This window comes from Phenylobacterium sp., assembly GCF_036495085.1.
Classification (GTDB): Bacteria; Pseudomonadota; Alphaproteobacteria; order Caulobacterales; family Caulobacteraceae; genus Phenylobacterium.
This window is the reverse complement of the sequence record NZ_DASXNL010000074.1, coordinates 1-45,118: the sequence shown is the minus strand read 5'-3', so window position 1 is coordinate 45,118 and position 45,118 is coordinate 1. Positions and strand designations below refer to the sequence as shown.

Below are 45,118 nucleotides of genomic sequence, written 5' to 3'. Positions count from 1 at the left end.
CCTTGCGGCGGCGTTGCGGCAGGTTGGGATAGGCGTAGCGCTCGCGGTAAGCGGCGTTGTGATCGGGGGCGTTGCGGCGGGCCACCCGCTGCTCAAGCACAGCGGCGAGCAGGGCGGCGACGATCACCGCCGCCAACGGATTTATCGGCAACGACCGGATGTATTGCAGGAGCTCGTTGACCTGTTCCATGGCGGACACTCAAGACGCGATTTGGCCAGCCTATCGCGCGCATGCCTAAGAGCTCGTGAAGCAAACTGACTAACGCTGTCAAAGAGTCAGTCGGCCATCGCGCAAGGGGGCGCACCGGGCCCGATCCCACCGACGGCCGGCAACAGGGTAAATGACTTACGGACGAACTTGCAGGACCGCCCCGTCAGGTCGGGGGCGCAGCGTCGGGATCGGGCCCTGACGCAGGACCTGGCGCCTGGGCCGGCGGGGACGGCTGATCGGGGATAGCGGCGGTCACGTCCACCACGGGCGCCGGTTCGGCGGCCTGCGCCTGCTCGATGGGGGGTGTCGCGTCCTTCTCGTCAGCCTCCGCCGTGGCGGGGGACGACGGGCGGGCGGTCGGTTCAACGGCGGCCTGCAGGGCTGGGGCCGGCGCGGCCTGAGGCGGTCCGCCGTAGTCGTAAGCCGCCACGGCGCTGTCGGGAAAAAGGCTGGGATCCGGCGCCAGCTGATGGACAACGCCGCCTAGGAAGGCCGCCGCAGCCAGCGCGCTCAAACCCAGGACCACCCGATGGGTGATGCGCGCTGAGTGAGGCTGGATATCGAGGGCGGACATGCCAATAAAACCCGACAGGCCTAGGCTGCGTTCCGGCTGCTGACGGGTGGAAGTCTACCACATCCGTAGCTCGCCGTGTCAGTCTAAGCCGCTGTCGTTTCGATTGAATCTGACGGCTGCTCGGCCTTTCTAGCCGCGAGCATCAATGGTCGCCTTGATGCGCTTTGGCACCAGTAAGAGCACCGGAAGGATCGCGGCGTAGACTGCGGTCGTCACCCACAGCGTGGTGTTGTAGCCGCCGTGGTGCTCGTAGAGATTGGCGCCCCAGAGATCGCCGAACCGGGACGAGATCCAGTAGAGCGACAAAAACAGCATCATCATGGTGCCTTCCAGCCCCTTCGGGCACGAGCGCATGGCGAGGTCGGTGAACGCCGCCTGGCCGATGCCCCCCAGCAGGCCCATCGGAATGGCCGCCAGTAGTGCGGTCTGAGCAGAACTGATGAAGAGCAGGCTGATCATCTGCGGGACGGCCAGCACCGCGCCGATCCAGAGCAAGGTCCCCAGCTTCAGGCGCTGGGCGAGCCAGGCGTAGAGGCCGTAGACGGGCAGGAAGCCCGCGTAGAAGATCGCGAAGAAGGCGCCCACCTGACCGTCGGTGGCGTGCAGCTCATTGGCCATGTGGTATTGCAGGGCGAGGTTGGCGCCTGGCCCAAATTGCCAAAGCAGCTGGATCACGATGACCGGATAGATCGCCCAGGTGCGCAAAAGGCGCATGACGTCGGCGCCCAAGGTGAGGCGCTGGGGTTCAGCGCCTGCCAAGGCGTCGTCGAAGAGCTGTTTGGGGCCGAAGGCTCCGAAGGCGGTCATGGCCAGCATCAGCGCCGCGCCCAGCAGGAACAGGACACGCGCGGCGGTCACTGCGCCGGCCCCTTCAAGCAGCCCGCTCAGGATGCCCCCCGCCAGCATGGCCATCACCTGGGGCCCAAGGGTGGCGACATTGGATATCGTGCTCATCTGGCCGGTCATGGCGTGATGGCGTCCAATGGCTGCCGAGAGCCCAGAGGCTGCGCCGGCGGTGAACTGCATCAGCGAGCTGACCAGGAAGACGCCGACGAGCAGCACCGAATAGGTCGGCTCGATGAACGCCATCACCGCGTAGATGGCGGCCGAGGCCAGGCCGAAGACCACCAGATGGCCCCGGTCGCCGGCCCCGAAGGGGCTCCACCGGTCGCGGATGAAGCCGAAGACAAAGCCCACGAAGAGCGGGATCGAGATTATCAGGTTGAACTGGGCGGTCGCGTTCGCGGTGAGGTGCAACCGGTTCTTCAGGAAGAAGGTGATCGGCAGGCCGATCAGGCCGAGGTAGGGGGCGGCGAAGTTGATGATCAGGATCGGTACGCCGGCGTAAAGCAGCAGGCGCAGGCGCCGGGCGGCGGGAAGCGGCGTCGAGCCCGGCTCGATGGCGACCTCGGCGGTCACCGGGGAGTTGCGCGTCGTCTGCGGCGCCTAAGCATGGTTGAGCCCCTTCCGATCATCAAGGGGTAGCCCGCTGCGCGGAAAACGCAAAGCCCGTCGCCCGATGTCCGAAAACCGATGATAGGGTGAGCCAGGACGTAACAGGGGGAGGCTCGTAGAATGGCGCGCAATCTGCTGGTTTCAGTGCTGGCGTTGGCGATCACGAGCGCCGGCGTGGCGGCAGCGGCGGTTCCGGCGAACCTGACATCGGCGCTGGCGGACAAGTCGCGCCCTGAAGCCGATACTGCCCGCGATGCGGCGCGCAAGCCCGCCGAACTGTTGGCCTTCGCCGAGGTGAAGCCGGGTCAGAAGGTGGCCGACTTTATGATGGGCGGCGGCTATTTCACCCGCATCCTGTCGCCGGCGGTGGGGCCGAAAGGCAAGGTCTACGCCTACCAGGCGGCGGAGTTCATCAAGTTCCGCGCCGCCTATGGCACGGACCAGACGAAGGTCGTGGGCGACTACAAGAACGTGGTCGCGCTGACCGCACCGGTGGCCAGCGCCGGACTGCCTGACGGGCTGGACCTCGTGCTGACGGTGCAGAACTATCACGACCTGCACCTGAAGGCCTTCCCGGCGCAGACCGCGGATGAAGCCAACAAGGAAATCTTCCGAGCCCTGAAGCCGGGTGGCCTCTACGTTGTCGTCGACCACGCTGCTGCGGCGGGCGCGCCGCTAACCGTCGCCGACACGCAGCACCGCATCGACGAGGCGATCGTCAAGAAGGAGGTCGAGGCCGCGGGCTTCAGGCTGATCGCCGAGGACCAGATGCTGGCCAACCCCGCCGATCCGCACGACAAGTTGGTCTTCGATCCCTCGATCCGCGGCAAGACCGACCAGTTCGTGCTGAAATTCCAGAAGCCCAGGTAGCCTAGGGGCGGACGGGCGGCGGCCCATCGCGATCGAGCGTCGCCACCAGGTCCTCGAGCGCGCGCTGCGGCACCTGGATCGCGCCGGACTGAGGTCGGTCGAGGTCGAGGATGGTCATGATCATGATGCTGAACAACAGCAGCAGCACCGTGGTCGCCTGCCGCTTCAATCCCGGCCGATCACCCAGCACGTAGCCGAGCACCGCGGCGGCGGCGATAATGTAGATGAAGAGGACGTCGACTATTCGTGCCGGGATGTTCGCTCGCCCGGCCAGCTGGCGGCGCGTGCCGACGTTGAGCACGTCGTTGATCGCCTCAATGAAGTATGAACCCAGCTCGGTCTCCCGTACCGGATAGACCGCCGTGCGCGTCTCCTCCCAGAGGCGGGTTCGCAGCGCGAGGCTACGCGCCAGCTGCGCCTCCATACGTGCGTCCCACAGTCCGTCCGGGGCGATGCGGGTGCGGGCATAGTCGCGCAAGGTGGCCTGCAGTTGCGATCGGTACGGCTCATCGAACAGCTCTGCGCGCAGATAGCTGGTGCTGATCGCGTTGGCTTCGTCGACCACCAGTGCGCGGCGGCCTTCAAATCGATCGAGCGCGATGGACAGGCTCAGGCCGATGACGAAGGCCAAAAGAGCGAAGATCGCTGTGATGATGTAGGAATCAGTGTCCTTGCCGCTGTCCAAGGCTTCAGGGTCCCGCGCCTTCAGCCGCCGAAAGAACAGCGCGCCGGCTTCGCGCGCGAAAATGCAGACAGCGAAGAGCAACAGGCCCACGCCCCAGAGCGGCAGCGCGTGGAACAGGGGACCGAGCAGGCCGTCGCCGCTTTCTGACATGGCCAAGCCCCTTCCTCTGCTCCGCGTCTCCATGCAAGCCAGGCTTTGCGGGCCGCCAATCGGGGAAAACCCGCGAAGCGAGGCCGAGCAGACCGCAGAACTAAGGCGACCCGGCCTTTGCCCACGCCCGGCCGTTGTGGGAACGCGAAGGCCCGCGGCGCATCTGATAGAGTGGGCAGAGAGCTTGCGCCCCGGAGATGGTCATGCCGATCAAGATGCTGTTCACGCCCAATGGTCCGATCGCGGTTTCCGGGGACCTATCCGAATTGAAGCTGACCGATTCCACCGGCCAGCCGATCGACGTCTCGGGCGAGAAGAAGATCTTCCTGTGCCGCTGTGGGGGCTCGACGACCAAGCCCTTCTGTGACGGGACCCACGACGAGATCGGCTTCCGCGCCGCAGAGGCGGCGGTCCGCGCCGCCGACAGCTAGGGTCTCGCGCGGATCAGCGTGGCCCTTGCTGCTCCGGGTCGCGGCCGCACCGGGACGGAGGCGCCGAGCGGGCTGGCGGAGCGGCCTCATCCTGTCGCGTGCGGGCGCTCCGTCGGGCGGGGGCCGGTGCGGGCGGCCCGGGCGATGAAGCGGCCACCTTGCCAGAGTTCTGCGCAGACGTCGTCGCGCGCAGGCGGCAGAAGCTTGCCAACCGCCTCGGTGTCGTCCCTGCAGTAGAAGCTCTCGTCGGGTTCCAGACTTCCGTCGTCGTGGACCAGGTAAACGCGGTAGACGGCCATGGTCTGCTCCTTCAGGCCCCAGGCTGTCTTAGGTCGGCTGGACGACAAGGGAATGTCGTCAGCGCGTCCAAAACGTCATGCTCACGCCTTAGTTATGGCGGAGCTTGCCGTCGTATCCTACAATCCCAGATAGTGCGGCCAAGCTGTGGCTGGTCGAAAAGGCGTCTGCCATGTTCCGAAGCGCGATGCGGGCCTTCCTGAGCCCGGTGGCCGGGCCTGTCGGCTTTGCCCTGGCGCTGGCGATGTGCGGCCTGCTGGTGGTCACCGTGCTGGCCGCCCAGCGCAATGAGCGCGCGCTCCAGGCGCGGATCACGACCTTGATGGCGGAGAACCTGCGCAACGGCATCGTGTTGCACGCCAGGCTCGCGGCGTGTGAGAGCGGGCCTGCTGCCGACGAGGCTGCGGCGCGTACGAGCAGCGCCAACGCGACCCCTGAGGAACGCGCCCAGCGGCTGACCGGCAAAGAACCGGTTGGGTTCGACGTCTGCGCGCGAATGGAAAGCGCCGACCGCGCGGTGCTCGAAAGCCTCAAATGACGGGAGGGGCGTTCCGAACGGCGGGGGTGGCCGCCACTTTCAGCCTGGCGCTCGGCGCCTGTGCGAACATTCACCCGCCCCCACCCCAGCTGAATGTTCCGCCGCCGGCGGCGGCTATTGCACCAAAGCCGGCGCCCCTGGCGGCTCCCCCGCCGGTCGTCGTGAGAGTGCCGGTGCCGGTGAAGGAGGCCTGCATTCCGAAGAGCTTCCCGCGCGCGCCCAAGTACCCCGACACCGATGCGGCCCTGCGCGACGCCGGTGGCGCGGCCGACCGCTACCAGCTGATGGCCGCCGGCAGGCTATTGCGCGACCGCAGGCTCGCGGAACTGGAAAGGCTGGTCGACGGCTGCCGGTGAGGCTCGCCCCTGCAACCTTTGGTCGTAAGGCGCGGGCTTTCGCCAAAAGCGACCCCGCCTACTTGTCGTTTGCGCCCCCGCCGCCCGCCGCGGCGGCCTTGGCAGCGGCGAGCGCCTCCTTTTCCTCGTTGCGGGCGCCGGCCAGGATGCCGGGGAGCGCGTAGTTCCCCTCGTGGCAGGCATATTCATAGATCGGCCCCTTGGTGGCGTTGAGCGCCACCTCGCCGCTGTAGGGCCGGCTGTAGATCTGCGGATCGCTGACGGTGAAGCTGTACTTGATTTGCTTGTCGTTCACGCGGGTGAAGCGCTCGACGACCTTCAGCTCGGGCGAAGCGCCGCGGAAGGCCTGCTCGGGCCGCATGTTTGTAGTCTCGACGACCAAGGTGTCGCCTTCCCAGTGGCCGATGCTGTCTCCCATCCAAAGCTTGATGTTCGAAGGCAGGTGCCGGCCGTTCAGGCGGATGTGGCGCACGTCGTGGACCATCTCGACGTCGATGGCGACCTCATCCCTCGACTGCACGATCTGATAGTTGTTGTTGTAGAGCAGCGGGAGCATCGGCGGGCCGGCGCTCGAGCCGAACGACAGGATGCAGCGCTCGCCCAGCGAGCGGTTCTCCGGGTTGTCGAAGGAGCCGCGGCCGCCTCGGAAGGAGGCGCGGCGCGCGCTCATCTTCTCCTGCGCGTCCTTGGTAAGGGGCGGGATTCGGCCGTTCTTGGGCTCGACGATGATCGAGGAGCGCTTGACGCCTTCGAGGTCGATGATCCGGGTGCCCGGGTCGACCCAGGCGGAGTTGTAGCCGCAATCGACGCCGGTGAAGCCGCGTCCGCAGTTCGTCGGCAGGTCGGTGACCTTTGCGTTGGGATCGGTAGGCTTGTTGCCTTCAGCAACCAGGGCCGCGTTGCCGGTCTCGAGGTCCTTGACCTCCTTGTCGTTGAGCGCCAGGCGATCGCCATACTTGGGATCGCGTTCGGCCGGCGTGATGGTGGCGTTGGTCCAGGTCCCCTGGAGGTCCGGCTGTCCCCAGACGTTGCGGGGCGCCCTGTAGCCGGTAGCGGCGGCGGTCTCGGCCGCCGTCTTTTCAGGTGTCTGGGCCACGGCGGCTGGGGTGAGAGCGAGTGCGCCAAGGGCGGCGATGACGGAAATGCCTCTCAGCTTCATATCGGCGTCTCCCGATCGGCGTCTTGCGCGCCTTTGCCGTGCTTAAGATGTGGCCTCAAGAATAGCGGGTTTCGGCTCGGAACGCGAAGCCAGCGGTGGCGCTCGGCCTTCGGCTGCGGCTTGAACCGCGCCGCCGGCTGTGCGAGGGCGAGCCGATGAGTGACAACCCTTCAAATCCGCCCCCCCTGCCGGACAGACTGGCGACCGATCCCGACAGTCCGTTCTACGACGCCGACGTCCTGGCCCGGAACGTAGGCGTCCGCTTCAAAGGCGAAGACAAGACCAACGTTGATGAGTACTGCGTCTCGGAGGGTTGGGTGAAGCTGGCTGTGGGCGCCGCAAGGGACCGCCGCGGCAAGCAGTTGACCATCAAGCTCAACGGTCCCGTGGAACCCTATTACCGCGACCAAGGCTGAAACCCAGAGCAAGCCAGACGCGAGCAAGCCTCGCCGATTTAACCTCCGGTTGAGAGCGCTGGTGCTACCTGCGACGATCCGACATGGCGCGAAACGTCGCTGGTCGGTGAAAGAAACGTCGCTGGTCGGCGAAATATGTCGGAGCGGGGCAGGGGGCGATGAAATGTTCGATCTCAGCGTTGTGGCGTTCGACGGACTTTGGCTGCTGGTGGACGAAGCCGGCGGCGAGCTTGGGGCCTTCGCGAGCAAAGCCGAGGCGCTGAAGGCAGCGAGCGACTTTGCGGTCCTCGACCAGGAGCGCCGCCATGTCCTGATCCAGGATGACATCGGCGAATGGGATGAGACGGTCGTCGATCCGCCCGGGGTGCACTAGCCCAAGAGTTCGGTATCGAAACCTCCGGCGCCGCTTCGTTGCGCGGACCGGCAACGTCTGAAACACACCGGCCCGACCCAGGCCATGATCCTGCGGGACCAAGGTAGCGGCCACATTCGGCCGAGGCTCGCCACGGGAGGCTCTCTTGCCCAACTTCATCTGGCCGAGCCTGCGAAGGCGTGATGTCGGCGCCGCCGGAACGCTGGGGCGCGCGATTCATTGGATGGGCGTCATCGTGGCCGGGTTATGCGCGTTGCTGGCCACGGAGTTCGCCGTCGAGGGCTGGGCGACAAGGCTTAGCGGGGCGCTGCTTGCGACGGCCATCGCCCTGGTGTTTGGCGCCCGGGCGGTGCGCTACCTGCTGGCGCGCGAGTAGCTTGCCAAGCTGAGGCGGCCGTCGTTTGCTCGCCGCCATGACGGACGGCGAAAAGACACCCCCTGACGGCTGGAAGCATAGCGGCGTGCGCGTCGTACCCGGCGATCAGCTCGACGATTCAACGCCCCAGACGCCCGGTATGCACCGCGCCGCGGCCATCGACCGGGCTCGGATGGGCGCCCAGAAGCTGTGGGCCGGCACCGTCCACATCCACGCCAACGCCAAGACGGGTGCGCATCATCACGGGCCGCTGGAAAGCGTGATCTATGTGGTCAGCGGCCATGCACGCATGCGCTGGGGGGAGAAGCTGGAGTTCGTCGCCGAGGCTGGGCCGGGCGACTTCATCTATGTGCCGCCCTACGTCCCCCACCAGGAGATCAACGCCTCGTCAGACGAGACCTTGTCCTGCGTCCTAGTGCGTAGCGACAGCGACGCGGTGGTCGTTAACCTCGACATCGAGCCGGCGGAAAAGCCCGAGGGCGTCGCGTGGGTCGATCCGATCCACAAGAGTTGAAGCTTCCTCCTTCTATCACCCGTTGTGATTTTCGGCAGTTCGTAGCCAAGTTGAGCTGACAGCGTTCGGCGAAGCGGGGCGGTCCATGAGCAGTCGCTTTTTTCGCGTAGTGGGTGTGATCGCTCTCGCGGGGATGCTGGCCGGGGTCGCAGGCGCGCAGGTCATCCCAGACCTCGACCAGGGCTGGGGGCCGGCGGAGCGTCAGGACTGGTACGGCCTCTCACAGGGCTCGCGTCTGATACCGCTCGCCTTTCTAAAGGCCATGGAACAGCCCGCCCCTGCCGGGCCGAGTCCCACCGTTCACCCGGGTCGGTTCCTCGACGACGGCTACATCGCCCATTTCCGCTACCTGCCGGCGGCGGCCGCGGGTGAGCGGCTGCCGGCCGGGTTCATCCTCGATACGACGCCGCCCGAGCGGCTGACGCGCACCAACCTGCAGTGGAAGGTCGGGCAGGGAAGAAGTGAGCCTTGGGTTGGAATGAACTGCTCGGCCTGTCACACCGCCCAGCTCGACTACAGCGCCCGCGGGACGCGACAGCTCGTCAGCCTACGGATCGAGGGCGGCCCGACGCTGGCGGACTTCCAAGGCTTCATCGAGGCGCTCACCCTGGCGGTGAATCAGACTCTCGCGCCGCCTGCGGCCGAGCCAGACCGCTTTGACCGGTTTGCCCAAGCGGTGCTGGGCGCCGACAACTCGAACTCCAACCGCAGGCTGCTTAAGGCCGCGCTCCAGGCGGTGGCCAAACGGCAGAACGAGACGGCGCAGGCGAATGCGCTGCCAGCCGGCTATCACTACGGCTACGGGCGGCTCGACGCTTTCGGCAATATCTACAACAAGGTGCGGATCGCCGCCTCACCAAAGCCAGAGCCAATGGCGGCAAATGCCCCGGTCAGCTATCCATTCCTGTGGAACGTGCCGCAGCACGACAGGGTGCAGTGGAACGGCATCGCGCCCAACCGACCGGCGCCGTTGTTGCCGCTGGCGCGCAACACCGGCGAGGTGATCGGCGTCTTCGCCGATATCGAATTGGCGTCGCCGGGGTTCGCGGGCCTGCCGCCGGGTTACAAGTCCAGCGTCAACGTCGACAACCTGAAGCGGCTCGAACAGGCGCTTTGGACGCTGAAACCCCCGCGCTGGCCTGATGAGCTCTTCGGCAAGCCGGACGAATTGTTCGGCAAGCCGCCCGAGCAGGTCCTGACTCCCGGCGAGACCTTGGTTGAGACGGGCCGCAAGCGTTACGCCGAGCACTGCCAGTCCTGCCACGAGCTCTTGCCCGGCGGCCGCGACGACCTCTCCTCCCGCATAACCGCACAGATGTTCCAGTTCGCGAGCCAGGACCCGACGCGGCCGCCGCCGGGAACCGACATCTGGATGGCCTGCAACGCCGTGACGCGGACGGCCGATTCAGGGGTGCTGAAGGGCACCAACTACGCCGCGTTCAAGTGGCTGCCGGGGCGGGCCAACGTCAGCGACATGCTGCTCGTCTCGGTGGTGGGCTCGATCCTGGGCGGCGGCCAGGACATGCTGCAGGCCCTGAATGAGGACCTGTTGGGCGCTTCGCACGACGTGTTCGGGACGACCTTCCTGGCGCCCAAGCCCTTCAGTTTCGCAGCGTTCTTCTCGGGGTCGGCCGCAACGGGGCCGACCGCTGCGGATGAGGCGCGACGGGAAAAGTACTGTCGTGAAACACCCAATGAGCTGCTGGGCTACAAGGCCCGGCCGCTCTACGGCGTCTGGGCGACGGCGCCCTTCCTGCACAACGGCTCGACGCCGACGCTCTACGACCTGATGCTGCCCCCGGCCGAGCGACCCAAGCGCTTCTACACCGGCTCGAGGGAGTTCGATCCGGAGAAGGTCGGCTTGGTGACCGCCCAGGGCCCGGATGACATCTTGCCATTCGACACGGTCGACGGCGGCAACAACCCGATTCCCGGCAATTCAAACGCGGGCCACGACTATGGCAACGCCGGGCTGACACCGGCTGACCGCTGGGCGATCATCGCCTTCATCAAGGCAGGACTGCCGGCAATGCCGCCGCGTTGAAAGATTCGTCGCGCACTGTCGGGCGCGGCGCTGGGGAGCGTCCTTGGGTCGGCAACCCAATGGAGACCGCACCATGCGCTACCTGTTCTATCGCCCCGAAAGCAGCGTCGAGGGCGGGACGCCCAGTCCTGAGCACATGGCGGCCATGGGCCGGCTGATCGAAGAGTGGACGGCCAAGGGCGCCCTTATCTCCACCGAGCCGCTGACGCCGCGCGATCAGTGCGCGCGCCTGCGGCCGGCGGATGGCCAGTTCACGCTCCCGGAGGAGACGGCGCGAGCAGGTGGCTTCGCCTTGCTGAACGCCGGCTCCAAAGAGGAAGCCATCGAGCTGTGCAAGGCGTTCCTGAAGGTCGCCGGCGACGGCGTCTGCGAGATCCGCCGGATCTTGGAGTTCGCGCCCCGGCCGGCCTGAACGACGGCCCCTAAGTCGGGGCCGGGACAGGCCCGGTAATGAGGCCGATCAGTTCAGGAAATCCGTGACGAGCTTGACGGTGGCTGCGGGATTTTCCTCCATCAGCCAGTGGCCGGCGTTGGGAACGACCGCTCCCGTCACATTCGAAGCCGCCGCGCGCATAACGACGGCCATTTCCGGACCGAAGGACTTCTCGCCGCCAAGGGCCAGCACCGGCATGGTGAGCGGTCCGTTGGCCTTCATGAACGCCTTGTTGTCGACGGCGTCCTGGTCGAAGGCGTGGAATTGCTCGAAGCCCGAGTGCATGGCGCCGGGGCGTGCGTAGAGGGCGGCGTAGTGCTGGCGTGAGGCCTCGTCGAAGTTCTTCGGATCGGCCGAGAACTCGTTCCAGAAGCGGTCGAGGTAGATGCGCTCGCGCCCGGCAACCAGCCGCTCCATGTCCGGCCCGCCGAAGCGGAAGTGCCATAGAAGCGGGTTCTTTAGGATCTCCTCCCAGGGCCCGACACCCGGCACCGGCGCGTCCAGCAGGACGAACTTGGTGACGCGCTCGGGGTGTTCCTCGGCGAACGCGAAGCCAACCATGTTGCCGATGTCGTGAGTCACCAGCGCGACCTTGTCGATCTTCAGGGCCTCGAGCACGCCGTTGAGGTCAACACCTTGGGTCTTCTTGTCATAGCCGCCGGCCGGGTGGTCGGAGAGACCCATGCCGCGCAGGTCCGGCACGATTACGGTGTGGTTGGCCTCGAGCGCGGCGGCCAACGGCGCCCACATGTCTCCGGTCTCGCCATAGCCATGCAGCAGCACGACCGCCGGTCCATGGCCGCCGACCCGCACGAAGATCTTCGCGCCGTTCGTTGCGATGGTCCGGGTCGTGAAGTCCTGCGGGAAGGGGGGCACCGCGGCGAGGGCCGCGGTTGTCATCAGCGACAGGCCCAAGGCGAGCGCAGCGATCTTGATCTTCATTGTGTGTGCAACTCCGGTCAGATGATCCGGCCCCCAGGCCTCTCGGACGGTGGCACAGCTATCGCGTTTGGCTGAACCGAATCCCTAGGGCCGGCCCAGATATTGGTCGAACCAGCTCAGGATGCGGTTTTTCAGGTCAGCCCGGTGCTCGGCGTCGCGAATACCGTGGCCCTCGCCGGCGTAGATGATCAGTCGGTTCGGCACGCCCATGGCGTCGAGGCCGTGGTGGAACTCCAGCGACTGGGCGGGCGGGCACTCGACATCGCGCTCGCCCACATAGATGAACGTGGGCGTCTTGGCCGACTTGATTGAGCGGATCGGCGAGAGGCGGTCGTAGACTGAAGGGTCGTCGTAGACCGTCGAGCCGAAGAACGGGACCATCCATTGGTCGATGCCGTTCTGGCCGTAGTAGCTGACCCAGTTGGCGATACCCGCGCCCGCCACCGCGGCCTTGAAGCGCTGGGTGTGGGTGACGCTCCACATGGTCATGAAGCCACCGTAGCTGTGGCCGAAGACGCCGAGACGCTTGTCGTCGATGGGGGCGACCTTCTCCACCGCGTCGACGCCAGCCAGGATGTCGCCCAGATCGCCGCCGCCGAAATCCTTGATATTGGCCCTGGTGAAGGCCTCGCCCTGGCCGAACGAGCCGCGCGGGTTGGGCTGGAAGACGTAGAAGCCGTGCTGCACCAGGTCGTTGGTTGTGCCGCGCCACATGTAGGTTGGCTGCAGCGCCGAGCTTGGGCCGCCGTGGATCAGGACGATCATCGGATAGGTCTTGCCTGGTTCGACATTGGCCGGGCCCGTCAGCCAGCCCTGGATGTCGAAGCCGTCGTGCTTCCAGGTGATGCTCCTGGCCGAGACCTGCGGGGCCAGGGTGTCGTTCTCGTGGGTGATCTGGCGGGGCTTCTCGATCGGACCAGCGGCAATGTGCGGCGGGGTCGTGAAGTCTTCGGCGACGCCGGCGAGCATCTTGCCATCATGGCTGATCGAGACGCGGCCATCGCCCGCCGAGAACGTGACGGGGCCGGACAGCAGGGTCTTGGTCGAGCCGGTCGCGGGATCGACCGTCAGGACGGCGTTGTTGTCACCGACGATCGCGGTTGCGAAGAGCGCCTTCTCGCGCCAGATCAGCGATGAGAGGCTGCCTTTGTAGGCCGGGGTCCTGTCCACGGCCGTCCCGCCCGCTAAGGGCACGGTCCAGAGGTCGCCGCCGGTCGGGCCGAAGTCGGAGTGCAGGCCGCCGATGAAGGCCACCGTCTTGCCGTCCGGCGAGACACGGGGGAACTTTATCTGCACGCTCGGAGCGGCGATCTCGCGGAACGAGCCGTCGACGCCGACCGCGGCGAGCTTGGCCACCCACCAGTTGTTGTCGCCGTCCCCTTTGGCCTCTGAAACCACGAACCCCCTGCCGTCCGGGGTCCAGTCGTACTCGTAGACGAAGGTGTCCGCCGGCGAGAGGAACTTCAGCGGTCCGCCGGTCGCGGGCAGCACGCCAACCCGCTGCTCGTCGGTGGCCGTGCCGATCTCGCCCACCAGTGCTGCGCCGGCCTGTGTCGCGCCGGTTTCCTTTCGAGGCCGCTCGGTGGCGAGCACGGCCAGCGTCGCGCCGTCCGGCGACCAGCGTGGCGTCTGGAGCAGACCCGCGAAGGAGAGCGCCGTCTCGAGCTTGCCGGCCCGGACGACCTGCAGCGTCGCGGTTCTGGCCTTGCGATCGCTGGCGACGAAGGCCAGCGCCTGGCCGTCTGGAGACCAGGCGACTCCGGAGTAGAAGCAGGTAGGGCACGGATTGTACCTGGCCAGGATCTTGCCGTCGGCGCGGGCGCGCACCACGACCATCACATGCGGTTCGGCCTCGGACTGGGAGAGCTCATCGGCTTCGAGGGCGGCGACCTGGTCTCCTCTCGGGGAGATCGTCACATCCTGGTAGGTGTGCACCAGCCCCGGCGGCGCCGACTGTGCGGCCAGCGCCAACGCCATCATCCAGGCCGACATCAGGTATCCCCCAAAGCTACTGGCGACTTGGCTATGGGAATAGGGGGCCGGCTTCAAGCCCCAGCCGCCGCCGCTGCTCCCCCGCCGAGGTCGACGGAGGAGCAGCTTGGGCTGCAGCTAGGCTGCGTCGACGAGCACGACCTCGGCGTCTTCCAGGGCCGTGACGCGGAGCGCCGACTCGCCGGTGATGGCGGCGCCGTCGCGGGCATCGAGGCGAACGCCATTGACCTCCACCGCGCCCACGGCCGGGACGAGGTAGGCGTGGCGCGAGGGATCGAGGGCATACTCGGTCGTCTCGCCGGCCTTGATGGTGGCGCCGGCCACGCGGGCTAAGGTGCGGATCGGAAGCGCGTCTTCATCTCCGGGCAAGCCGGAGGCAAGGGTCACGAACTTGCCGGCCCGGTCGGCCTTGGGGAACGGCCGCGCGCCCCATGAGGGCGGGCCGCCGTCCTGGTCCGGCTCGATCCAGATCTGGAAGAGCGTCGTCTTGTCGGCCTCGAGGTTGTACTCGGCGTGACGCACGCCCGTGCCGGCGCTCATCACCTGCACGTCGCCGGCGCCGGTGCGGCCCTTGTTGCCCATGGAGTCCTGGTGGGTGATCGCACCCTCCCGGACGTAGGTGATGATCTCCATGTTGGCGTGCGGGTGCGGCGGGAAACCGGATTGGGCGGCGATCTCGTCATCGTTCCAGACGCGCAGCGCGCCCCAGCCCATGCGCTTAGGGTCGTGGTAATTGGCGAACGAGAAATGGTGTTTTGCCTTCAGCCAGCCATGGTCCGCTCCGCCGAGGCCACCAAAGGGTCGCTTGTCGATCATCTGAACTCCTCCTGGCGCCGCAGCCTCTCTGAAGTCTGGAGGGGCGCCCTTTCGATGCTCAAGATAGGCTTCCGAATCGCGGGGGAAAGCACGTGTCGGGCAGAAGATTGTTTCCGAATTGGAGGGGATCGATGCGGGGGGCGCTGATCGGGCTCATGGGGCTGGCCTTGATGGGGGCGACCAAGGCTGAGCCGGACTGGCAGCTGCTGGATCCCGCCAACACGCTTGTGATCGAAACGTCAAAAGGGCGGATGGTCATCGAGATGGCTCCAGCGCTGGCGCCCAAGGCGGTCGAGCGCGTAAAACGCCTGGCGCGCGAGGGTGTCTATGACGGCCTGCTCTTTCACCGGGTGATCGAGGGCTTCGTCGATCAGACCGGCAACCCCAACAACCGCGACGGCGGGACCTCAAGCTACCCGGATCTGCCGGCGGAGTTCAGCGCCCGGCTGCCGGCCCAGGCGCCGGTCGAGCTCATGGTGCAGCGAAGCGACGCCGTGGAAGGCTTCCTTGGCGCTGTCCCTGTCGTCGGCGTCTCGGCGAAGGAGCAGGCCCTGGGCGGCGACCACCGCCTAAGGGCCTGGGGAGCCTATTGCGACGGCGTGGCCGGCATGGGACGGCAAGCCGGCGTCGACACCGCCAACAGCGAGATCTTCTTCATGCGCGCCCCGGCCCGCAGGCTTGACCATGACTATGCGGTCTGGGGCAGGGTGGTGCAGGGGCTGGACGTGGTGCGAGCGATCAACGTGGGCGAGCCGCCGGCCGATCCCGACAGGATGCTGCGAGTGCGCTTGGCCGCGGACCTGCCGGCCGCGGAGAGGCCGGTGCTGGAAATCGCGAACCCGCGTGGGCCGGCGTTCAAGGCGCGGGTGGCCAAGCTTCGCGCCGAGCTTGGTCCGCGGTTCACCATCTGCGACGTGCCCATCGTCGTCCGACAACCCTGACGTGCGACAACTGGGCGCAGGGACAAGGCCTATCCCAGTCTTGGTGCGTTAACCGCGACAGCCTACCGCTGCGTTCGTAGTTGGTAGGACGCGATGAAGTACGAAGTTGTCGAAAGCCTCGGCGAATGGATCGTCCGCCGTGACGGAGTCGAACTCGCGCGTTTTAGCGACCAGGTCGCCGCCCTGACTGCCGTGGCGGGACGACTTGGTCAGGAGAGCGAGGGCGACGCCAGCTATTCGCTTGCGGTGCGATATCAGGCGCGGGGCTGATTCACCCCCTGGTCTGTTGGCCGCAGTCGATGTCGGGGCAAGTTTATCCGTCGGATTGTCGACTCAGGTGAATCACTTACACGAGAGTTCCTGAAATTTGCTTTGGCAAGGCAACGCAAAGCGCGCACTCTTATGGTTAAGCCGCGAGCTTGACCATGTCCGCGGCCGGAGACCTTTGCGGGTGGCCTATATCTGCTTCATTCATCGTGCGACCGGCACAGCGCCCCATTTCGAGGTGCTGCCGGAAACGTCGCATCGCGGGGCGATGGACCATGCCGCGCGCATGATGGAGCAGCGGGCGGACGCGGTGCGGGCCGATGTCTGGGACGGCGACAGGCTCGTGTTCAGCCTGCCGCGTGAGAGCCTCTCAAGACGGGACCCGGGCGACCGTCCAATTGCAAGCTAGGGATGAGTTCGGGGCTCAGACCCGCATTTCGAAGTAGGCGACTTCAGAGCCTACAGAATGTCCCAGCATGGTCAGGCGAAATCTGGCTCCGCCCTGCAGCTTGAGCTCCCCCTCGCCGGCGCGGAACGCCTCCGCCGCCACCTCAGGCGTGGCCATGAGGCGGCCTCTCAGGCGCAGCGGACCGAGACGCAGGGTCGAGGGATCCCCCTGAATTTCATAGTCGACTGGTCCAGTGAATCCGCCGCAATGGAACTCTCCGGCTCCTCGGTGGGCCGTAAGCTGTTTGCGCAGACGCGCCATCAGAACTCCTTGCACTTGAGACTTAGTAACGCTCAAGGCAGAGGTTTGATCCCCGCGTAGTGCTCAGCGCTTCTTGCCGAGCTCGGCGGCGATGTCCTTCGTGAGGCGTCCGACCTTGCGGTGGGCGGCGGTGAGCTGGTCCTTGGTCACGCCCCAGCGCTTCATCCAGTATTCGACCGCCTTGCGTTCAGAGAGGTCGAGGCGCTCGCGGTCGATGAATCCGCGCTTATCCTTGAGGCCGGCCATCAGGTGATCCTTCGCGTGAACCCGACACTAGCCCATTCCTTCGCTCTGCGGGGATAGGCTAGGTTCGCCCACTTGGGGCCGGGAGAGCGCTGGATGCTGCGATCGCTGAGTGTGCGGGTGCTGATCGCGCTCGTCGTGGGCCTTGCGTTGGGAACGGCTGCCGCGGCCTTTGCGGGACCGGTCGTCAAACATGCCATCGAGCTCTTTGAAGCGGTCGGCGGACTGTGGCTGAACGCCTTGCGGATGACCGTGGTGCCGCTGATCTTCGCGGTGGTGGTGACGGGTATCGCCGGCGTCGCCGACGCGGCGGCGACGGGGCGCCTTGCGATCAAGACGCTGGCCTGGATCGTGGGGCTGCTGACGCTTGGAGCCTTTTACACCGTGATCTTCGCCCAAGGGTTCTACGCCGTCTGGCCAGTGGCGGAGGCGGGAGCCGCAGCGCTGAAGGCCGGAGCCACCGCCGCGCCGGATGTGGTCAAGCAGACTCCGAGCCTGATCGACTTCGTGACTGGCCTGGCCCCGCCCAACATCCTCAAGGCGGCGTCGGAGGACGCCATCCTGCCGTTGGTGGTGTTCGCGACCTTCTTCGGCTTCGCCGTGACCCGCCTGCCCGAGGAGCGGCGCGTGGGGCTCGCCGAGTTCTTCAAGAGCATCGGCGACGTCATGGTGACCATCGTGCGCTGGGTCCTGTGGGCCGCGCCGGTGGGGGTTTTCGCGCTAGGCCTGGGTGTCGGCCTTAGGGCCGGAATCGCCGCTGCGGGCGTGATCGCGCAGTATATCGCTGCGATCGTCCTGGCGAACATCGGGATGACCGTCTTCGCCTACCTGCTGGCCCTGATCGTCGGCCGGGCGCCCCTAGGGCGCTGGACGCGGGCGGCGGCCCCGGTGCAAGTGACCGCGTTTGCGACGCAGTCGTCGCTTGCCTGCCTGCCGGCCATGATCGAACGCTCGCGCGACGATTTGGGCGTCCCGGACCGGGTGACCGGGCTGGTGCTGCCGTTGGCGGTGGCGCTATTCCGGATCACAGGGCCGGTCGCCAACCTGGGCGTCGCGCTCTTTCTGCTCAGGGTCTACGACATCCAGCCGAGCGCGCTGCAGATGGTCGGGGCGATCTTCGTCTCGGTGGCGACCAGCTTGGCGTCGGTCAGTCTCCCAGGGCAGGTGTCGTTCTTCGCCAGCATTGCGCCGATCTGCCTGACGCTTGGCCTGCCGGTCGACATCCTGCCGATACTGATCGCCGTCGAGGTGATCCCCGACATCTTCCGGACCGTCGGCAATGTCACCGGCGACATGGCGATCACAGTGATCCTGGCTCGAGGCGAGCGCACGGTCCCCGACGCGGAGATGCTGGCGGAGGCTTGACGCGGCAATGGACAATTCAGGGCCCCGGACTATCGAAGTCGGCTTCGCCTCACACACGGACGTTGGGGATATCGTCGCCACCTTGCTGGAAGGCGCGGCCTGGATGGCGGCGAAGCATTCCCCCGCCTGGCAGGTTTCTGACCTGACGCCGGCCATGGCCACAGCCTTCGTCTCCCGATCGGAGTTCATCGCCGCTCGCGCCGGCGGCGATCTTGTCGGCGTGTGTACGCTGACCCGCGTGGACCCGGATTTCTGGCCAGAGGACCCGCCAGGTTTCGCGGCCTATATCCACAAGCTAGCTGTGCGGCGGGCGTTCGCGGGCGGCCAGGTGACCCGCAGTCTGGTCGAACACTGCCTCACTCTGGCGCGGGCCTGGGGCTGCAAGGCCCTGCGGCTGGACTGCCATCCTGTCCTCAACCCGGTCTATCGGCGCCTGGAATTCAACTACGTCGACACCCGCAACGTGGCCTTGGCCGACGGCCGGACGCTTCTAGTGGATCGTTTTGAGATCCGCCTCTGAATATCGGCCCGCTTGATCGAGCGGCCGAGCGCCCTTACCCACCTTGGCCATGAGCAACGACCCGTTTTTCAACATCGAGGGGACGCACTACGTCCCGACGCCGGCCAGTCGCGGCCCGTGGAACCCCAACTCACTGCACGGGCGGGTGATCGCCGGCCTGCTGGGCGCCGAGATCGAGCGGCTGCATGGCAGCCCTGAGTTCATGCCCGCTCGCCTGACGGTCGATATGTATCGCCTGCCGGATTTGTCCCCCGTCGAGGTGATCACCCGAACGGTGCGCGAGGGAAACCGCATTAAGGTGATCGACGCTGAATTCATTTCCGGCGGCGTCAGCGCGGGCCGTGCGACCTGCCAGCTGCTGCGCCGCACGGAAAACCCGGCCGGGAATGTCTGGAAGCCGCCGAGCTGGGAGGTTCCGGCGCCGGCCGATATCCCAGCGCCCACAGACGGGCGCTCCGGCATGGGCGGCATGTGGGCCACGCGACGGATCGCGGGCGATTTCGGGACCGTCGGCCAGAAACGGATCTGGATGAGCGAGGTCCGAGAGCTGGTGGCTGGCCGGCCGCTGACGCCCTTCGTGCGGGTCGCGGTCTCGGCGGACTTCGCCAGCCCCTTCGCCAACGCCGGCGACAACGGCTTGGAGTTCATCAACTCCGACGTCACGGTCTATCTACACCGCGAACCGTGCAGCGAGTGGATCGGCTATGAGGTGGTGAACCACGGGGCCAGCGATGGCGTGGCTATCGGAGAGTGCTTCCTCTACGACGAAGAAGGCCCGATCGGCTCAGCCTCGTGCGCGGCGCTGGCGCAGCGGCGGATGGCACGAAGCTAGGGGGGCGGAGGGGGCCGCTCCGAAGTAACGCACGAAGCGGCCTTTTACGCCCCTGCGCGTGGTTGAACGCCCAGGATGGCTAAGGGTGACGCACGTGGAGCAGCTCGAACAGCTGACGTCTGGTCGCAGGCGCCTGCAGGGTGGATTTTAAGGGGGGCTGCGCCACGCCGCCGGACGGGCGCTCCTTAAGCGATGTGAGGCCCCAATGCGCGGCAGATCGATTATCTTGGGGATGGCAGCCGTCACGTGGCTGGGTCTCTCCGCCGCCTCCGCCTTCGGCGAGGATAGACCGCGGAGGGTTCTGGTTTGCGAGGCTGCCGGGCCATCCACCACCAGGGGCGTTGCGGTTGGCGCGGTCGCCGGGGGCGTGATGGGCAACGCCATCGCCGGTCGAGGCAACAGGACCGCCGGCGCCGTGGTCGGGGCCGGTCTCGGGGGGCTTGCTGGCCACGGGATCGCCCGCAGTCAAAACCAGAACAACCAGGAATGCCGGTACGAGTATCAGTATCTGTAGTCCGGCTGAGCGGCGAAGCCCGAGGCCTGAGCAGGCCGATACTTCTGAAATCTCAAGTACGATTCAGCGGTCAGGCGCTTCCTGCCGAGCCCAAGACAACCTGCGAAGGCCTTTGCCGTCCTTGTACGGAGGATCGGCGCCGGTCGCGGGGAGGCCTCGATGCGCATTGCCTGAAGCTGCGGTGCGTCCTTTGGCCGTCGCCGTCGTGGCCCGCGATCCCCGACCAGAAGGCTGGCTGGGCCGAGACGGAACGTAGGGTCAGGCCGCCATGCGGTCGGCGTCGCTGGTCGCAGACTTCATGAACTTTGGAAACTCGCGTTGAGGCCAGGAATTTGAGACGGGCGGCCAGTGCAGCCCGACGTCTTCAGACCAGAGGCGAGGCGTGTCGTCGGCGTTGAAGACGAAGCTTGCGGAGGCTTGCTCCACGTTCTGAGGCGAGACTTCTTTGGATGGAAGCCACTTCGAAACGAACTGGCGCAACCTTCCTCGAAAACCAGTCATGTCCTTGTGATCCCAACATCACGATTAACGAAACCTTACCAGCATTTCCCCTCAGAGGCGAGTCTTTCGCAAGACACAGTTACGCGAAAAGCACCGCGGCTGCGGCGACGGACCATCGCTCGCGGGTGCGATGGGTGTGAACTGCAGGTGTTCCGCTGGCGGCGCTCCTCGTCTAGGACAGGGCCATGTCCGCCCCGATCGCCCGTCCGGAAGTATTGTCCCTGCGCGCTTCGCAGATCCGCGAAGTCGCCAACGCCGGCATGGAGCGCGAGGACGTCCTGGCGTTCTGGGTGGGGGAGTCCGACCAACCCACTCCGTCCTTCATCCGCGAGGCGGCCGCGAGCGCGCTCCTGGAGGGCAAGACCTACTACACCCACAACCTGGGGCGCACGGACCTGCGCACGGCGCTGTCGGCCTACCTCACCCGGCTGCACGGGCGGCCGATCGGGACGGGGCGGCTGGCCATCGCCAACTCCGGGGTGAACGCCCTGATGCTGGCGGCCCAGGCGGTGGTCTCGCCGGGCGACAAGGTGGTGGTGGTGGCGCCCGTCTGGCCGAACGTCGTAGAGATCCCGCGTATCCTGTCGGCGCGCATGCAGACCGTCGCGCTCGATCGCGCCCAAGGCCACTGGCGGCTCGATCTTGAAAAGCTGATGGCGGCCCTGACGCCGGACACCAAGGCGCTGTTTCTGAACTCGCCGAACAACCCCACCGGATGGGTGCTGCCGTCACAGGACCGCGCCGCGATCCTGGAGCGGTGCCGCAAGTACGGTATCTGGCTGATCGCCGACGACGTCTACGAGCGCCTCGTCTTCGCCCGGCCCGTGGCTCCGGCGTCATTTCTCGAAATGGCGGACGACGATGACCGGCTGATCAGCACCAACAGCTTCTCGAAGGCCTGGCGGATGACCGGCTGGCGGCTGGGCTGGATGGTATTGCCGCCGGCGCTGACCGAGGCGATGGGCGTACTCGTCGAATACAACACCTCCTGCGCGCCCGACTTTATCCAGAGCGGTGCGGTGGCGGCCTTGACGCACGGCGAGGAGGCCGTCGAGGCGCTGAGGACCGAGCTTCGGGCGGCGCGCGACCAGGTGCTGGGGGCGCTGCGCCAGATGCCGGGCGTCGAGGCCCCGGAGCCGGAGGGCGGGATGTACGCCTTCTTCCGCATCGAGGGCCACGCGAACGCGATGGCTCTGGCCAAGGACCTGATCGACAAGGTCGGGCTTGGGCTGGCCCCCGGCTCGGCTTTCGGCGAAGAGGGCGAGGGTTGGCTGCGCTGGTGCTTCGCCGCCCGACCGGAGAAAAACGCCACGGGTTTGGCGCGGTTGGCGAACTATCTGAACGGTTGAGGCGGCCGTTGTAGCGGCTCGATCGCGCAACCATCTATCCACTATGGCTTATGACATTGCCGAGTGGCCGGACGAGCCGCTCGATCCCTATTCCGCCCAGGTCGCCCACGCCTTCGAGACCGTCGGCCCGGCGGTCGTTCATATCGGCGCCGTCCAGGCGAACGGCCGGGCCGGAACCGGCTCAGGCGTGATCTTCGCTCCCGACGGCTACCTGATCACCAATAGCCACGTGGTGGCCGGGGCTGTGCAGCTCACCGCCAGCCTTACCGATGGGCGACGGTTTGCGGCGCGGCTGGTCGGAGACGATCCGGCCACGGACCTGGCGGTGCTGCGCCTCGACGCCGCCGGGTTGCCACATGCTGAGTTCGGCCGTTCTTCGCGCTTGCGGGTCGGGCAGCTTGTGGTGGCGATCGGCAATCCGCTGGGTTTCCAGGCGACGGTGACGGCCGGCATCGTCAGCGCGCTGGGCCGCACCCTTCGATCACCAAGCGGCCGACTGATTGAGAGCGTGATCCAGACGGATGCGCCGCTCAATCCGGGTAATTCGGGGGGCGCGCTGGTGGACGGCCGCGGCCGAGTGGTGGGCGTCAATACCGCTATGATCGGCCAGGCCCAGGGCCTGTGCTTCGCCATTGGCGGCGACACCGCGGTGGACGTTACGGCCCGCCTGATGCGCGACGGCCGGGTGCGCCGGGCAAGGCTGGGCCTGTCCGGCCAGACCACGCCGCTCGATCCGCGGTTGGCGCGGCGGTTGCGGCGGCCCGAGGGCTCGGCGGTGACCGTATCGGAAGCCACGGTGGGCGGGCCGGCGGCGCTGGCTGGCCTCCTGGCTGGCGACGTCATCCTTGAGTTCGCCGGGGAGACAATCTTCTCCGTCGACGACCTGCACCGGCTGTTGACCGCTGACATCGCCGAAGCGCCTATCGCCATGCTCGTGATGCGCCGCGCCAGCCTCGAAACCCTGACGGTGGTCCCGGGCGTCGACGATTGAGGCCTAGTTCGGCTTGGCCGCAGGATCGCCCTTGGTTGCCCCTGTGTCCGCTTCCGGGGCGGGGGCTGGCGCGGCCTGCGGATCTGCGTTGGCTTTCAGCGAGGCGCCCAGCAGGTTGGAGCGGGCTTCCAGGGCCTTGGCGGTGGGCTCGCACTTGGCGGGCGGCGCCCAGCTCATCCAGTCCTGGGCAAGACGCGCCTGGGTGACGCCGGGACCAGGCGCCCAGACCGCTCGGCCTTGCTGGACGGCGGCCGCGCCGATGGTGTTGATCGGCCGCATGCTGGCCTTTTCGGCTGCGGTGAGCGCGTCCTGATAGAGCTTTAGCTGAGCCAAGCTGATCTTCTGCAGATCGTCATACACCTTGAGATCGTCTGAGAGCTTGCGCCCCGGCCGACGGTAGGCGCTTTCGATGCGGGTCACCTCCGGCATCACCTGGTCGTGCAGGTCCACGTAGGCGCGCAGCGAGCCGTAGCACCAAGCCACGAACTGGTAGTCGTCCTTGGGCGCGCCAGGCTCCAGCCGATCCTTGGCCGGGGCGCTGGCGGCAAGCGGGGCAGCGCCGGACGCCAGGGCCGGTTCTGCCGCGGACTGGCCTTGCAGGAAGAGGACGAGAGCGATCGCGAGCGGTGTCATGGACGGGAGCTACCTCGAAGATTCAAGCTATTTTCAGGCTAAATCTATGCTGGCGGAAGGCCGAATCCGCCACCGCCGGGAGTTTCGATCTCGATGGCGTCGCCAGCCTGCACATTCACGGCGAAGCAGCCCGGAAGGTCTGTGACCGTACCATCCGAACCGATCAGACGCTGAGCGCCGGGTTTGGCGGCTTCACCGCCAGCCAAGCCCTGAGGGGCGTGCTTGCGACGCGACGAGAGCAGGGCGGCCCCCATCGGCGAGAGGAAACGGATACGGCGGATCGCGCCGTCGCCGCCACGATTGGCCCCTGCGCCGCCCGAGCCGTGGCGAACGCCGAAGGCTTCCACGCGGACCGGGAAGCGGCGCTCGAGGATCTCCGGATCGGTGAGTCGTGAGTTGGTCATGTGGGTTTGGACGGCGCTGGCCCCGCAGGCGTGGGCGGTGGCGCCGGAGCCGCCGCAGATGGTCTCGTAGTACTGTCGCTCCTCGTCCCCGAAGGTGAAATTGCTCATGGTGCCCAGCGAGTTCGCCATGACTCCCAAGGCTTCGTAGAGGGCGTCGACTACGTGCTGGCTGGTTTCGACGTTGCCGGCGACGACGGCGGCGGGCGGGTTCGGGGCCAGCATCGAGCCCGGCCGCGTCAGGATGTTCAGCGGCTCAAGGCATCCGGCGTTCAGCGGGATGTCGTCGTCCACCAGGGTCCGGAAGACATAAAGCGCTGCGGCGTCGACGATGGCCGAGGGACCGTTGAAGTTGGTCGGAAGCTGGTCGGCGCTTCTTGTGAAGTCGAGCGTGGCTTCACCGGCCTCGGCGTCGACCGTGGTGGTGACGAAGATCTCGCCACCGCCATCCATCGGCACGCGGGCTTCGCCGTTGGAGAGTTTGCCGACTGCGCGGCGCACCGCGGCGGCCGCATTCTGCTGTACAAACGTCATGTAGCGGGCGACGGCGTCCGCGCCATGGGCGCGGATCATCTCGGCGACGGCGGCCCCGCCGGCCTGGCAAGCGGCGATCTGGGCCTTGAGGTCGGCAAGGTTGGTGTCTGGCGCGCGGACCGGCCAGCGCCCGGCCATGAGCGCGCTGCGCGTCTCGGTCTCAAGGAAGCTGCCGTCGCGCATGATCGGGAGCGCGTCCAGCATGACGCCCTCCTCATCGATGGTGTGCGAGAATGGCGGCATGGAGCCGGGCTGTACGCCGCCGACGTCGGCGTGGTGGCCGCGGGCGGCGACATAGAAGCTCGGCTCTGCGTCGCCTCCGTCTCGTCGCGTTCCGGGAGGATCCGTTTCCTGCTTCGCCTGCGCGACGGGGGAGACCTCGGCGTCCATGAACACCGGCATGACGACTGTGATATCGGGCAGATGGGTGCCGCCGGCGTAGGGATTGTTCAGCGCGAAGGCTTCGCCGGGACGGAGCACCGGGTGTCGGTCGCGGACCGCGCGGACGGAGGCGCCCATGCTCCCCAAGTGCACCGGCATATGCGGGGCGTTGGCGACCAGGCCGCCGTCGGCGTCGAAGAGCGCGCAGGAGAAGTCCAGCCGCTCCTTGATGTTCACAGAGTGGGCGGTGCGTTCGAGGGCCGCGCCCATGGCTTCGGCTACGCCCATGAAGCGGCGGTTGAAGAGCTCCAGGGTGACCGGGTCGGGCCTGTCGAGAGCTATGGCTGTGGTGGCGGGGGCTGACGTGCGGTTCAGTCGGATGAGGCCGTCGGGGTGCGCCGTGGCCCGCCATCCAGGGGCCACCGCGATCTGGGTGTCGGGGCGGACGATGAGGGCTGGGCCGTCTAATTCGCGGAGCTCATCGGCCCATACCACTTCGGCCTCGTGCCCGACGCCATGAGCGAACAATTTGACCCGCTCTTTCGCGCGAACGCTTGTCGCCTCGGCGGATGGCCGCTCGCCGGGATCAGCGAAGATATTGCTGGAGGTGGCCTCAGCCTCCACCGCCGCGATCAGGATGGCGCGGTCAGGTTCGATGAAGCCGAAGAGCCTCTGGTGGGCGCCCTCGAAGAGAGCCTTGGCGGTCGGGAGCTCGCTGAGCGGAACCGACAATTCAGCGTCGGCGCCGTCGTAGCGGAGGCGCAGCGTGCGGCGAACCGCGGCGGTCTCGGCGCCCTGTTCGGTCATGGCGGCGCGGGCGGCGGCCTCTACCATGGCCAGCCTCGACACCGCTTGGGACAGCCCGTGGGCGTCGAGTGGGACCTCCAGGCCGGTCTGGCGTAGCGCTGTGATCTCGGCCTGGCCGATGCCCCAGGCGGAGAGCACGCTTGCATAGCGCGGCGCAAGGATCTCGCTGACGCCCAGCGCCTCGGCGGTCTGGCAGGCGACCTGGCCGGCGGCCCCGCCGAAGGCGGTCAGGGCGTGCTCGCGCGGATCGAAGCCGCGCTCGGTGGAGATGCGACGTATCGCCTGAGCCATCTGCTCGACGGCGACGGCCACGAAGCCCTCGGCAGCGGCCTCGACGCTTTCGGCGCCCATCGCCGCGGCGAGGTCGGCCAGGCGGCCGTGGGCGGCGGCCGGATCCAGTGGCTGGTCGCCCCTCGGTCCGAACACGGAGGGGAAGAAGCGCGGGTCGAGACGACCGAGGACGAGGTTGGCGTCGGTGACGGTGGCCGGCCCGCCGCGTCCGTAGCAGGCCGGGCCCGGGTCGGCGCCGGCGCTCGCCGGGCCGGCGCGTGCGCGCATGCCGTCGAAGGTGAGGATCGAGCCGCCGCCGGCCGCGACGGTCTCGACGTCGAGCATCGGGCTCCGGATACGGGCGCCGGCGACCTTGGCCGCGTCACGACGCTCGAGGTGGCCGGCGTAGCGGCAGACGTCGGTGGAGGTGCCACCCATGTCGAAGCCGAGGGCGGCCGGGACCTGCGCCTGCTTTGCCGTGCGCGCCACGCCCACAACCCCGCCCGCGGGCCCGGAAACCACCGCGTCGCGGCCGCGGAAGGCCCCGGCGCGCACCAGCCCCCCCGAGGAGATCATGAAGAACAGCGGCGCGCCCGCCACGGCGCTTTCGACCTGCCGGACGTAGGCTTGCAGCACCGGCGTCAGATAGGCGTCGGCGATGGCGGTCTCGGCGCGCGGAATAAATCGCGGCAGGGGTGAAACCTCGTGGCTCAGCGCGACGAACTGGAATCCGACGGCCTTGGCGATGTCACCCGCCTGGCGCTCGTGCTCCGGGTTCAGGTCGGCGTGGAGGAAGGCGATGGCGGCGGAGGCGTAGCCTTGGGCGACGGCGGCTTTGAGCTTTTCGGTCAGCGCCTCGCAGTCCAGTGCCCGGACGACGCCGCCTGTGGCGTCGAGGCGTTCGCAGGCCTCGATCACCCCCGAATAGAGCGGGGCGGGGCGCACAATGGTGAGCGCAAAGAGGTCAGGCCGCGACTGGTCGCCTATCAGGACGGCGTCGGCGAAACCCTCGGTGGTGACGAACAGCGTCTTGGCCCCGGCCCGCTCAAGCAGCGCATTGGTGGCCACCGTCGTGCCCATCTTGATAGCTTCGACGCGGTCAGCTGGGAAGGGCTCCCCTGGGACCGCGCCCAGGATCCGCCGCATGGCCTCGACTGCGGCGTCGGAGTAGCTGGGCGAAGCGGAGAGCAGCTTCAGCGAAGTCTCGGCGCCGGCGTCCGGGCCGGTGGCGACCTGCCCAATCACGTCGGTGAACGTGCCGCCGCGGTCGATCCAGAAGCGCCAGGACCTGTCCAAAACTTAACCCGTCCCGCAGTTGTCTTGCCGTCGCCACACTCGTAAGGCTGCTTATCCCAATGAGCTTCTGGCGCAAAATAGCCGGCTTGGCCGCCCGCAACCTCGACGAGGCCGAGTGTGACGTCTGTCCACCGGGGCTGCCCGGCGAGGATCCGGCGTTCTCGACGGCTGTAACAGCGCTGGGCGCGAAGCTTGCAAAGGCCGACGGCCAGGCGCAGGCCGCCGAATACGCCGCCTTCGCCGAGGTCTTCCAGCCGGAGCCGGCGAGCGCCGGCAACGTGCGCAGGCTCTATCAGCTCGCTCGCCAGACCACCCGTGGCTTCGAGAGCTACGCCCGACGCCTGCAGAAACGCTACCGCAACTGCCCCCAGCTGCTGGAGGACGTGGTGGACGGCCTGTTCCATATCGCCACCTCTGATGGCGTCGTGACCGGGGAGGAACTGGCCTACCTGCAGCGTGTCTCCGAGCTGTTCGGCCAGAGCCCGCTGGTGTTCCGCCGGCTGAAGGCCACGCACCTGGGCCACGAGGCCGATGATCCCTACGCCGTACTCGGCGTCGCCCATGACGCCTCCGATCTGAAGCTGAGGCAGGCCTGGAAAGAGATGCTCTCGGCCGCGCATCCTGATCGGGCGCGCGCCCGGGGCCTGCCGCCGGAATTCGTCGAGGTGGCCGAGGTCAAGGCTGCTGCGATCAACGCCGCTTTCGACTCCGCCATGCGCGAACGGCGGGCGATGGCGCTCGAAGGCGCGGCATAGTTGCGCGAACACATCACCTACGGGTTGTCTTTGGTTGACGGCGGGAAGCCTTGGGACGACATAATCTGTTTAGCATCAGCCCGAGGCGTAGATTGCGGGCTCACGAGGACGCCATGGTGAAAGAATTCGCCGACCGTCATGGATCCGCGCTGCGCAGCTTGGCTTTGGTGGGCGCAATGCTCGCGACCGTCGCCGCCGTAGTCGTCGGCGCCATCCTGGCCGTTGTGTTTGCTGCGACCGTGGCGGTGATCGGGGTGATGGCCTCGGCGCTCCTGGGTTTTACGGGCCTGGCTCTGCGGGCTCGACGCACCGCCCGTGCCCGCCGCGATGGCGTCATCGAAGCCCGCCACCTCGGCGGCCACCATTGGGTGGCGTACGGCTGGAACGAGAGCCGCTAGTCAACTTCCTGATTTTGCGTGACGTCGAGTGAGGGTTGCCCCTCCCGGAGCTCCGCTTTACCGTCGATTTCAAACAAACGTTGGGAGACCGACATGAGCATCGGCGTTATCGCGACCCTCAAGATCCAGGATGGGAAATCCGGCGAGTTCGAGGCCTTCTTCGGCGAACTCGCCAAGCAGGTACGCACTAACGAGCCGGGCAATCTCGCCTATCAACTGACCAAAAGCCGCACCGAGCCGAATACCTACAAGGTGCTGGAGCTCTACAAGGATCAGGACGCGCTGACGCACCATGGCGGCACGGACTACTTCAAGGCCGCCGGACCGAAGTTCGCCGCTGTGCTCGGCGGCCGGCCGGAGGTTGAGTACCTGGACGGCGTCGGCTGAGCGTCTTCGCCGCGGGCAGGTCTGACCCTGACGTCGGCGTCGCCGTTCGGCGAGGCCGAGCGGGGCCTGAAGGCTTGAGCGGTCCGCCTGGGGTTGGACCTCCGATCAGAACCGCGCTGGGATCACCACGGGCAGCTTCTCGTAGCCTTTGACGAAGGACGAGTAGACGTGGCGCGGCGGCCCGACGACTTCGATCTTCGGGAAGCGCTTGAGGATCTCTTCCCAGATGATCTTCAGCTGGAGCTCGGCCAGGCGATTTCCAACGCAGCGGTGGATGCCAAAGCCGAATGACAGGTGCTGGCGTACGCGCTCTCTGTCGATGATGTAGTCGTTCGGTCGGTCGATGACTTCCTCGTCGCGATTGCCCGAGACGTACCACATGGCCACCTTGTCGCCCTCGCGGATGGTCTTGCCGCCGAGTTCGAAGTCGCGCGTGGCGCGGCGGCGCATGTAGGCGAGCGGGGTCTGCCAGCGGATGGTCTCTGAGACCATTGAGGGGACCAGCGCGGGATTTTCGCGCAGCTTTCTGTCCTGGTCAGGGTTCTGGTGCAGCGCCAGGACGGAGCCTGAGATCGTGTTGCGGGTGGTGTCGTTGCCCCCGACGATCAGCAGGATCAGGTTCCCCAGGTACTCCATGCGGTCCATGTCGCGCGTTGCCTCGCCATGGGCGAGCATGGAGATCAGGTCGGCCTTCGGCGGGGCGTTCACCCGCTCGTTCCACAGGCGCATGAAGTAGTCGACGCACTCGAAGAGCTCAGTGCGCCGCTCCTGCTCGGCGATCTCCGGGTCGGTGCTGCTGAAGATGCCGCTGTCGGGCGCGGCTGTGGCGACATCGGACCAGCGAGTAAGCTTGCGCCGGTCTTCCCACGGAAAGTCAAAAAGGGTGGCCAGCGTCATGGTGGTCAGCTCGATCGAAACCTTGTCGACCCAGTCGAACTCCTCCCCGATCGGACAGTCGTCAAGAATGACGGCGGCGCGCTCGCGGATGATCGGCTCGAGCTTCGCGAGGTTGGGGCCGGCGACGATCGGGCTTACGGTCTTGCGCTGCACATCGTGCTTGGGCGGGTCCATGGCGATGAACATCGGAAGCGCGAAATCTTCCTCAGGATCAGGCAGGACGATGGTGGGGTCCGACGAAAACGCCTCGTGATTGGTGTCCACGGCCATGATATCGTTGAATTTTGTCACCGACCAATAGCCGCCGATGTCCTCGAATCCGCTCTCGGCCCAATGCACCGGATCCTCGGCGCGCAGGCGCTCGAAGTAGGGGGCCCAGGTGTCGGTCCGGAAGATCTCCGGGTCCGCCGGATTGATCTGGTCCAGCGGCATTGCGTAGGCCGCTTCGCGGGCCGCGCGCTTCACATCTATCGAGGCGTCATCCATCGCCGACGTCCTTATCCCAGCGGCCGGTCCGTGGCCACATACGACCTCAGTATTCGCCTGAACGACGCCTATGGGAAGATGGCGTCGGAGCTTGTGCGCCCGGCGCTTGGGTTTGGGTAACGTTGATTTTGATTAAGGATATTGTAGCGCTTGCCCGCCATACCTGATGATCGATTTGCGTCGGGATGGGACCTGCTGGGGCCCGCCTTCCACAACTGGCGCGGGCGGCAGGCGGTGTCGCGGGAGGGTAGGTTGGTCGGACGCTCACAAGACCGATCGTTTCGCAGCCTCGCCGGTCTCGAGCGCACCGCCTCGACGAGCCGCGTGCTCAACCTGGCGGCGATATCGAACCAGTCGTCCGGCGAGCCTGACTATTTTTCCGCCCCGTTCTTCAAGTCGGCGACGCTGAACGGGGCGGTGATCATCAAGCATCGCCTGCGCCCCGACGAGCAGTACGCCTTCGAGCGGGGACGCCGAAACGCCACCAAGGCGATTATTCCGTTCGAGCGCACCGACCTCAGCCTCGGCGGGCGCTCGTTGTTCGTGGGCCAGCGCAACTGGCATGAGATGCTCCACGACCTGAACGGAGACCACGAAAGCGACGCCCGCGACATTGCGCTGCTCGAAGCCTTGGACGAGCTGCCCTCACTCGACCCCTTCCTGCTGCGCGAGCATTTGCGGCGCCGGGATTTCCAGATCGCCAACTGCTACTTCGCGATCTCCCACGCCGACCTCGACCGCATGCAGCGCTTCGTGTCCGGCGAGGTCGGCAGGCTCGTCGAGCTGGCGTATGGCGGCCATGGGAACGGGCCCAGCGCCAACCTCTCCAAGCTCGTAAGCCTCCTGCTGTCAGGACAAGACGACACGCGGCTCGAGCCCCTGCGGCTGACCCTGGGATTGCAGGGCGAGAATTTCCGGGAGGGCATATTCAGCTGGAAGGGCTTCCTCTACTACAAGTGGGTCCTGAGCAGCCTGTGGCCGGAACTGCGAGGCGTCATCGCCGAGCTCACCCAGATCAAGGTGGCTGGTCCGCGCGACCCTGAAATGCTGAACCAGGTCAAGAACCTCGGCGCTCAGGTGAACCAGGCGATCCTCAGCCAGGTCCGCCGGGTGCGGGTCTCGCTGAAGGTCTATGACGACGCCTTCGCCGAAATGACCCAGGCAAGCAATCCGATGGCTTTTCGAGACTTCCTGCTGAAGTCGCCCGAGATGTTCATGACGCTCGGCGAACGCACCGGGATGGTGTCCCATATCGCCAGCTTCTGGCGCTACCGCTTCCCGAAGGGGCGGCCGGCGAGGATCGACCTGGACGAGCTTTTCGATATCCTGCAGGACTTCCACCATGGCCTGGCGGGAGAAGAGGATGTGGCCCAGGCGCAACGGGCGGACGAACGCCTGCTGGTCGACGCCATGAACCTCGAATCGCTGGGCAGGGCCGCGGTTTAGGGCCGCGAATTGCGATGGCGACGTTCGAAGGCGGCTGTGCTTGCGGAGCGGTTCGCTACCGCCTGGCCTCCGAACCGATGATTGTCCACTGCTGCCATTGCACCGATTGCCAGCAGCAGACGGGTGGCGGCTTCGCCGTCAACGCCCTGATCGAGACCAACCGCATCGAGATGCTGGGCGAGACGCCGGTGGCGATCTCCATGCCCACCGAAAGCGGCCGTCCGCACGACATCCATCGCTGCGCCAAGTGCCAGGTCGCGGTCTGGTCGGACTACGGGCGAAGGCCTGCGCTGCGGTTCGTGCGCGCCACGACCCTGGACAAGCCTCACGCGCTGTCGCCGGACGTGCATATCTTCACGCGCTCGAAACTGCCCTGGGTGGGCCTGCCGCCCGGGGTTCCGGCCTTCGACGTCTACTACGACGTGGCCGAGGTCTGGCGCCCGGAGAGCCTGGCGCGGCGCGAAGCGATGTTGGCGGGCGGCTGATCAGGCGTTGAAGTTGAGCTTGAGCCCCGGCCTTGGCCATCGAGCCTTGAACAGTTTGCCGGTGGCCGAGGCGGTGATCCAGGCGTCCATCATGTCGGCGCCCCCGAAGCAGATATTGGTGCAGATCGGGTCGGGGAATGCGTAGTGCTCGATCGAGCCGTCCGGGTCGAAGGTGGTTATCCCGCCGTTGATGATGGTCGCGACGCAGACCTTGCCGCCGGCCTCGACCGCGAGGCTGTCCAGCAACTGATAGTCCTGCAGGTTGCAGATCACCCGGCCTGGCGCGAAGCCCGGTCCGGGGCTCAGGACGCCTGGGCCGGCCACGTCGAAGGCCCAAAGCCGGCCGAGCTGGGTGTCGGCGGCGTAGACCACGGTCTCGTCCGGCGAAAGGCCGACACCGTTGGGAGAAATGATGTGATCGCGCTGGCGGCTGATCAGGCTGCCGTCGGCCTTGGCGTAGTAGAGGCCACCGAACTTGCGGCCTTCCGGCGTCGAGCAGCCGTGGTCGGTGAACCAGAAGCCGCCCTGCCGGTCGAACACCAGGTCGTTGGGCCCTATCAGGCGGCGGCCCTCGCAGGCCTCATAGACCGTCTCCAGCTTTCCGGATTTCGGGTCGTAGCGCTGGATCATCCCCCCGACGTGGCTCGCGGGCGTGGGGCCGGGGATCGTCAGGCCCATGTTGTCCAGCCACTCGAACGCGCCGCCGTTGTTCGTGATCCAGATCGCGCCGTCAGGGCCGATGGCCGCTCCGTTCGGCCCGCCGCCGGTCTCGACCACGATCTCCTTCTTTCCGTCGGGCGTGATGCGGGTGAGCCGCTGGCCCTTGATCTCGGTCAGGATGATCGAGCCGTCGCCCAGGGCGATCGGGCCTTCGGGGAACTCGAGGCCTTCGGCGACCAGTTGCATTTCCATGGTTTCAGATCCTGAAGGCTGGGGTTTGGTCGGGCGTCGGCCGGCGCAGCTTGGCGATCTTGCCAAGGCCGGACGGCATGAGCCAGCAATCACGCCGGCCGCGAAGGCGGGGTTGCATACGACGCGGAAGGGGGGCGATCAGATGCCGGCGGTGCATGTGCCTCCTCCCCTCGGACGGCCGGTCGCGCCGGCTCTTGGCTTCGCAGTTAAGCTGACTGCGGTGGGATGGTCTAGCGCCGCTCCAGCACCCGAATAGTGAAGGGATAGTCGTCGCCGTCGCCCGCTGGATAGGCCTGGGCCGCGACTTCGCTCCAGAGCGTTTCATCGATCGGCGGCAGCGTGACGTCGCCTTCCACGTCGGCGTCGATGTCGGTGAGGTAGATCCGTCCGGCCTTGTGGAGCGCCAGTTCGAAGAGCGAGGCGCCGCCGATCACGCAGATCTCGCGTGCGCCATCCTCGGCCGCCTGTTCCCGGGCGATGGCCACGGCCTCGCTGAACTCCTCACAGACCACGGCCCCCTTGGGCTCGAAGGAGCCGTCGCGGGACAGCACGATGTTTGTCCGGCCCACCAGCGGCTTCTTCGGCAGGCTGTCCCAGGTCTTGCGACCCATGATGACGGGCTTGCCCATGGTGACCGCCCGGAAGTTGGCGAGATCGCTCTTCAGCCGCCACGGCAGGGCGCCGTCCTTGCCGATGACGCCGTTTCTGGCGCGTGCGATGGGGCCGGCGGTGAGTGTGACGGAGGACATGTACCGTCTTTAGCAGGCATCGGGCAGGAGGCGAGCCGTAGCTCGGCGGGTCAGCCTTGCGCCGAGGGCGATCGCCGGCTTTTCGACGGCGTGGAAGGCGAGGGCGGCAAGGCCGATCGAGAACGCGGCGCCGAGCAGCATCTGCCCGCCGACCGGCAGGCCCGCACCCGGCCCGTGGCGTTCGAAGACGTAAGCCATGAGATAGAGGACCACCGGGTGCAGCAGGTAGAGCGAATAGCTGATCAGACCCACCCAGGCGAGCGGACGCCAGCGGACCTTGGCGACCGAGGTCATGGCGATCAACAGCGCCGTTCCGGCTGCGTAGGCGACGGGGAAGCGGACGAAGAACGCGTTATGGCTGCCGAGCCCGTAGATCGCGTAGGCGCAGGCAAGAGGCGTCGCGATCCAGAACACCGCCAACGCCCCCCACAGAGCCGACCGTTCCAATCGATCGAGCTTTCCGTCCAGATTCCGTCGCCAGAGCGCGCCCAGGAAGATGGCGGCGAAATTGAGCGCCACCATTCCCCAATCGCCGGGCTGCTGGCGGTGCAGCACCATCAGGGCGGCGAAGCCGGCCAAGTAGATCGCCAGGAAAAGAGCCGTCGCAACCGCGGCGGCGTAGGGGCGATGGAGCAGGCCTGCTTTGAACAGCGCCAGGCACATGAGATAGAAGCCGAGCTCATATTCCAGCGTCCAGTAGGACCCCATCACCGGCCGAGCGCCCAAGAGGTCGGGGATCATCGTAAAGTTGGCGATCACCTCGGCCGGCGCGATTCGGTGGCCGGAGAGGCTCCAGATCGACAGGATTCCGAGGGGAATGGACAGCCAATAGGCGGGGAAGAGGCGGAAGAAGCGCCGGACGAGGAACGCGCGGTCGGAATCGGGCCGGTCGTCCTTCAGGGAGTTGGGGATCAGGAGCCCGCTGACCCCGAAGAAGGCCACGACGCCGATGCGCCCGAAGTCAAAGCGTTGGGCGATCTCGTGGAGGGGCGAACCGCCGGCCAGCGGCGCGAAGACTTCTGAAGCGTGAATCCAGACCACCAGCAGCGCGGCTACGCCGCGCAGGCTGTCGATATGAGCGGATCGCTCTTGCCCGGGCGACGGAGAGTTCGAACGAATACGGATCAGACCGCGATGGGGGCGTTTATCCGCTCGTGCGCGCGGTAACCCCTGAGCTTGAAGTCGTCGTACTCGAAGGCGAACAGGTCGTCGCGCTCGGCGATCTCGAGGAGGGGCAGGGGAAGCGGTTCGCGGCGGAGTTGCTCGCGGGCCTGCTCGAGGTGGTTCAGGTAGAGGTGGGCGTCGCCCAGGGTATGGACGAATTCGCCGGGCTCAAGGCCGGTGACCTTGGCGACCATCATGGTGAGGAGGGCGTAGCTGGCGATGTTGAACGGCACGCCGAGGAAGACATCGGCGGAGCGCTGGTAAAGCTGGCAGGAGAGTTTTCCATCAGCCACGAAGAACTGGAACAGGCAGTGGCAGGGCGGCAGCGCCATGTCCTCCACCTCTGCCGGATTCCAGGCCGAGACGATGTGGCGGCGGCTGGTGGGATTGGTCTTCAGGCCATCGACCACGGCGGTGATCTGATCGATCACCCGGCCGTCCGGGGCCGTCCACGAACGCCACTGCTTACCGTAGACCGGACCGAGTTCGCCGGTCTCATCGGCCCATTCGTCCCAGATGGAGACGCCGCGCTCCTGCAGCCAGCGGATATTGGTGTCGCCCCGTAGAAACCACAGCAGTTCCAGGATGATGGACTTGCGATGCAGCTTCTTGGTGGTGAGCAGCGGGAAGCCCCGGGCGAGATCGAAGCGCATCTGCCGGCCGAAAACGCCTAGCGTGCCTGTGCCGGTGCGGTCTTCGCGCTTCACCCCGTTCGCCAGGATATCGGCGAGCAGGTCCAGATACTGGCGCTCCGGGTGGTCCGGGGCCGTCCCATAGACCGACGCAATGGCGGCGTGAGCGTTCATCGAAGTGATTCGCTGATGATTCGCGATCGAGGAAAACCAAGGAATGAAGCTGGGTTCTAAACGCGCCCCACGAACTTGTGGATCATACCAGCATCGAACAAAATAAGAACCCACGTCATCCGGAAAAGCCGCCGTCGTCGAGGAATTCCTGCTCTGCCGGCGTGGTCACACGGCCCAGCGCCGGGTTGCGGTGCGGGAAGCGGCCGAAGCGCGCGACGATCTCGCGGTGCAGTGCGGCCCACTTGAGGTCCTCGGCCTCTCCGGCCTCGGTGACGAGCGCCAGACCGAAGTCCTGGTCGGCGATGTCCTCTGAGTGTTCGAAGGGCAGGTAGAAGAAGTTGCGCATGATGGGGTCGACCTGCCGATCGAAGCCGCGCTCGATGGCGGCGCGGGCGATGGATCGGGCCTTGGGGTCGGTGGCGAAGGCGTGGGCGGATTCGCGGTAGAGGTTGCGCGGGAACTGATCGAGCAGGATCAGCAGAGCGAGCACGCCTTCGGCGGTTTCCGCCCAGGCGTCGTATTCGCCGCGGGCGGCGCGGTGGTGCACCGGTTCGAACTTCAGGCGAATGGCTTCGTCGAACGCGGTGGCCTTCTTGAACCACCTCTCCGGTCCCGCCTGGCGCCAGAAGCCGATCACGTCATTTGGGATCGCGGTCACAGGCGGGGCCCTCGCATGCGCTCTTTGCGCCTCTGTTGCAGCCATCGTTCCGTTCAAGCGCTGTTCAGCGAGCGCTGCAATAGTGTGGAGATGAAGGACGCAATCGAGGCGGGCCGGATCGGCCCTCCAGGACTGTCGAAGACATGAAGATCACCATGACGTCTGTTGTCGCCCTGCTGTTGATGGCGGGGGCGAGTTCGGCTGCGTTGGCCCAGGAAGGCGATCATGCCCGCGTCGAGCAAAGCGGCCATCCCCAAGCCCATCCGGGAACCCCCGGCGCTGTCTCCCAGGCTCGCCGACCCATGGTCGGTGCGCCGGGCGCCGCGCCGCCGATGGGCGGCCACGTCCTGCGAGGACACGAGGCGCCCTTCGGCGCGCCGCCGGCTCCAGGCGCCCGGGCGGGGGCGCCCATTCCCGGCTCCGCGTTCCGCAGCCAGGATGGGCGGCCAGGCGCTCCGGCTGTCATCGGCGCCCCCGGGCCCGTCCAGGCGCAGCGCGCCCCCGACAGTCCCCCGCATTTCATCCACAATGACGCCTATGACGCCTTGCGCCGCAACGACGGCGGCGGCCGCAACCCGGCGGTCCCTGGCGAACGGCGCTGGGATCGGGCCGACCGCGGCGGCGGGCCGCACGAGGTAATTCTCCCGCCGAACAGCGCCCCGGGTGGGTGGGATCGAAACGGCCGGCCGGCGGGCGATCCGAACGGGCCGCACGACGGCCGCCACGGGCCGCCCGAGCGCTGGGCGCAGGGCCGCTATCCGCCTGTTTACTGGAGCCAGAGCCGCTATCGCGTGGCGCCCTATCGCGCCCCTTACGGGTTCTTCGTCCGCTCCTGGGTGTTCGGCGACTTCCTGCCGACAGCCTGGTATGCCGACCAATACTGGCTGGACGATTTCCTTGACTACGGCTTGCCCTATCCGCCTCCAGGCTTCGAGTGGGTTCGCGTCGGCGGCGACGCAATGATGATCGAGCTCTACACCGGGCGCATCGTCCAGGTGGTGCGCGGGATCTTCTGGTAGCGGCGCAAACCCCGGCGGCAGGCTTTTAGATATAGCCCGCGTCCCTTAGCGCGATGATCGAGTTCTTGGCGCACCTGTGGTGGATGAAAAGGCCGCCGGCCCGTTCCCATGCGCCCCTGTGCTGATCGCGGTCGTCGACGAGGAGGTCGCCCGGATCGCAATGCTCCCGTTTGAGGGCCGCTTCAGTGGTGATCATACGCACGCCTGGGAAGTACCGCTCGGCCCAGCGGCGCTTCTGCGGCTCCGCCCAGACGCCGCCTGGCGGCATCCCGGTGAGGATGATCGGGCCCTTGGCCTTCACGGCCTCAAAGAGTTCGAAGGCGTCGGGCATCGTCTCGAGGTTCTCGAAGAACCCGTCCGCGCTGGCCAACCTGCGCCAGAATTCGCCCGCGCCGTAATGCTTCTCGAAGACGGCGCTGGGGGCCCCGAGAATCGCTTCTGCGCTTTTGTCGAAGTTGGCCAGAACCCCGTCGCAATCGAGATAGATCTGTCGCCTCATTCCGCGCGGCACGCCGGGCAGAGCCCGCGCGCCTCGAGGGTGACTGAGGCGACCTGGTAACCCTTCGCCTGGGCCGCAGCGAGGCCGGGGCTGAGGTCGGGCTCAAACTCCTCGGCCGCTCCGCAGCAGGTGCAGATCAGGAAGGCGGCCTTATGGTTCTCGGCCTCCAAGCGGCAGGGAACGAAGGCGTTGAGGCTTTCGATGCGATGGGCGAAGCCCTGGCGTTCGAGAAAATCGAGAGCCCGGTAGACGGTCGGCGGCTTGGCGGGCGCGCCATCCTCGCCGAAGGTGGCGATCAGATCGTAGGCCTTCAGGGGCGCATCGGCCTCGAGCAGAAGTTCCAACACCCGCCGGCGAGGCTCAGTCAGCCGCTCCTGGATTGTCTGGCAGCGCACCTGGGCGGCCGCCAGCGCACGACGAAGCGCATGCCCCTTCAGCCCCGGGTGGACTCCCTCCTCATGATGGCAATCGGCCGCGTGCATGCCTTCAGCTAACCCGGGTCCGCCCCGTGCTGCAATGTCCTAGCGACAAAGCGCCTGGCGCCCGCGCCGCGGGGTCTTCGTCGCCTTGGCCGAGGCGTTCCAGGACCGCAAAGCCCAAGGTCGCGGGAACTCCCCTGGGGGAGCCCCCTAGGCGTCCTCTAGGCCTCTTCCGTCTCTGACGAAGCGGGGCCGGCGGCGCGCGGCGCCCGACGGCGGCGCGGCTTGGGGGCTTCGTCACTCTCGGACCTGGGGGTCGGAGCCTGCAGGAAGGCCGGAGCATGGCTCTCGCCGCCCTCGGCGTCGCGCAGCACACGGGGCTTGCGCTGGGCGACGGGCGCCGGGGCTGCCGCCACCAGCGGCTGGGCGTGTGGCTCGACCACCGCCAGCGGATCGCGTGCGGGTTCGCGCCCGACCTCACGTTCGGGCCGCTCGTCGCGGTTGCGCTCGAAGCGCGGGCGCTCGTCGCGTTGCGGGCGATCCTCACGCGGCGGACGATCCTCGCGCGGCCGGTCGTCACGCGGCCGCTCGTCACGATCGTAGCGGGGCCGCTCGTCCCTCTGCGCGTCCCTGGGCCGATCATCGCGCGGGCGTTCATCGCGGGGGCGATCGTCGCGGGGACGCTCATCGCGCCACGGGCGGTCACGGCGAGACTGCCCATCGCGCCCTTGGCCGTCGCGGCCCTGGCCGCCATCGTTGCGATCGCGGTTCTCGTAGCGCGGGCGCTCGTCGCGCTGACGATCATCGCGGGGCCTTTCCTCGCGCTGGCCGTCGCGTTGCGGGCGCTGTTCGCTGCCGTTTTCGCGGGCCTGCCAGGTCTCGGCGGTCTCGCCGGCTTCCGCCGAGGCCGCGTCGGCGGCTTCGGACTGAGCCTGGGCGCCTTCGTCCTCAAAATCGATGTCGAAGCCTGAGGAGAAATGGTCGCGGCCGAGGATTTCGCTGGCGGGTCGCGTCGGCTGCATGGCGCGCAGCAAGCGGAAATAGTGTTCGGCGTGCTGCAGGTAGTTCTCGCCGAGGACCCGATCGCCGGACGCCGAGGCGTCTCTGGCGAGCTGCTGGTATTTCTCGAAGACGTGCTGGGCGTTGCCGCGGACCTTCGCGCCCTCGGGGCCGTTGGAATCAAACGCCCGATTGGCGTTTTGAGCCTGTGGCTTGCCGCCACCGCCGCCGCTACTTCCGCCACCGCCACGGTTCCGGCCGCGCTGACGCTTCATACCCTTGAAATCTCTCATTATTTAATAACCGTCTTGGTTTCCCTGCGGCCTGACCCCTTCGGATCGGCCTGCGCTAGTCTTCAGCGGGATCGGGCGCCTGGCCCGGTTTGATGTCGAAGACGCTAAGTATTCCCCGTCTTCCGCCCGGAAGCTCTTCAAGCGAGAGGCCTTGGAAGCCGTCGCGCCCTATCGGGACCGGCGTGCGCCCTTCCGGACACCTCTACCTGAAGCCGACGATTTGGGTGGAGACACTACTTAAGTAGCGACTCGGGGTCAGGTTTCCAAGGGATTTTTCATACCCGCGACAACCCTGTCGCGGTCGCCCAGGTCACGCAGCGTCTGCACCTGGGTCGCGCCCGCTTCTCGGAACAAGCCTTCGACCGCCACCTTCTGGTCGTAGCCGATCTCCACGGCGAAGCGTCCGCCGGGCTTGAGCACCCGCAGGATCTCTGGCGCGAGCCTTCGATAGTGCATCAGGCCATCGGGTCCGCCCTCCAGCGCCACGCGCGGTTCGTGGTCGCGCACTTCGGGCTCCAGCGTCTCGATAACCTCGCTTGCGATGTAAGGCGGGTTGGAGACAACCAGGTCGAAACTGTCCTGGCTCAGGCCGTCAGTCCAGTCGCCGCGCATCAGTGCGAGGCGACCCGCCAGGCCCAGGTTGGCGGCGTTCTCGCGGGCGACCGCCAAGGCTTCCTCGGAAACGTCGATCCCCATGCCGCGGGCAGCCGGCCGCTCGGCGAGGATCGACAGCACGATGGCGCCTGAACCGACCCCAAGGTCCAGCACCGACCAGGCCGCGTGCTCCGGGAAGTCGCGCAACACCCATTCGACGACGGTCTCGGTGTCCGGCCGGGGCGTCAGCACGTCCGGCGTCACGTTCAGCATGATCTTCCAGAAGCCCTTGCGGCCCAGGATGTGGCTGACGGGTTCGCGGTGCTCGCGGCGGGACAGGTAATCTTCGAGCGTCGCTTCCTGCTCAGGGGTAAGCGCTCGGTAGGGGTCGGCCACGATGTCGGCGCGGGTGGCTCCTGCGGCGGCCTCGACCAGCAGGCGGGCGTCGATTACCGGGCCGGCGAGCCCGGCAGATTCCAAGCGCTGCTTGGCGGCCTGCCAAGCCTGCAGCAGGTTCAGGCCCATTCGCTCGTCTCCGCCCTTGGCTCCGTCTGTGGCATCGTCACCGCGTCGCCCAAGCCCACGGCGCCGGCCGAGGTGATCCGGACGTAGAATCCGCAAAGGGTGTGGCCGTAGGCGTCGAACAGCGCTTTGGTTATCTCGAGGTCGCGCACGGAAGTCGTCGGATCGACGTGGGTGGCGGCGCAGCGGACGATCGACTTGAACACCTGGGCCTGCGCCCAGCCCAGCATCAGCCGCTTGCCGGTCCAGTCGTGCTCGGCCCAGGCGGGCCAGCCCTCGACATAGAGGTTGGCGCGGAAGCGCAAAGGGTCGAGCTCCACGCCCATGCGTTGGCCGAGTTCACGCACGCTGGCCAGGTTGACGATCGAGACCTGACCCAGGGGATGGTCGGTGAAGCGGTGCTCGCCCGGCGCTTCCACCACACGCAAGGGACCGGTGGCCTCCTCGCCCAGAAGCTCGGTCAGCCACGCGGCGAAGGCTGTGCGCGCCTCACTGTCAGCCAGCCGCCCGGCGAACTCGCGCCCACCAGGGCCGGTGGCGTGCAGCACGCCGGTGGAGGCGTCGTAGCGGGTGCGGGCCGCGGCCACCTTGGCGATGTAGGCGAGCACGGTGAATTGCCGCTTGGGTACGAAGGCAGGGGCGGCGGGATCGAAGTCGGAGGGGCCGTTTTCCACCGCCCAGACCCGGTCGTGGGGAAAGCCTTCGTCGGGCGCGAGGTGCACGACATCCAGCGGCTCCGGCGTGAAGCCCTTCACCGGATGGCGGAAGATGCCTGCGACTTGACCGCTCATATGCGCCCCCTTGCCGCATCGCCGCGCGCGCCACAAGCGCAACAGAAGCTGGACGGAGGGAACCAGCGAAACCGGATCGCTTTTGAGCCGCCAGGAAATGGAAGGCAATCCGCATGAACATTGGTCACGCTGGCCGACAGGCGCCGTCGAAGGAGCGCGGCCGCCAAGGCCCGACGGACACAAAGCACAAAGGCGCCTTTCGCTTCGACCGCATCAGCGCATTGGGCGTCGGGATATTTATCGGCTTGGGCGTCGGCGTCGCCGACCGCAGAAGAGCCAAGGGGAGCCGGAATAGGCCCACGAGGCAGGCGAACACTCCACCCAGCCTCTCAGGTCAATCGCCAGTCAATCGGGTGGCCCGGAACTGGCGCGCGATTCTCGTTCGCACCTTCAAGGAGTTCAACGAGGACCGGATTCCGCAGGCGGCCGCCGGCTCCGCCTTTTTTATCCTCCTGGCGCTCTTTCCGGGGCTAGGCGTCTTCGTCTCGCTCTACGGCCTGGTAGGCGACGTGCACGGAGCCCAGGAGCAGATTTCGGAGTTGCGCGGCGTGCTCCCCGAGGGCGGGTTGACCGTGATCCGCGACCAGATCAGCCGGCTGGCGATGACGTCGCACGCCAAACTCGGCATCACCTTCTTCTTCAGCCTCCTGCTGTCGGTCTGGAGCGCCAACGCCGGGATGAAAGGGCTGATCGCCAGCTTGAACGTCGCCTACGAACTGCGCGAGCGGCGCAACTTCATCAAGCTCAACGTCGCCTCGCTGATGCTGACGGCGGGAGGCATCGTGCTGGCGATTGTCGTGATGGCTGCCGTGGTCGCCGCGCCGGCTGTGCTTACGATGCTGCACCTTGAGGCTCTCCGGGGACCCAGCGCCCTGCGATGGCCATTGCTGGTGATCCTGAGCGCGGGACTGATTTCGGTGCTCTACCGGTGGGGGCCATCTCCGCATGGCGCGCGCTGGCGGTGGATCACACCGGGCGGGGTGGTCGCAGCCTTCGCCTGGATGGCGATGTCGCTCGCCTTCTCATTCTACGTCGGGCGCTTTGGGCATTACGACAAGACCTACGGCTCGCTGGGAGCCGTCGTGGGGTTCATGACCTGGATCTGGCTGTCGGTCATGGTCGTGCTGCTCGGCGCCGAGCTGAATTCGGAAATCGAGGAGCAGGTGGGCCCGGCCAGTTAGTTGAATTCCTCCTCCAGCGCCGACAGACGCGCTGCCTGGTCCTCGGCGATCAAAGGGCTGATGACGTCGTCCAGGCCTTCGCCTTCGAGAACTTTCGGCAGGTTGTAGAGGGTCAGGTTGATGCGGTGGTCGGTGACCCGGCCTTGCGGGAAGTTGTAGGTGCGAATGCGCTCGGACCGGTCGCCCGAGCCCACCTGGCTTTTGCGGGCGTCGGAACGGGCGGTATCGAGGGCCTCGCGCTGCTGGTCGTAGAGCTTGACCTTCAGGGCCTTCATGGCGCGTGCGCGGTTCTGGTGCTGCGACTTCTCCGACGAGGTCACGACGATGCCGCTGGGCAAGTGGGTGATGCGGACCGCCGAATCGGTCTTGTTGACGTGCTGGCCGCCGGCGCCGGACGAGCGGTAGGTGTCGATGCGGATATCGCCGTCCTTGATGTCGATCTCGACATCCTCCGGCTCCGGCAGGACGGCGACGGTGGCGGCCGATGTGTGGATCCGACCCTGAGCTTCGGTGGCCGGCACGCGCTGCACGCGGTGAACGCCACTCTCGAACTTCAGCCGGCCAAAGACGCCGTCGCCCGTGACCGCGGCGATGATCTCCTTGAAGCCCCCGGCATCCCCCTCAGACATGCTGTCGACCTCGACGCGCCAGCCCTGCAGCGCAGCGTAGCGCTGATACATGCGGAAGAGGTCGCCGGCGAAGAGGGCGGCTTCGTCGCCCCCGGTGCCGGCCCGCACTTCGAGAATGGCCGACGCGTTCTCGTCCTTGTCCTTCGGCGCGAGCAGCAGGGCCACGTCGCGCTCCAAGAGCGGCAGCCGCTCCTTCAGCGCCTCCAGTTCGTCGCGGGCCATGGCCGCCATATCGGAGTCGCCGCCGGAGGCCATCTCCTCGAGCTCAGGCGCCTCGTCGCGCGCGCGCTGCAAGGCCTGGACAGCATCGACGACCGGCTTCAGCTCGGCGTGCTCCTTGCCCAGACGCACGATCTCCTGACCGTCCGAGGCCGCGCCCATGCGCGCCTCGATCTCGCGGAAGCGGTCGAGCACCTGATCGAGCCTGGCCTGGGGAAGTCGCAAGGGTCTGGACGCCTTTTCAGAAGGGGAGCTTCCTTAGCGGTCCTCTGGCCGCTTGCCAAACATGTCGGTCCCAGGGGACCGGGAACAAGTGGAGAGCCCCCATGTACCACGAGGGGAACCGGACGCTGCAAGACGCCTTTGGCAGTCGTGCGCTCGCCGACCGGCTGGACCAGAAGCTGAGGCGCGATCGGTTTAACGAAGATGATGCGGCCTTCATCGGCTCGCTGGGCTTTTTCTTTCTGGCCACGGCGGATGCCGAGGGCCGCCCCGACTGTTCGTTCAAGGGCGGACCGCCCGGGTTTGTGCGGGTGGCCGCGCCAGACCTGCTGGTGTTCCCCGACTACGACGGCAACGGCATGTTCAAGAGCCTCGGGAACCTGGGCGTGAACCCGAACGTGGGGATGCTGTTCCTGGCGTTCGGCGAAGCGCCGAAGCGGCTTCGGGTGAACGGGACCGCGCGCGTCGTGGGCGACGACCCGGCGATGGCTCAGGCCTCGGGCGCGCAGCTTCTGGTCAAGGTGACGCCGGTCGACATCTTCCCGAACTGCCCCCGCTACGTGCCGAACCTGCAGCTTGTTGAGCCTTCTCCATATTTGCCGGACGCCGACACTGCCCCGCTGGAACCGAAGTGGAAGAGCTTCGAGGTCTTCTCCGACGTCGTGCCGCCCCGCAGGCGCTGACCCGGAACGGCAAAAGGCCCCCGCCGTCGCCGGCAAGGGCCCTTTTTTGCTTCCTTGGGCGCCGATCTCTTAGGCGCGCACGCCGGTCAGCGGGGCGTTGCCAAAGGCTCCGAGCTTGACGTTGCCGGTCATGGCGTCACCATTCACGGTGGCCTCGAACTCCAGCGTCATCGGCATCGGCTGGGTGATATTGGCGCTCCAGGTAAGGGTGTCGCCAGCGACCTTGCCGCTGATTTCGCTGTCACCCATGCGGCCAGAGGTCTTGCCTGTGAAGGTGTCGCCGCTGGTGGTGATCGAGGCGTTCACTTCCTGCGCGCCCATGGGCGTATTGATGGTGATCTTCCAGTTGCCGTCAGCGGACATCTCGTCCCTCCCAAAAAATGGTGGCGGCACCTAAGCGCGGATGCGACGCCTGCGCAAGAGTGACGCAGGCGTCACTTTTATGACATCCGTTCGCCCAGGCGGGGAACGGCCCTGGGTTTGGGGAGCTGCGGGGTCAACATGACGAGCTCACAGGGCGGCGCCCAGCACCTCGCGCGCCTGGTGTTCATCGGGGGTCCAGCCGCCCACGGACGAAGTTTAACATCTTCCCCCGGCTGAAGCCGGGGGATTTCCCAGGGAGGAAATCCACTGAGGAGTTCGCGCTTCATCGGGCGCCTGACGGCCACCCTCCACGCGCAGCGACGGTGTGTTCCACCGCCGGACGCCGGTCCCGGCGT

The 45,118-nt window shown here is 66.9% G+C and carries 53 protein-coding genes and 1 pseudogene; 28 read left to right on the top strand and 26 right to left on the bottom strand.

The window, feature by feature from the left end:
- The 3 genes from VGI62_RS09100 to VGI62_RS09090 form a co-directional block, all read right to left on the bottom strand.
- Window positions 1–190, bottom strand: a 190-nt coding sequence (locus tag VGI62_RS09100) for a hypothetical protein (RefSeq protein ID WP_331504158.1), incomplete at its 3' end; no start/stop codon positions are given.
- A 184-nt stretch (window positions 191–374) separates the two neighbouring features.
- Entirely contained in the window at window positions 375–785 is a 411-nt protein-coding gene (locus VGI62_RS09095) for a hypothetical protein (RefSeq protein ID WP_331504157.1), read from the bottom strand.
- 129 nt (window positions 786–914) lie between these two features.
- Window positions 915–2,204 (bottom strand): hypothetical protein, encoded by a 1,290-nt coding sequence (locus VGI62_RS09090; protein WP_331504156.1) that lies wholly within the window; start codon window positions 2,202–2,204, stop codon window positions 915–917.
- 156 nt (window positions 2,205–2,360) lie between these two features.
- On the opposite strand from VGI62_RS09090, the gene VGI62_RS09085 reads away from it, so the two are divergent.
- Window positions 2,361–3,110 (top strand): methyltransferase, encoded by a 750-nt coding sequence (locus VGI62_RS09085; RefSeq protein WP_331504155.1) that lies wholly within the window; start codon window positions 2,361–2,363, stop codon window positions 3,108–3,110.
- A gap of 1 nt (window position 3,111) precedes the next feature.
- Here VGI62_RS09085 and VGI62_RS09080 read toward each other — a convergent pair whose 3' ends face one another.
- Window positions 3,112–3,945 (bottom strand): hypothetical protein, encoded by an 834-nt coding sequence (locus VGI62_RS09080; protein WP_331504154.1) that lies wholly within the window; start codon window positions 3,943–3,945, stop codon window positions 3,112–3,114.
- A gap of 203 nt (window positions 3,946–4,148) precedes the next feature.
- Here VGI62_RS09080 and VGI62_RS09075 point away from each other — a divergent pair, with 203 nt between their 5' ends.
- Entirely contained in the window at window positions 4,149–4,376 is a 228-nt protein-coding gene (locus VGI62_RS09075; protein ID WP_331504153.1) for a CDGSH iron-sulfur domain-containing protein, read from the top strand.
- An 86-nt stretch (window positions 4,377–4,462) separates the two neighbouring features.
- On the opposite strand, the gene VGI62_RS09070 is transcribed toward VGI62_RS09075, so the two are convergent.
- The gene (locus VGI62_RS09070; RefSeq protein WP_331504152.1) at window positions 4,463–4,675 is read right to left on the bottom strand and encodes a hypothetical protein; all 213 of its coding nucleotides are present in this window, start codon (window positions 4,673–4,675) and stop codon (window positions 4,463–4,465) included.
- A gap of 170 nt (window positions 4,676–4,845) precedes the next feature.
- On the opposite strand from VGI62_RS09070, the gene VGI62_RS09065 reads away from it, so the two are divergent.
- Window positions 4,846–5,211, top strand: a complete 366-nt coding sequence (locus tag VGI62_RS09065; protein ID WP_331504151.1) for a hypothetical protein — start codon at window positions 4,846–4,848, stop codon at window positions 5,209–5,211.
- On the top strand, window positions 5,208–5,567 hold the full coding sequence (locus VGI62_RS09060; protein ID WP_331504150.1) for a hypothetical protein: 360 nt from the start codon (window positions 5,208–5,210) through the stop codon (window positions 5,565–5,567). Before VGI62_RS09065 ends, VGI62_RS09060 begins: the two co-directional genes overlap by 4 nt.
- A 58-nt stretch (window positions 5,568–5,625) precedes the next feature.
- On the opposite strand, the gene VGI62_RS09055 is transcribed toward VGI62_RS09060, so the two are convergent.
- Window positions 5,626–6,726 carry a hypothetical protein gene (locus VGI62_RS09055; protein ID WP_331504149.1) on the bottom strand — a complete coding sequence of 367 codons (1,101 nt, stop codon included), beginning with the start codon at window positions 6,724–6,726 and terminating at the stop codon, window positions 5,626–5,628.
- Between the two features lie 155 nt (window positions 6,727–6,881).
- Between VGI62_RS09055 and VGI62_RS09050 the strand changes: the two genes are divergently transcribed.
- From VGI62_RS09050 to VGI62_RS09025, 6 genes are all read left to right on the top strand, one after another.
- The gene (locus VGI62_RS09050) at window positions 6,882–7,142 is read left to right on the top strand and encodes a DUF3297 family protein (protein ID WP_331504148.1); all 261 of its coding nucleotides are present in this window, start codon (window positions 6,882–6,884) and stop codon (window positions 7,140–7,142) included.
- Window positions 7,143–7,305: 163 nt separating this feature from the next.
- A complete protein-coding gene (locus tag VGI62_RS09045) occupies window positions 7,306–7,515 on the top strand; it encodes a hypothetical protein (RefSeq protein ID WP_331504147.1) in 210 nt (69 codons plus the stop codon).
- Window positions 7,516–7,660: 145 nt separating this feature from the next.
- Window positions 7,661–7,891 carry a hypothetical protein gene (locus VGI62_RS09040; RefSeq protein ID WP_331504146.1) on the top strand — a complete coding sequence of 77 codons (231 nt, stop codon included), beginning with the start codon at window positions 7,661–7,663 and terminating at the stop codon, window positions 7,889–7,891.
- Between the two features lie 37 nt (window positions 7,892–7,928).
- The gene (locus tag VGI62_RS09035; protein WP_331504145.1) at window positions 7,929–8,405 is read left to right on the top strand and encodes a cupin domain-containing protein; all 477 of its coding nucleotides are present in this window, start codon (window positions 7,929–7,931) and stop codon (window positions 8,403–8,405) included.
- An 85-nt stretch (window positions 8,406–8,490) separates the two neighbouring features.
- Window positions 8,491–10,449, top strand: a complete 1,959-nt coding sequence (locus VGI62_RS09030) for a di-heme-cytochrome C peroxidase (protein ID WP_331504144.1) — start codon at window positions 8,491–8,493, stop codon at window positions 10,447–10,449.
- 73 nt (window positions 10,450–10,522) lie between these two features.
- Window positions 10,523–10,861 carry a hypothetical protein gene (locus VGI62_RS09025; protein ID WP_331504143.1) on the top strand — a complete coding sequence of 113 codons (339 nt, stop codon included), beginning with the start codon at window positions 10,523–10,525 and terminating at the stop codon, window positions 10,859–10,861.
- Between the two features lie 48 nt (window positions 10,862–10,909).
- Here the strand turns inward: VGI62_RS09025 and VGI62_RS09020 are convergent, their stop codons facing one another.
- From VGI62_RS09020 to VGI62_RS09010, 3 genes are all read right to left on the bottom strand, one after another.
- Window positions 10,910–11,824 (bottom strand): alpha/beta hydrolase, encoded by a 915-nt coding sequence (locus tag VGI62_RS09020; RefSeq protein ID WP_331504142.1) that lies wholly within the window; start codon window positions 11,822–11,824, stop codon window positions 10,910–10,912.
- Between the two features lie 84 nt (window positions 11,825–11,908).
- Window positions 11,909–13,816 carry a S9 family peptidase gene (locus VGI62_RS09015; RefSeq protein ID WP_331504141.1) on the bottom strand — a complete coding sequence of 636 codons (1,908 nt, stop codon included), beginning with the start codon at window positions 13,814–13,816 and terminating at the stop codon, window positions 11,909–11,911.
- A gap of 117 nt (window positions 13,817–13,933) precedes the next feature.
- Window positions 13,934–14,632: a pirin family protein gene (locus tag VGI62_RS09010; RefSeq protein WP_331504140.1), complete on the bottom strand. Its 699-nt coding sequence runs from the start codon at window positions 14,630–14,632 to the stop codon at window positions 13,934–13,936.
- 131 nt (window positions 14,633–14,763) lie between these two features.
- On the opposite strand from VGI62_RS09010, the gene VGI62_RS09005 reads away from it, so the two are divergent.
- The 3 genes from VGI62_RS09005 to VGI62_RS08995 all read left to right on the top strand — a co-directional run bounded on the left by VGI62_RS09005 (window position 14,764) and on the right by VGI62_RS08995 (window position 16,249).
- A complete protein-coding gene (locus tag VGI62_RS09005; RefSeq protein WP_331504139.1) occupies window positions 14,764–15,573 on the top strand; it encodes a peptidylprolyl isomerase in 810 nt (269 codons plus the stop codon).
- Window positions 15,574–15,666: 93 nt separating this feature from the next.
- Window positions 15,667–15,843, top strand: a complete 177-nt coding sequence (locus VGI62_RS09000; RefSeq protein WP_331504138.1) for a hypothetical protein — start codon at window positions 15,667–15,669, stop codon at window positions 15,841–15,843.
- Between the two features lie 181 nt (window positions 15,844–16,024).
- Entirely contained in the window at window positions 16,025–16,249 is a 225-nt protein-coding gene (locus VGI62_RS08995; RefSeq protein ID WP_331504137.1) for a hypothetical protein, read from the top strand.
- A 15-nt stretch (window positions 16,250–16,264) separates the two neighbouring features.
- Here VGI62_RS08995 and VGI62_RS08990 read toward each other — a convergent pair whose 3' ends face one another.
- A complete protein-coding gene (locus VGI62_RS08990) occupies window positions 16,265–16,405 on the bottom strand; it encodes a hypothetical protein (RefSeq protein WP_331504136.1) in 141 nt (46 codons plus the stop codon).
- Window positions 16,406–16,612: 207 nt separating this feature from the next.
- Window positions 16,613–16,795 (bottom strand): DUF3606 domain-containing protein, encoded by a 183-nt coding sequence (locus tag VGI62_RS08985; RefSeq protein ID WP_324940402.1) that lies wholly within the window; start codon window positions 16,793–16,795, stop codon window positions 16,613–16,615.
- A gap of 93 nt (window positions 16,796–16,888) precedes the next feature.
- On the opposite strand from VGI62_RS08985, the gene VGI62_RS08980 reads away from it, so the two are divergent.
- The 6 genes from VGI62_RS08980 to VGI62_RS08955 all read left to right on the top strand — a co-directional run bounded on the left by VGI62_RS08980 (window position 16,889) and on the right by VGI62_RS08955 (window position 22,864).
- Window positions 16,889–18,157 (top strand): dicarboxylate/amino acid:cation symporter, encoded by a 1,269-nt coding sequence (locus tag VGI62_RS08980; protein WP_331504135.1) that lies wholly within the window; start codon window positions 16,889–16,891, stop codon window positions 18,155–18,157.
- Window positions 18,158–18,164: 7 nt separating this feature from the next.
- Window positions 18,165–18,677, top strand: a complete 513-nt coding sequence (locus VGI62_RS08975) for a GNAT family N-acetyltransferase (RefSeq protein ID WP_331504134.1) — start codon at window positions 18,165–18,167, stop codon at window positions 18,675–18,677.
- Window positions 18,678–18,726: 49 nt separating this feature from the next.
- Window positions 18,727–19,509, top strand: coding sequence for an acyl-CoA thioesterase domain-containing protein (locus VGI62_RS08970; RefSeq protein ID WP_331504133.1), 783 nt, complete (start codon window positions 18,727–18,729; stop codon window positions 19,507–19,509).
- A 232-nt stretch (window positions 19,510–19,741) separates the two neighbouring features.
- Entirely contained in the window at window positions 19,742–20,023 is a 282-nt protein-coding gene (locus VGI62_RS08965; protein WP_331504132.1) for a glycine zipper 2TM domain-containing protein, read from the top strand.
- A 686-nt stretch (window positions 20,024–20,709) separates the two neighbouring features.
- Window positions 20,710–21,873, top strand: coding sequence for a pyridoxal phosphate-dependent aminotransferase (locus VGI62_RS08960; protein WP_331504131.1), 1,164 nt, complete (start codon window positions 20,710–20,712; stop codon window positions 21,871–21,873).
- Window positions 21,874–21,916: 43 nt separating this feature from the next.
- The gene (locus tag VGI62_RS08955) at window positions 21,917–22,864 is read left to right on the top strand and encodes a S1C family serine protease (protein ID WP_331504130.1); all 948 of its coding nucleotides are present in this window, start codon (window positions 21,917–21,919) and stop codon (window positions 22,862–22,864) included.
- 3 nt (window positions 22,865–22,867) lie between these two features.
- Here the strand turns inward: VGI62_RS08955 and VGI62_RS08950 are convergent, their stop codons facing one another.
- Together VGI62_RS08950 and VGI62_RS08945 are read right to left on the bottom strand one after the other, a co-directional pair.
- The gene (locus VGI62_RS08950; RefSeq protein ID WP_331504129.1) at window positions 22,868–23,497 is read right to left on the bottom strand and encodes a hypothetical protein; all 630 of its coding nucleotides are present in this window, start codon (window positions 23,495–23,497) and stop codon (window positions 22,868–22,870) included.
- Window positions 23,498–23,541: 44 nt separating this feature from the next.
- Window positions 23,542–27,186, bottom strand: a complete 3,645-nt coding sequence (locus VGI62_RS08945; protein WP_331504128.1) for a hydantoinase B/oxoprolinase family protein — start codon at window positions 27,184–27,186, stop codon at window positions 23,542–23,544.
- 59 nt (window positions 27,187–27,245) lie between these two features.
- Between VGI62_RS08945 and VGI62_RS08940 the strand changes: the two genes are divergently transcribed.
- From VGI62_RS08940 to VGI62_RS08930, 3 genes are all read left to right on the top strand, one after another.
- Window positions 27,246–27,941, top strand: coding sequence for a DnaJ family molecular chaperone (locus tag VGI62_RS08940; RefSeq protein WP_331504127.1), 696 nt, complete (start codon window positions 27,246–27,248; stop codon window positions 27,939–27,941).
- 113 nt (window positions 27,942–28,054) lie between these two features.
- Complete coding sequence (locus VGI62_RS08935; protein WP_331504126.1) at window positions 28,055–28,339, top strand: hypothetical protein; 285 nt, start codon at window positions 28,055–28,057, stop codon at window positions 28,337–28,339.
- Between the two features lie 93 nt (window positions 28,340–28,432).
- Window positions 28,433–28,726: a putative quinol monooxygenase gene (locus VGI62_RS08930; RefSeq protein WP_331504125.1), complete on the top strand. Its 294-nt coding sequence runs from the start codon at window positions 28,433–28,435 to the stop codon at window positions 28,724–28,726.
- A 105-nt stretch (window positions 28,727–28,831) separates the two neighbouring features.
- Here the strand turns inward: VGI62_RS08930 and VGI62_RS08925 are convergent, their stop codons facing one another.
- Window positions 28,832–30,109, bottom strand: a complete 1,278-nt coding sequence (locus tag VGI62_RS08925; RefSeq protein WP_331504124.1) for a cytochrome P450 — start codon at window positions 30,107–30,109, stop codon at window positions 28,832–28,834.
- Between the two features lie 150 nt (window positions 30,110–30,259).
- Here VGI62_RS08925 and VGI62_RS08920 point away from each other — a divergent pair, with 150 nt between their 5' ends.
- Both VGI62_RS08920 and VGI62_RS08915 read left to right on the top strand, forming a co-directional pair.
- Window positions 30,260–31,555 (top strand): hypothetical protein, encoded by a 1,296-nt coding sequence (locus VGI62_RS08920; RefSeq protein ID WP_331504123.1) that lies wholly within the window; start codon window positions 30,260–30,262, stop codon window positions 31,553–31,555.
- Between the two features lie 14 nt (window positions 31,556–31,569).
- Window positions 31,570–32,040, top strand: a complete 471-nt coding sequence (locus tag VGI62_RS08915) for a GFA family protein (RefSeq protein WP_331504122.1) — start codon at window positions 31,570–31,572, stop codon at window positions 32,038–32,040.
- Here the strand turns inward: VGI62_RS08915 and VGI62_RS08910 are convergent, their stop codons facing one another.
- The 5 genes from VGI62_RS08910 to VGI62_RS08890 all read right to left on the bottom strand — a co-directional run bounded on the left by VGI62_RS08910 (window position 32,041) and on the right by VGI62_RS08890 (window position 36,329).
- Window positions 32,041–32,952, bottom strand: coding sequence for an SMP-30/gluconolactonase/LRE family protein (locus tag VGI62_RS08910; protein ID WP_331504121.1), 912 nt, complete (start codon window positions 32,950–32,952; stop codon window positions 32,041–32,043).
- Window positions 32,953–33,182: 230 nt separating this feature from the next.
- Window positions 33,183–33,701 (bottom strand): dihydrofolate reductase, encoded by a 519-nt coding sequence (locus tag VGI62_RS08905; protein WP_331504120.1) that lies wholly within the window; start codon window positions 33,699–33,701, stop codon window positions 33,183–33,185.
- Between the two features lie 9 nt (window positions 33,702–33,710).
- Window positions 33,711–34,766, bottom strand: coding sequence for an acyltransferase (locus VGI62_RS08900; RefSeq protein WP_331504159.1), 1,056 nt, complete (start codon window positions 34,764–34,766; stop codon window positions 33,711–33,713).
- Between the two features lie 59 nt (window positions 34,767–34,825).
- Window positions 34,826–35,671, bottom strand: coding sequence for a thymidylate synthase (locus VGI62_RS08895; protein WP_331504119.1), 846 nt, complete (start codon window positions 35,669–35,671; stop codon window positions 34,826–34,828).
- Between the two features lie 115 nt (window positions 35,672–35,786).
- Complete coding sequence (locus tag VGI62_RS08890; protein ID WP_331504118.1) at window positions 35,787–36,329, bottom strand: DUF924 family protein; 543 nt, start codon at window positions 36,327–36,329, stop codon at window positions 35,787–35,789.
- Window positions 36,330–36,484: 155 nt separating this feature from the next.
- On the opposite strand from VGI62_RS08890, the gene VGI62_RS08885 reads away from it, so the two are divergent.
- Window positions 36,485–37,348 carry an RcnB family protein gene (locus tag VGI62_RS08885; protein WP_331504117.1) on the top strand — a complete coding sequence of 288 codons (864 nt, stop codon included), beginning with the start codon at window positions 36,485–36,487 and terminating at the stop codon, window positions 37,346–37,348.
- 25 nt (window positions 37,349–37,373) lie between these two features.
- On the opposite strand, the gene VGI62_RS08880 is transcribed toward VGI62_RS08885, so the two are convergent.
- Complete coding sequence (locus VGI62_RS08880; RefSeq protein WP_331504116.1) at window positions 37,374–37,847, bottom strand: hypothetical protein; 474 nt, start codon at window positions 37,845–37,847, stop codon at window positions 37,374–37,376.
- Complete coding sequence (locus tag VGI62_RS08875; RefSeq protein ID WP_331504115.1) at window positions 37,844–38,329, bottom strand: Fur family transcriptional regulator; 486 nt, start codon at window positions 38,327–38,329, stop codon at window positions 37,844–37,846. The genes VGI62_RS08880 and VGI62_RS08875 overlap by 4 nt, the downstream gene beginning before the upstream one ends.
- 278 nt (window positions 38,330–38,607) lie before the next feature.
- On the opposite strand from VGI62_RS08875, the gene VGI62_RS08870 reads away from it, so the two are divergent.
- Window positions 38,608–39,237: a hypothetical protein gene (locus tag VGI62_RS08870; protein WP_331504160.1), complete on the top strand. Its 630-nt coding sequence runs from the start codon at window positions 38,608–38,610 to the stop codon at window positions 39,235–39,237.
- Window positions 39,238–39,339: 102 nt separating this feature from the next.
- On the opposite strand, the pseudogene VGI62_RS08865 reads toward VGI62_RS08870, so the two are convergent.
- From VGI62_RS08865 to VGI62_RS08855, 3 genes and pseudogenes are all read right to left on the bottom strand, one after another.
- A pseudogene (locus tag VGI62_RS08865) lies at window positions 39,340–39,540 on the bottom strand (DUF4167 domain-containing protein); the annotation flags it as partial.
- A gap of 273 nt (window positions 39,541–39,813) precedes the next feature.
- Complete coding sequence (gene prmC, locus VGI62_RS08860) at window positions 39,814–40,677, bottom strand: peptide chain release factor N(5)-glutamine methyltransferase (protein ID WP_331504114.1); 864 nt, start codon at window positions 40,675–40,677, stop codon at window positions 39,814–39,816.
- Window positions 40,668–41,465, bottom strand: coding sequence for an MOSC domain-containing protein (locus VGI62_RS08855; RefSeq protein ID WP_331504113.1), 798 nt, complete (start codon window positions 41,463–41,465; stop codon window positions 40,668–40,670). Before VGI62_RS08855 ends, prmC begins: the two co-directional genes overlap by 10 nt.
- A gap of 353 nt (window positions 41,466–41,818) precedes the next feature.
- On the opposite strand from VGI62_RS08855, the gene VGI62_RS08850 reads away from it, so the two are divergent.
- On the top strand, window positions 41,819–42,646 hold the full coding sequence (locus VGI62_RS08850; RefSeq protein WP_331504112.1) for a YihY/virulence factor BrkB family protein: 828 nt from the start codon (window positions 41,819–41,821) through the stop codon (window positions 42,644–42,646).
- Here the strand turns inward: VGI62_RS08850 and prfA are convergent.
- A complete protein-coding gene (gene prfA / locus VGI62_RS08845) occupies window positions 42,643–43,719 on the bottom strand; it encodes a peptide chain release factor 1 (protein WP_331504111.1) in 1,077 nt (358 codons plus the stop codon). The genes VGI62_RS08850 and prfA overlap by 4 nt on opposite strands.
- Window positions 43,720–43,820: 101 nt before the next feature.
- Here prfA and VGI62_RS08840 point away from each other — a divergent pair, with 101 nt between their 5' ends.
- Window positions 43,821–44,399 (top strand): pyridoxamine 5'-phosphate oxidase family protein, encoded by a 579-nt coding sequence (locus tag VGI62_RS08840; RefSeq protein ID WP_331504110.1) that lies wholly within the window; start codon window positions 43,821–43,823, stop codon window positions 44,397–44,399.
- A gap of 69 nt (window positions 44,400–44,468) precedes the next feature.
- On the opposite strand, the gene VGI62_RS08835 is transcribed toward VGI62_RS08840, so the two are convergent.
- On the bottom strand, window positions 44,469–44,762 hold the full coding sequence (locus VGI62_RS08835; protein ID WP_331504109.1) for a hypothetical protein: 294 nt from the start codon (window positions 44,760–44,762) through the stop codon (window positions 44,469–44,471).
- Between the last annotated feature and the right edge of the window lie 356 nt (window positions 44,763–45,118).

What these genes read in the sequence shown, in the direction of transcription:
- VGI62_RS09095 (WP_331504157.1), bottom strand. Translation starts at nt 785, where the DNA reads ATGTCCGCCCTCGATATCCAGCCTCACTCAGCGCGCATCACCCATCGG.
- VGI62_RS09085 (WP_331504155.1), top strand. Translation starts at nt 2,361, where the DNA reads ATGGCGCGCAATCTGCTGGTTTCAGTGCTGGCGTTGGCGATCACGAGC.
- VGI62_RS09080 (WP_331504154.1), bottom strand. Translation starts at nt 3,945, where the DNA reads ATGTCAGAAAGCGGCGACGGCCTGCTCGGTCCCCTGTTCCACGCGCTG.
- VGI62_RS09075 (WP_331504153.1), top strand. Translation starts at nt 4,149, where the DNA reads ATGCCGATCAAGATGCTGTTCACGCCCAATGGTCCGATCGCGGTTTCC.
- VGI62_RS09070 (WP_331504152.1), bottom strand. Translation starts at nt 4,675, where the DNA reads ATGGCCGTCTACCGCGTTTACCTGGTCCACGACGACGGAAGTCTGGAA.
- VGI62_RS09065 (WP_331504151.1), top strand. Translation starts at nt 4,846, where the DNA reads ATGTTCCGAAGCGCGATGCGGGCCTTCCTGAGCCCGGTGGCCGGGCCT.
- VGI62_RS09060 (WP_331504150.1), top strand. Translation starts at nt 5,208, where the DNA reads ATGACGGGAGGGGCGTTCCGAACGGCGGGGGTGGCCGCCACTTTCAGC.
- VGI62_RS09055 (WP_331504149.1), bottom strand. Translation starts at nt 6,726, where the DNA reads ATGAAGCTGAGAGGCATTTCCGTCATCGCCGCCCTTGGCGCACTCGCT.
- VGI62_RS09050 (WP_331504148.1), top strand. Translation starts at nt 6,882, where the DNA reads ATGAGTGACAACCCTTCAAATCCGCCCCCCCTGCCGGACAGACTGGCG.
- VGI62_RS09045 (WP_331504147.1), top strand. Translation starts at nt 7,306, where the DNA reads ATGTTCGATCTCAGCGTTGTGGCGTTCGACGGACTTTGGCTGCTGGTG.
- VGI62_RS09035 (WP_331504145.1), top strand. Translation starts at nt 7,929, where the DNA reads ATGACGGACGGCGAAAAGACACCCCCTGACGGCTGGAAGCATAGCGGC.
- VGI62_RS09030 (WP_331504144.1), top strand. Translation starts at nt 8,491, where the DNA reads ATGAGCAGTCGCTTTTTTCGCGTAGTGGGTGTGATCGCTCTCGCGGGG.
- VGI62_RS09025 (WP_331504143.1), top strand. Translation starts at nt 10,523, where the DNA reads ATGCGCTACCTGTTCTATCGCCCCGAAAGCAGCGTCGAGGGCGGGACG.
- VGI62_RS09020 (WP_331504142.1), bottom strand. Translation starts at nt 11,824, where the DNA reads ATGAAGATCAAGATCGCTGCGCTCGCCTTGGGCCTGTCGCTGATGACA.
- VGI62_RS09015 (WP_331504141.1), bottom strand. Translation starts at nt 13,816, where the DNA reads ATGTCGGCCTGGATGATGGCGTTGGCGCTGGCCGCACAGTCGGCGCCG.
- VGI62_RS09010 (WP_331504140.1), bottom strand. Translation starts at nt 14,632, where the DNA reads ATGATCGACAAGCGACCCTTTGGTGGCCTCGGCGGAGCGGACCATGGC.
- VGI62_RS09005 (WP_331504139.1), top strand. Translation starts at nt 14,764, where the DNA reads ATGCGGGGGGCGCTGATCGGGCTCATGGGGCTGGCCTTGATGGGGGCG.
- VGI62_RS09000 (WP_331504138.1), top strand. Translation starts at nt 15,667, where the DNA reads ATGAAGTACGAAGTTGTCGAAAGCCTCGGCGAATGGATCGTCCGCCGT.
- VGI62_RS08990 (WP_331504136.1), bottom strand. Translation starts at nt 16,405, where the DNA reads ATGGCCACGCCTGAGGTGGCGGCGGAGGCGTTCCGCGCCGGCGAGGGG.
- VGI62_RS08985 (WP_324940402.1), bottom strand. Translation starts at nt 16,795, where the DNA reads ATGGCCGGCCTCAAGGATAAGCGCGGATTCATCGACCGCGAGCGCCTC.
- VGI62_RS08980 (WP_331504135.1), top strand. Translation starts at nt 16,889, where the DNA reads ATGCTGCGATCGCTGAGTGTGCGGGTGCTGATCGCGCTCGTCGTGGGC.
- VGI62_RS08975 (WP_331504134.1), top strand. Translation starts at nt 18,165, where the DNA reads ATGGACAATTCAGGGCCCCGGACTATCGAAGTCGGCTTCGCCTCACAC.
- VGI62_RS08970 (WP_331504133.1), top strand. Translation starts at nt 18,727, where the DNA reads ATGAGCAACGACCCGTTTTTCAACATCGAGGGGACGCACTACGTCCCG.
- VGI62_RS08965 (WP_331504132.1), top strand. Translation starts at nt 19,742, where the DNA reads ATGGCAGCCGTCACGTGGCTGGGTCTCTCCGCCGCCTCCGCCTTCGGC.
- VGI62_RS08960 (WP_331504131.1), top strand. Translation starts at nt 20,710, where the DNA reads ATGTCCGCCCCGATCGCCCGTCCGGAAGTATTGTCCCTGCGCGCTTCG.
- VGI62_RS08955 (WP_331504130.1), top strand. Translation starts at nt 21,917, where the DNA reads ATGGCTTATGACATTGCCGAGTGGCCGGACGAGCCGCTCGATCCCTAT.
- VGI62_RS08950 (WP_331504129.1), bottom strand. Translation starts at nt 23,497, where the DNA reads ATGACACCGCTCGCGATCGCTCTCGTCCTCTTCCTGCAAGGCCAGTCC.
- VGI62_RS08940 (WP_331504127.1), top strand. Translation starts at nt 27,246, where the DNA reads ATGAGCTTCTGGCGCAAAATAGCCGGCTTGGCCGCCCGCAACCTCGAC.
- VGI62_RS08935 (WP_331504126.1), top strand. Translation starts at nt 28,055, where the DNA reads ATGGTGAAAGAATTCGCCGACCGTCATGGATCCGCGCTGCGCAGCTTG.
- VGI62_RS08930 (WP_331504125.1), top strand. Translation starts at nt 28,433, where the DNA reads ATGAGCATCGGCGTTATCGCGACCCTCAAGATCCAGGATGGGAAATCC.
- VGI62_RS08925 (WP_331504124.1), bottom strand. Translation starts at nt 30,109, where the DNA reads ATGGATGACGCCTCGATAGATGTGAAGCGCGCGGCCCGCGAAGCGGCC.
- VGI62_RS08915 (WP_331504122.1), top strand. Translation starts at nt 31,570, where the DNA reads ATGGCGACGTTCGAAGGCGGCTGTGCTTGCGGAGCGGTTCGCTACCGC.
- VGI62_RS08910 (WP_331504121.1), bottom strand. Translation starts at nt 32,952, where the DNA reads ATGGAAATGCAACTGGTCGCCGAAGGCCTCGAGTTCCCCGAAGGCCCG.
- VGI62_RS08905 (WP_331504120.1), bottom strand. Translation starts at nt 33,701, where the DNA reads ATGTCCTCCGTCACACTCACCGCCGGCCCCATCGCACGCGCCAGAAAC.
- VGI62_RS08895 (WP_331504119.1), bottom strand. Translation starts at nt 35,671, where the DNA reads ATGAACGCTCACGCCGCCATTGCGTCGGTCTATGGGACGGCCCCGGAC.
- VGI62_RS08885 (WP_331504117.1), top strand. Translation starts at nt 36,485, where the DNA reads ATGACGTCTGTTGTCGCCCTGCTGTTGATGGCGGGGGCGAGTTCGGCT.
- VGI62_RS08880 (WP_331504116.1), bottom strand. Translation starts at nt 37,847, where the DNA reads ATGAGGCGACAGATCTATCTCGATTGCGACGGGGTTCTGGCCAACTTC.
- VGI62_RS08875 (WP_331504115.1), bottom strand. Translation starts at nt 38,329, where the DNA reads ATGCACGCGGCCGATTGCCATCATGAGGAGGGAGTCCACCCGGGGCTG.
- VGI62_RS08870 (WP_331504160.1), top strand. Translation starts at nt 38,608, where the DNA reads ATGGCTCTCGCCGCCCTCGGCGTCGCGCAGCACACGGGGCTTGCGCTG.
- prmC (WP_331504114.1), bottom strand. Translation starts at nt 40,677, where the DNA reads ATGGGCCTGAACCTGCTGCAGGCTTGGCAGGCCGCCAAGCAGCGCTTG.
- VGI62_RS08855 (WP_331504113.1), bottom strand. Translation starts at nt 41,465, where the DNA reads ATGAGCGGTCAAGTCGCAGGCATCTTCCGCCATCCGGTGAAGGGCTTC.
- VGI62_RS08840 (WP_331504110.1), top strand. Translation starts at nt 43,821, where the DNA reads ATGTACCACGAGGGGAACCGGACGCTGCAAGACGCCTTTGGCAGTCGT.
- VGI62_RS08835 (WP_331504109.1), bottom strand. Translation starts at nt 44,762, where the DNA reads ATGTCCGCTGACGGCAACTGGAAGATCACCATCAATACGCCCATGGGC.